This is a genomic window from Nocardia sp. NPDC059240 (assembly GCF_042753865.1).
Taxonomy (GTDB): Bacteria; Actinomycetota; Actinomycetes; order Mycobacteriales; family Mycobacteriaceae; genus Nocardia.
In genome coordinates this window covers 510,096-565,799 of the sequence record NZ_JBHZAC010000006.1, presented here as the reverse complement: position 1 = coordinate 565,799, position 55,704 = coordinate 510,096, and the positions used below count along the sequence as shown (strand labels likewise).

Below are 55,704 nucleotides of genomic sequence, written 5' to 3'. Positions count from 1 at the left end.
TCACCTCCGATGTGGACGAGCGCGACCGCCCGTTCCTGGACGGCACCCGCACCGCCGAGGGCTTCTTCGGCACCAAGAACGGCATCGACCCGTGCATCGCGCGTGCCAAGGCCTACGCCCCCTACGCCGACCTCATCTGGATGGAGACCGGCGTGCCGGACCTCGAGGTCGCGCGCAAGTTCGCCGAGTCGGTTCGCAGCGAGTTCCCGGACCAGCTGCTGGCCTACAACTGCTCGCCTTCGTTCAACTGGAAGGCGCACCTGGACGACGCGACCATCGCGAAGTTCCAGCGTGAGCTGGGCGCCATGGGCTTCAAGTTCCAGTTCATCACCCTGGCCGGCTTCCACTCGCTGAACTACGGCATGTTCGACCTGGCGTACGGCTACGCCCGTGAGGGCATGACCGCCTTCGTCGACCTGCAGGAGCGCGAGTTCAAGGCCGCCGCCGAGCGTGGCTTCACCGCCGTCAAGCACCAGCGTGAGGTCGGCGCCGGCTACTTCGACACCATCGCCACCACCGTTGACCCCAACACCAGCACCGCTGCGCTGAAGGGCTCGACCGAAGAGGGCCAGTTCCACTGAGCCACCGGAAGCGGCTCGGATTGATCTGAGCCACTTCAGGTTCCGAGGACAAAAACCCAAGGCGGCAGTCGCATCACACCTTCCGCCGCCGCGGGACCTCAGGATTCGCCGAGAGGGATGGCAAGCCCCTCTCGGCGAGTCCACCCCGCCCTTCCCGTCGACAGCCCCGGCGGGGAGGGCATTTCCTTATAACGTTTTCTGTAACACCGTTTTTCGTAAGACGCAGTTCGAGACCTTAAGAAGGCGCAGGGTCGTTCAGTTATACGACGCCTTCACCCACAGCCACGACGGCCAAACAGCAGGAGCGGGACGTGAGCAACGAGAAGATTCAGCGCGTGGGCATTATCGGCGCCGGACAGATGGGCGCGGGTATCGCAGAGGTTTGCGCCCGGGCACACGTCGACGTGCTCGTGTTCGAGCAGACCCGTGAGCTCGCCGCCGCCGGTCGCAGCCGCATTCTGCGGTCGCTGGACCGCGGCGTCTCCAGTGGCAAGATCACCGAGCGGGAGCGGGAGCAGGCCGCCTGGCGGTTGCGCTTCACCAGCGACCTCGGCGATTTCGCCGACCGCCAGCTGGTGGTCGAGGCCGTCGTGGAGAACGAGGACGTGAAGACCGCGATCTTCGCCGAACTCGACAAGGTCGTCACCGATCCGAACGCGGTGCTGGCCTCCAACACCTCCTCCATCCCGATCATGAAGATCGCCGTGGCCACGAATCTCCCCGAGCGGGTCGTGGGCATGCACTTCTTCAACCCGGTGCCGGTGCTGCCGCTGGTCGAGCTGGTCACCACACTCAAGACCACCGAGTCCGTCACCAAGCGCGCCGAGCAGTTCGCCGCCGACGTGTTGGGCAAGCAGGTCGTGCGTTCCGCCGACCGCTCCGGCTTCGTGGTGAACGCCCTGCTGGTGCCGTACCTGCTCTCGGCCATCCGGATGGTCGAATCCGGTTTCGCCACCAAGGAAGACGTCGACAAGGCCATGGTGCTGGGCTGTGCCCACCCGATGGGCCCGCTCGCGCTGACCGACCTGGTCGGCCTCGACACCGTGAAGTCCATCGCCGACTCCATGTACGACGAGTTCAAGGAGCCGCTGTACAGCGCGCCTCCGCTGCTGTCGCGCATGGTCGAGGCCGGGCTGCTGGGCAAGAAGGCCGGAGCGGGCTTCTACCAGTACAACCGCGCGTGATCTGAGCCTTTCCATGGCGTTTCGATGCGCTCACGCGGGTGGTCGCGTGGGCGCATCGTGTCTTTTCACCGAGTTTTCACTCGAGAGCTAGAGCGTCTTTTTCTCCAAGGTGCGCGCCGCAGGGCATGTGGCGGCGTCCACCGCAACCGGGCATAAGCTGCAATCAGGTCGTTCGGGACCGGCAGCTCGGAAGGAGTGTCCGTTCAGATGGTCAACGTCACCGACGGGTTCGGATCCAGCATCCTGGGTTACCCGAGAATCGGCGAGCACCGGCAACTCAAGCGCGCGTTGGAGTCGTACTGGCACGGCACCCTGTCGCGCGACGAACTCCTCACGGTCGGCCGCGATATTCAGGAGAATCAGTACCGCGAGCTGGCAGCCACCGGGTTGACGCAGGTCCCCGGCAATACCTTCTCCTTCTACGACCATGTCCTGGACAACGCGCTGCTGTTCGGCGCGGTCCCCAAGCGGTTCGAGGCCTATCGAGAAGGCTTGGACCCGTTGGACTTCTACTTCCTGATGGCTCGCGGCCGGCCGGATCTGCCGCCGCTCGAGCTGGTCAAGCTGCTCAACACGCCCTATCACTACCGGCAGCCCGAACTCGCGACCGATACCGAGTTCTCGCTGCACCCCGAAGCCCTGCTGGACGAATTCGACCGCGCCAAGGCCGCCGGCATCGAACTGCGGCCGGTGATCCTCGGCCCGCTGTCGCTGCTGCTGCTGTCCAAGACCGGACACGTTCCCGGCGAAACCGAATTCGACAAGCTGGTGCTACTGGACAAGCTGCTACCGGTGTACGAGGAACTGCTCGAGATCCTCGCCAAGCGCGGTGCGACCTGTGTGCAGTTCGACGAGCCGTGTTTCACCAGCGACCGCTCGCCGTCCACCATGGAGCTGTTCGAGAAGACCTACCAGCAGCTGTCCAAGGCTCCGCTGCGCCCGCGCATGCTGGTCACCGGGCAGTACGGCGACTTCGGTCCGGCCATCGAAATCCTGTGCCGCACCGCGGTGGAGGCGATCGGCCTGGACCTGTCCAGCCACCGCGTGGTGCCCGAGGAACTGGCCAAGATCCCCGGCATCCGGCGCAAGCGCCTCTACGCGGGCGTCATCAGCGGCACCAATGTGTGGCGGGCCGACCGGTACGTGACGCTGGAATACCTGCACAAGCTCGCCCAGGTCTGCCCCGACATGGTGGTGTCGACCGGGTCCACCCTGCTGCACGTGCCCTACGACGTGCTCGTCGAGTACGAGCTCGAGGGTCCCGTCGCCGACCGCCTCGCCTTCGCCAAACAGAAGGTCCTGGAAGTGGTTTCGCTGGCCAAGGCGCTCACCGAGGGCCCCTCGGAGAAGTGGCGCAAGCGGCCCACCTCGGTGCACTTCAAGCAGAAGCACGCGGTGCGGCAGCGCGTCTACGCCGTCACCCCGCAGATGCGAGTGCGCGAGCCCTACGAGAAGCGAAAGCTGGCGCAGCAGGCCAAGTTGCGGCTGCCGCTGGTGCCCGCCACCACGCTGGGCTCCTTCCCGCAGACCGCGGGCGCCCGGCAGGCGCGCCACGACCTCGGCCAGGGCCGGGTGTCGTTCGACGACTACCGCAAGCGCATCGAAGCCGAGATCGAGGCCAGCATCCGGTTGCAGGAGGACATCGGCCTGGACGTGCTGGTGCACGGCGAGCACGAACGCAACGACATGATCCAGTTCTTCGCCGAACAGCTGGACGGCTTCGCCACCACCCACTTCGGCTGGGTGCAGGTGTACGGATCCCGTTGCGTGCGACCGCCGATCGTGTACGGCGATGTGGCGCGGCCCGAGGCCATGTCGGTGTCGTGGACCGCCTACGCGCAGTCGCTCACCGACAAGCCGGTCAAGGGCATGGTCACCGGCCCGGTCACCATGCTGGCCCGCTCCTTCGTGCGCCAGGACCAGCCGCTCTACGAGACCGCCGACCAGGTGGCGCTGGCCATTCGCGACGAGGTGGTGGACCTGGAGAAGGCGGGCATCGCCATCATCCAGGTGGACGAGCCCTCCATCCGCGAACTGCTGCCGCTGCGCAAGAAGGGCCAGGCCGAATACCTGCGCTGGGCCGTCGGCGCGTTCAAACTGGCCACCTCCGGCGTCAAGCCGGAAACCCAGATCCACACGCACATCGGCTATTCCAGCCGCGGTGACGTGGTCGCGGCCATCGAGGAACTCGACGCCGACGTCACCGCCATCGTCGCCACCCGCTCCATCGAATGGGTGCTGGAAGCGCTGAAGGAAGACTGCGCCGAAGGCCGCGGCCTCACCCACGGCGTCGGCCCGGGTGTCTACGAATCCCGTTCGGCGCGTATCCCGGACATCGACGAGCTGGACGAACTCCTCACCGCCGCAGCCGAAGCCGTCACCCCGGAACGCCTGTGGGCCAACCCGGACGGCGGCCTCAAGACCCGCCACCACTGGCAGCTCGACCCGTCCCTGCGCAACCTGGTCGCGGCCGCCCGCCGCGTCCGCCGCCGCGCCGAGGCCGCAGCAGGCGAAACCGCCTGAGGCAGTAGCGCTTACACCCGGAACCCCGGTTCGATCCAACGATCGGACCGGGGTTTTCGCTGTCTCGGCGGATCTCAGCCCAGGGCGGCCGCGAGGGTGGCGTCGGTTGCCTCTCGCAATTGCCGCCGGGCCTGCGCGTCCTCGGCCTGGGAGAGCGGCCGGGACAGGTTGCGGCCGTTGAAGAACGCGCCGGTGGTGCCCGCCAGCGCTGGGTCGGCGATCAGGCGCAGGGTGGCCTCGCCGCCCTCGGCGACCGTGCTCACCGGGGCAACACCGGATTCGGTGACCATGGTGGTGGCCATGAAGGTCGCGGGGTGCAGGGCGTTCACCGTGACGCCGGTGCCCGACAGCTCGGCCGCCAGGTCGATGGTGGACATGATCATGGCGAGCTTGCTGCGGCGGTACGCGGTGACACCGTCGTAGCCGCGGTCCAGCGCGAGATTGTCGAAATCGAGCTCCAGCTGTCCCAGCGAGGCCACGTTCACGATCCGGGCCGGGGCGGCCGCGGTGAGCAGTGGCAGCAGGCGGCGGGCGAGCCGGTCGGCGGCGAGATAGTTGACGGCCCAGCGCAATTCGATACCGTCGGCGGTCAGCTCGCGGGGCGCGCCCGGGTTGCCGAAGCCGATGCCGGCATTGTTGACCAGGACGTCCAAGCGCGGGGTGCGGGCGGCGACCTCGTCGGCCAGGCGATCCACCTCGGCGAGCCGGGACAGGTCCGCGATGATCACCCACGGCTCCGGACCGCCCGCGGCGGTGATCTCGGCGGCCACCGCCGCGGCCCGGTCGCGGTCGCGGCCGTGCACGATCACCCGGGCCCCGGCCGCGCCGAGACGGGTCGCCAGGTACCGGCCCAGGCCGTCGGTGGAGCCGGTGATCAGTACGGTGCGGTCCTTCAGCCCGGAGATCTCGTAGTCGCTCATGACCAGTGCCATCGATCGGGATGGCCCGGATATTCCCCGCGGATTCGGGCCCGCTCGTCATGATCCGGTCACGAAGTGCGGATTATCGTGTGGTCCACAGGTTTTCGAGAAGGGACTGACCATGGACCCGACGGGTAAGAGCGATCAGCCGGTGGATGATCCGGAGACCGAGAAGCAGTGGTACGACAGCTATAACCAGAAGGGGGATCAGGCTCATCAGGACCCGCCTTGGAAGTCGGGGAACTGAGGTTGTCGGTGGGGGGCGTTACCGTGTTGGCGTGAACCGCACGGATCGGCTCTATGCGATCGTCGAGGAGTTGCGGGCGGTGGCGCCGCGACTCAAGACCGCACGGGAATTGGCCGCACGGCACGGGGTGAGTGTGCGGACGGTGGAGCGGGATATCAGCGCGCTTCAGCAGTCGGGGGTGCCCATCTACGCCGATGTGGGTCGCCGCGGTGGGTATGCGCTGGAGAAGAGCATGTCGTTGCCGCCGTTGAATTTCACGGCGTCCGAGGTGGTGGCGCTCGGGGTCGCGGTGGCGCGGGCGGGCGACGGCCCGTTCGCGGCGGCCGGGCGCAGCGCGCTGCGCAAGATTCTGGCCGCCATGTCACGCCAGAACGCCGACGCCGCAGAGCGATTGGCGCAGCGGGTGCACATCATGGAGGGACCCGAAGCCATCGCGCCGATGCCGATCCCGCCGGAGGTCGAGCAGGCGGTCGTGGCCCGGCGGGTGCTGCGCATCGAATATTTGGACGCGGCAGGGGTGCTCAGCGAGCGTGCGGTGGAGCCGGTGGCGCTGCTGCACGGCATCAACGGCTGGTACCTGGTGGCCTGGTGCCGGCTGCGGGACGAGCCGCGCAATTTCCGGCTGGATCGGATGAAGGCCATCGAGTTGACGGAGTGGACCGGGCCGGAGCGGACCATCGACATGTGCCGTCCGGCCGAGCCGGTGCACGAGATCCGGATGATCTCACTCGGATAGCCGGAAAACGGTCCGGAAACACCGACAGGGGGTTGTCGCGAAGCGGCGAGATCGTGGTGGGGCAAGGGAATCCACCACCACTCTTCGGGAGATACAGATGAGCACTCCGCCCTTCAACACCGTCGCCTGGTTCCAGGTCAACAGCGATGAGCCGGAGCAGGTGAAGGCGTTCTACAAGGAACTCTTCGGCTGGAACTTCGCCCCGGACCCGGATGAGGACGGCAAGTACGACATCGTCACCTACCCGGGCAGCGAAATGCCCGCGGGCGGCATCGCCCACAAGGACGACGACTCGGACAACACCGCCATCTTCTATGTACTTGTGCAGGACGTTCCGGAGATCCTGGCCGCGGCCGAGAAGGCCGGCGGCAAGGTGTTCGTGCAGCCGGTGACCGCCAAGAACGGCCTGGTCTTCTCCGAGATCCTCGACACCTCCGGCAACCGCTTCGGCATCTTCAGCCCGCCGCCCGCGAACTGAGCGGCAGCGGTTCCGCTGGTCCGCGCGGTTAGCCTGTCAGCGAAGCATTTTCGATGACAGGAGTGTGGATCGTGGGCATGTTCGACCAGTTGAAGGATGCGGCGGGCAAGGCGGCGGAGCTTGCGGGACAGCACGCCGACAAGTTGGAGCCGTTGATCGACAAGGCCGGCGATCTGATCGACCAGCAGACCGACGGGAAGTTCGAGGCCGCGGTGGACAAGGTCCAGGAAGCCGCGAAGAAGGCATTGCACGAGCAGGCGGGGCAGTAGCGAGCACGGGGCAGTAGCGGAGGGCTCGTCATCGAGCGTCCGGCGGCGGCGTTGCCGCCGGATCCGCTACTGCGACAAGAACTCTCGTCGCAGACCGGTCACCAGTGGTCGCGGTTGTGGTCGCGATTGTGCTCCCGGTCGTAGCGATCGTGGTAGTGGCTCCAGCAGTAGTCCCAGTTGAAGCCGAAGTTATCGCGGTCGCAGTAGTAGTGGTACCAGTAGTCGTCGTCGTGGTCGGTGTGGGCGATGCCCGTCCCGGCCGGCGCGGCGGCGGCGATGCCCGCGCCCACCGGGAGGACGAACAGCGCGGCGGCGGTGATGGTCACCAGACGCTTGGCAATGGTCGACATGTGATCTGCTCCTTGGTCTTTCACGGGTTCGGGTGGTTGTTTCCCGTGTAAGACAATGGTGCGGATCGGCGGCCGGAATCTCTGTTCGCCCGCAGACGCTGGAAGTGTGTCCGCGCCGACACAACGGCGCGAACACACTCCGGCGGCGCATCACATGGTGGCGGTGTCGATCACGAAGCGGTAGCGCACATCCGAGGCGACCACGCGGTCGTACGCATCGTCGATGCGGTCGGCGGAGATCACCTCGATCTCCGCGCCGATGCCGTGCGCGGCACAGAAGTCCAGCATTTCCTGGGTCTGCGGAATGCCGCCGATCATCGATCCGGACAGCGAGCGCCGGAAGCCCGCCAGCGTGGAAGCCTTGACGGCATAAGGCTTATCGGGCAGGCCCAAGACCACGAGGCTGCCGTCGAGCTTGAGCAGTTTGAGGTAGTCGTCGATCGGCAGATCCGCCGACACGGTGTTGATGATCAGGTCGAAGGAGCTGCGTAGCTGTTTGAAGGTGGCCCGGTCCCCGGTGGCGTAGTAGTGGTGCGCGCCGAAACGCAGCCCGTCCTCCTGCTTGGACAGCGAGTGGCTCAGCACCGTGACCTCCGCGCCCATGGCCGCGGCGATCTTCACGCCGACGTGCCCGAGCCCGCCCATGCCGACGATGGCGACCTTCTTGCCGGGCCCGGCATTCCAGTGCCGCAGCGGCGAGAACAGCGTGATGCCCGCGCACAGCAGCGGCGCGGCCTCGTCGAGCGCGATGCCTTCGGGAATGGACAGCACGAAGCCCTCGGTCACCACGACCTGCGTGGAGTAGCCGCCGAGGGTGTATCCGCCGGTCTGCTGTTCGACCGGGACCCGGCTGTTGTAGGTCCAGACCAGGTTCTTGGTGCAGTACTGCTGTTCCCCGGCCTGACAGGGTTCGCAGGTGCCGCAGGAATCGACCATGCAGCCCACGCCGACTCGATCGCCGACCTGGTGCTTGGTCACCTCGGAGCCGACGGCGGCGACGATGCCCGCGATCTCGTGGCCGGGCACGCACGGGTAGGCGGTCCCGTGCCATTCATTGCGGGCGGTGTGGATGTCGGAGTGGCAGATGCCCGCGTATTTGACGTCGATCAGCACATCGTGGGGTCCGACCTCGCGGCGTTCGATGGCGATCTTCTCGAAGGCCCCGTCTGGGGCGGAAACGGCATATGCGGCAGCAGTGCTCATGCAGTCATGCCTACTCCCGCATGCCCACGATCACCAACCGTGGTCGGATATCTCATGCTCGGCGCGGCGTGCCGATCCGGTGGCAAACGCTCGGCATGCTGGCACGGTGGCGATTCTGATCTCGCTGTTCTCGATGTGCGCGACCCTGATCGGCGGGCTGCTGGCGGCTCGCATCGGCGATCGCAAGCGCCTGGTGCTGGGGTTGGCCGCGGGCGTCATGCTCGGCGTGGTGGCCTTCGATCTGATGCCGGAATCGCTGGAGGCCGATCATCGGATCGTGCTCGCCGTGCCGGTGCCGCTGCTGGCCGCGGTGGTCGGCTTCTTCACCGTCCACATCATCGAGCGGTCGCTGGCCATCCACACCGGCTATGAGGACGAATACGCCGCTCACCAGCATGGACATGATTTCAGCTCGCTGGGTCTGCTGGCCGCGAGCGGGCTGATCTTCCACAGCGTGTTGGACGGTCTCAGTATCGGTTTCGGTTTTCAGGCCGGGGCGGCGGTGGGCGCGGCGGTCGCCATCGCGGTCGTCTGTCATGACTTCGCCGACGGCTTCAACACTTTCACCCTGACCACGCTCTACGGCAATGCCCGCAAGCGGGCCATGGTGATGCTGCTGCTGGACGCCATCGCCCCGGTGGTCGGCGCGGTGATCGGTACCCTGGTCAAGGTCCCGATCGAACTGGTCGGCCTGTATCTCGGTTATTTCGCGGGATTCCTGCTCTACCTCGCCACGGCCGATATCCTGCCCGAGGCACATGCGGGCAAACCCTCGAAGGGACCCCTGCTGTGCACACTGGCCGGTGTGGTCTTCATGTTGTTCGTTGCCGCCCTGAGCCACTGAAATACTGGTACACCGAATAGGTACAGCTCGAGCCGACGGGCGATCGGCAAGTCGGGAGGGTCCGTGGACGACGGTAGACGCCGAGGCCATGCTCGCCTTCAGCACAGAGGCGGTCGACTGTTCGCTCTGTTCCTCGCCGCGATTGTCGGCTGCACCGGATTCCTCTGCTACCGAGGCGAATTGCCACGCCGGCTCTTCGCCGACGACGCCACCACCGCCAGCCTGATCGGCCCGTCGCTACCGCCGCTGGACGTCGATCTGGTCTCCCGGGTCGCCGAACCGGCACTGGTGAACATCACCGCGGGCATCCGCCCCTACGGCCTGGGCGCGGCCGGATCCGGCATCGTGCTGACCGCCGGGGGCGAGATCCTCACCAGCCATCACGTCATCAAAGGCGCTGACACCGTGACGGTTTCGGATGTCGGCACCGGCGTGAGCTACACGGCCACCGTCGCGGGCTACGACTCCAACGCCGATATCGCGCTGCTGGATCTCAATGGTGCCGACGGCCTGCCCGTCGCCCGGATCGGCAGCTCCGCCCTGTTGCACCTGGGTGATGCCGTGCTGGCCATCGGCAATGCGGGCGGCACCGGTTCGCCGACCGCGGTGGGCGGTCCGATCACCAATCTGGATTCGGCCATCGTGGCCCGCAATGCGGCCGACCTGTCGCGAAAGTCGCTGCACGGCATGATCGAGGTCTCGGCCGCGGTCGCCGCCGGGCAGTCCGGTGGCGCGCTGGTGGACCGCTTCGGCGCGGTGATCGGCGTCATCACCGCCGCCTCGGGCGATATGTCCAAGGCGCTGGGCAAGGGCCCCAACGGTTATGCGGTGCCCATCGACACCGCCATGAACGTGGTCCGCCAGATCCGTTCCGGCACCCCCACCGACACCGTGCATGTCGGGCCTACCGCCACTCTCGGCATCCTCACCTCGGACGCGCAGCCGACCGGCGCGCACGTCGACGTGTCGATCTACGGTCTGCCCGCCTACACCGCCGGAATCGTGGACGGCGAGACCATCACCGCCCTCGACGACCGGCCCATCACCAGCTCACAAATGCTGAAAGCCGCACTCAACGCCCATAAACCGGACGATGTGGTGCGGCTCGAGGTCAGCGACGCCGAGGGCGGGCACCGCACGGTGAGCGTGACGCTCACCGTGGGCCCGCCGAATTAGAGCTTGCTGTTCCAGTAGGACTGGAACTGGATGTACACGGTCAGGATGATGATCGCGTAGTAGATGGCGATCAGCGTCCAGCGCCATTCCACCAGGATCTGCAGCAGTCCACGCGAGCGGCCGAACAGCAGTCCCGTCACGATGGCGAACATGGCCGGGGTCACCGCCCACACCACCATGCACCACGGGCACAGCGCGTGGATCTCGAAGGTCGCGTCCCAGACCAGCCAGCCGATGGCCGCGATGCCGACCAGCAGTCCCAGCCACATGCCGCCGAAGAACCAGCGCGGCAACGAGATTCCGACCACCAGCAGCACACCGATGGTGACGAACACCGAGAAGCCGATCACGCCGATGATCGGATTGGGGAATCCGAACATCGACGCCGATTTCGCTTCCATGACCGTGGTGCACGAGATGGTCGCGTCGATGGTGCACATCGGCTTGTAGTTGGTCTCGGTGAGCGACTTGAACTTCTCGACCAGCAGCGTCACCGACGCACCCCAGCCGAGCAGTGCGCCGAGCAGCAGCGGCCACGCCGACCGCGGTCCCGCCGAGATCATCACTTGGCCGCGTTATCGATCACCGCGGTCATGCCGCCGGGGGTCATGAGCGCCTGCGGATCCTGGACCTGAGTGCCGTTCACGTAGACCGTGGGGGTGGACTTCACGCCGGTGGCGAAGACCGCGTTGGTCTGCGTCTTGATCCACTGCACGTAGCGGCCGTCCTTGATGGCCTGGGCGACAGCGGGATCGGTGTATCCGGCGTCCTTGGCGATCTGGATGAGCTGGTCGTCGCTCATGCCGTTGCCGTTCTCCTTGGGCTGCTTCTGGTACATGGCGGCCAGCCAGCCCTGGAACTTGGTCGGGTCGGCCTCGTACATCACGTAGGCGGCCGCACCGGCGCGGGTGGAGAACTGGTTGCCGTTGGAGGCCCGGTCCAGGAAGGAGATGATGTTGTAGTCGACGACCGCCTGGCCGCTGGTGACGGCCTTCTTCAGGGCGTCGGCATTGGAGTTCTCGAACATGTCGCAGGCCGGGCACTGCATGTCGGCGACGACGCGGACCGCCACCTTCTGCTTGCCCGCGGGCGCGGGGACGCCGGTGTTGTCGATGCGGATGGCGCCGTCCGGGGTGAGGTTCGGCGGGACCAGGGCGCCTTGCGCGGCATCCCAGTGGAAGGTGTTGGCGGGCTCGGCCTTGTCGTTGTTGTGCTTGCGCACGGCCAGTGTGATGCCGATACCGGCGATCAGACCGAGCAGCACGACGGCCACGCCCACCTGGATGAGGATCTTCCGATTGCGGTCGGCCTGAGCCGCCTTCGCCAGCGGATTCTGACCCGTCGGTTTCTTGCTCACCCTGAGCTCACCACGCCTTCCGTTGTCACGACACGTGCGCGCCCATCTTCACCCGAGAACCTGAGAGAAACCTGCATCGGGGTACGCCGAGTCGCGCCCGGTGCCGCCACGACGAGCGATTTTCCGTGCACGACGGCGAAAATTCACCCCTAGGGGTGTGAATCACGCCTGGGCGAGCCGCTTTTTCTGCTCGGCGATATCGAAGTCGGCGGCCGGCCAGTCCAGCTTCAGACTCTGCAGCGCGTCGATGAGCAGTTCGGTGACGGCCAGGCGCGCGTACCACTTGGCATCGCAGGGCAGCACGTACCAGGGCGCGTAGTCGGTGTTCGTGCGATCCAGGACCGCCTGGTACGCCTCCTGGTACTGCGGCCAGAAAGCGCGCTCGTCGATATCGGCCGGATTGAACTTCCAGTACTTGTCGGGCCGTTCCAGGCGCTGCTGCAGCCGCTTCTTCTGCTCGTCGAGCGAGACGAACATGGCCACCTTCACCACGACCGTGCCGTCGTCGACCAGCTTGCGCTCGAACTTGTTGATCTCGTCGTAGCGCTTGCCCCACACCTCCGGCGGCACCATGTCGTGCACGCGCACCACCAGCACGTCCTCGTAATGCGAGCGGTCGAAAACGCCGAGCTGGCCGCCGCGCGGCAACTGCTTGCGAATCCGCCACAGGTAGTGGTGTTTCCGCTCCTCGGCGGTCGGCACCCCGAAGGCCGCGTGATCCACGCCCTGCGGGTCCACCGAGCCGATCACATGCCGCACGATGCCGCCCTTGCCCGCGGTGTCCATGCCCTGCAACACCAGCAGCACGCTGCGGGTATCGCCGGAACGGCCGTTGGCGTAGAGCCTTTCCTGCAGCTCCGACAGCACCGCGCCCCGTTCGGCGAGCAGCAGTTCACCGGCCTTCTTGTCGCCCTTGAAGCCCGGAGTCGCGGATGTATTCAGATCGTTCACCTGTACGCCATCGGCCCGTAGGGCCTTGGTGACCGGTTTGGACCAGGATGTCGCCTTCGCCATCCGTCATGGTTAGCACGGGTCGCGGTTTCCCGCAGGCAACCGGGCCGAATCGGACCGCACGGCAGCGGGATCAGACCCGTGCCAGCTGCACCAGTTGCGCGGCCAGTTCCTCGTCGGTGACCGGTGTCAGGGTCAGGTCCGCGGCCGTGGTGAGCAGGTAGCGGCCGTCACCGGAGAAATCCAGCCAGGTCCGATGCCGGGTCGGCGGGGACAGCGGATTCGCGGGTTCGACCGTGACGGTGATGAATCCGCGCCCATCCACGGGTTCACGCAGTTTGCGGCGGAAGCGGTCGGCCTCCTCCCCGGTGCCGGTGGCGTCCGGATACAGCACCGCCTGCTGCGGTTCCCGCAACGGTTCCAGCTGTCCCGGCGGCGCCGAGCCGATGACCTCCACCAGTTCGCGACCCAATTGATCGGCGGGACACAGGGATACGGTCACCGTGTCCGGCAGCGAGACCAGGATTCCCGCGCGCTGCTGCGCCACCGCCGCGAAGGCGAGAATGCGCCGCGCCCGCGGGCCGGTGGTGTGCTCGCCGTAGAGGGTGACCGTGGTGGTGTCGGTGCGGGCGCACAGCGCGAGTGCCGCGGCCAGCTCCGGATCGGTGCGGCGCAGGAAGCGCGGTGGCGGAGCGCCCCACGGGGGAGTGGTGAATCGTGTTGTGCCGTCGGTGTTCCCGAGTGCCGCGGGCGACGTGTCCAGCGGGTAGGGACGGCGGGCCAGAGCGGTTTCGCGGGTCCAGATCATCGCGAACTCGTCCGGGGTCAGGATCCATTTCATGGGGCCGACCCCCCTTTCTGCGGTACCACCTCCGTCCCGCTCGCGACCCTACCGGAGAGTTTCTGCGGGTGCTGGCTGTCACCAGTCGGCTGCATCTGTGACCTGGAGCACTCGCATAGTCATCGGCTATCGAACCGGTCCGACGAAGGGCAGTACCACTGTGCAGGAGGCGGGTTCGGCGTGCGCGGGGTCGAGGGCGTTGAGCACCAGGCGCACGGCGATCGGATCCGCGGTCAGCTCATTGTGTTCGGTGTAATCGGTCGGGCAGAGGTCCTGGAGCACCACATTGTCGACATTCGGCCCGTCGAGCAGGCCGGTGGTCCACGGAGTGGCGATCTCGTCGTAGTGGGTCACGATCGTGGTGAACCGAATGTCCGGCGCGATGGCCGCATTCGCGTTCAGATCGATGGCGACCTTCGAACCGGGTGAGAGCTCGCAAGGGCCGCACTGGTTGATGAGCTGGGTACCGATCCCGGTTGCTTCGAGCAGCAACTGCAGGCTCGCGGCGCCGCTGACCGTCGACCCGTGGAACGGGGCGGCCAGGGCCACATAGTGATCGATCTTCGGAATGCCGCCCAGGTGGTTCAGCAGGTAGAACGGCACCGCCCCGCCCATCGAATGGCCGACCAGATCGACCTTTTCGGAGCCGGTCGCGGCGCGCACCCGATCGATGAAGTCGGAGATCTGCTGCGCGCTGTCGGCGATGGGCGCGATCGCGCTCATGACATCGCCGAGTGCCCCGGTGCCGTAGGTGGTGCTGAATACGCAGTACCCGGCATTGGCGAGGACTGGCGACAGCGTGTTCCAACCCACCGTCTGGTTGCCGAGTCCGTGGAGCAACACCACCGGATTCGGATGCGCCGCACTGGGTTTGCACGACCAGTCGTTCGCGCCGGGCGGCGCCTGCCCCGGCGCGGTGAGTTCGGCGGCCAGCCCGCCGAGATAGCTGTAGGACGGATCGGGCTGGTCGGCCGTGGCCGGTCCCGCGATCGCGGCGGTGGACAGGATGGCGAGGGCGAGGCAGCGGGCGGCCAATCGCATGGGGTACTCCCGGATCTCGTGCCGGTCGGCCTCCTGGCGCCCCCTTCGCGCCAGGCATGACCGACCGGTCGGTCATAGGCTAGCCGCTGTGTACCCTGCGAGGGAAGACACGGTGCACGAGAGGATTTCGGTCATGGCCCGACCCGCGGAACCCGGTCGCAACGCGCTGCTCGAGGCCGGCTTCGACGTCGCCGTACGGGCAGGTCTGCGCGGCCTGTCGGTGAACGCCGTGGTGGCCGCCGCGGGCATGGCGAAAGGCAGCTTCTACCACCACTTTCCGGATCGGCGCGGCTACATCGTCGCGCTGCACCGGCGCTACCACGAGGAACTGGCCGTCGCCATCCTCGCCGCCATCGGCGACCGCCCGCCCGGTCGCGATCGGCTCCGCGTCGGCATCACCGCCTACCTCGACGCCTGCCTGCGCACCCGGGGCACGAAAGCCTTTCTCGCCCAGGCCCGTACGGACGCCGACCTGCTCGACGAGGTGAATGCCCGCAGCCTGTCCTTCGTAACGCTGATCGCCCCGGACCTGGCCGAGCTGGGCTGGACCGATGCGGCGGCGGTGGCGCACCTGACCATCGCCATGGCGGCCGACACCGCGCTGGCCGAAATGTATGCCGCCGCACCGCGTCCCGACCTGCGCGCCGCGCTCACCGCCTTGCTCGAACGCACTCCGGGCTGATCCACCGCTGCCCGCTTGTCGCGGGCGGAGTCCCGTTCAGTCCCGAGGCCGGGTGGCATAGTCGGCGAGTCCGGCCAGGGCGGTGTCGAATCCGTGGGTGGCGACCTCGATCACCTTGGCGCGCACCGTTTCCGGATCCTCACCCGCGAGAATCCCCCGGCGGATCTCGGCGTGTAGCGCGCGGTTCAGCCCGGCCAGGGCGGCGGCGACCAGTCGCGGGGTGGCGTCCTCGGCTGCCGCGCCCGTCGTCTCGGAGAGTGCCTGTGCCAGTGCGGCTTCGGAGCGTTCGTCGAGCCGGTGCACGCGGGCTTGCAGTGCGGAGCTGTCGTCGATGAGCCGCCAGAAGGTGATGGCGGCGGGGGAGAGGCCGAGGGTGGGATCGGCGTGGCCGAGCTTGTCGAGGAAGGCCCGGCGCACGGCGGCAGCCGCCGATTCGCCGGGTTCGCGGGTCCGAACCGCCGTGGCGAGCCGTCCGACCACCTCGTCCTGCCGGTCGAAGAACAGGTCTTCCTTGGTCGGGAAGTAGTTGAACGCCGTATTGACCGACACGTTCGCGGCCCGCGCCACCTCGGCCACGGTCACCTTGTCGAAACCCTTCGCCACGAACAGCGTCATGGCCGCATCGGCCAGCGCGGTCCGGGTCGCGAGCTTCTTCTCCTCGCGCAATGCCACCTGCCGCTCCTTTCGTCGAGAGCAGTATAGGTGTGACACTAAAATTGGTGTGACACCAAAATTCGAGGTACGGTCGAGCCATGACGCTCAGATTCGGGATCTATGCGGGCGGCCTCGGCGAAGACGCACACCGCGAGATCACCCCCGGCCCGTCCGAAAACTCTGAACACATCACCGAAGCCCTCGACAAGCTCCACGGCGACCATCCGTTCGTGGTGCGCGGCTACACCCTCTATAGCGACGCGCGACCTGGCTACCAGGAAGCCCCACCGCGGCCGTGGCAGTACGCGACCGGGCGCCGCGAACTCGATCTGGTGGTCTGCTTCCGTGAGCCGGGCGAGGATCTCACCGGCTGGCTCGAGTTCCTCCGCACGCAGATTCGCGAACACGGGCCGGTGCTCACCTCACTGCAGATCGCCGAGGAGGCCAACCACGGCGGACCCGGCGGCGACGGCAATCAGCCGGCCGTGCGGCACGCCATCATCGAGGGCGTGCGGGCTGCCCGCGCGGAAGCCGACCGGCTCGGACTGGACATCCGCATCGGCTGCAACTCCTCGGTGATTCTCGATCCGGCACAGGAGTTCTGGACCGATCTGGGCCGCCGCGGCGGCAGCGAGTTCACCGAGGCGCTCGGCTATGTCGGCCTCGACCTGTTCCCGGACGTCTTCCGCCCGATCCCGCCCGAGCGGCTGGAGTCGGCCATCGCCGGGGTGATCACCGCCTTCCGTCGCGAAAGCCTGTCCGCTGCGGGCGTTCCCGCAACCACGCCCATCCACATCACCGAAAACGGCTGGGCCACCGGCCCGAATCGCTCCGCGCAACGGCAGGCCGAGGTGCTCGAAACCGTCGTGCGAATCGTCGACAGCCTGTCCGTCGAGCTCAATATCACTACCTACGAGCACTTCTCGCTGCGCGACTCCTACAGCGACCAGGGCGATATGAACCTGGAATTCGGGCTGCTGCGCTCGGATTACACGCCGAAGCCCGCCTTCGACCGCTATCGCGAGCTGATCGCCGAATTCGGTCCGCCCGCCTAGGCGATCCCTCGTGGGAGGGATGCGGGTGATTGCCGGGTGTGACAGCATCCGACGCGACTACTGCAACTTGCATCCCCACTGCATAAACGACGGAGGTTCCCATGCGCTCGGCGACCACATCCGGCCGACGCCGCGGACTGTCCCGGCTGGCCGGGGCGGGCCTGCTGGCCGGTGCGATCGCCGCGGCCACCGGCCCCGCCGCCGCCGCGCCGATTCCCGCCGTGCCCGGCCTCGCGCCGGACTTCATCGGCACGCCCGCTACGGCACAGCCCGTCACGGGCGTGCCGCCGGTTCCGCAGCATCCGGGCCTGGCCCCCAACGGTGACTCCGGCATCCACGGCGACGGCTGGATGTCGGACACCTATACCCGGCCCGGCCCGCTGGGGGTGGGAACGAAGGTCGATTCGCTGCTGGTGGGCGACGAATGCGGTTCGATCGCCTTCGACCATGCCGGTCGGATCGTCACTACCTGCCCCGGCCTGAATCCCGCCCTGCTGCTCATCGATCCGGCCTCCCTGCGTGTGCTGGCATCGACCCCGCTGCCCGGTCGCGGTGCGGGCGAGTTCCTGAAGCCGGGAGCCTTCACCAGTTTCGGTGGCGGCGCGTACTTCTACCTCGACAATCGTGACCGCGCGGTGGTCGGCACGAACGACGGGCACGTCCGCGTGTACTCGGAAACCGCCGGGGCGGACGGGTTCACCCTCGATCACGACTACGACCTGAGCGCTTCGCTGCGTCCCGGCGAGACGCTCAACTCGGTACTGCCCGACTCCACCGGACGGCTGTGGTTCGTCACCAAGACCGACGGCGTGGTCGGCACCCTCGACCCGGAAACCGGTGCGGTGCAGGTGATCCGGCTCGGCAACGGCTCCGACGGCGAGATCGAGAACTCCTTCGCGGTCGGCGTCGACGGCGACGTGTACATCGCCACCAACCGGGAGATGCTGCGCTTCGACGCCGGTCCGGACGGAGCCCCCGACATCACCTGGCGCGTCACGTATGCCAACAGCGGCGAACACAAGCCCGGCCAGGTCGACGACGGCACCGGCACCACCCCGACCGTGCTGCCCGGCGGCTACGTCGCCATCACCGACAATGCCGACCCGATGAACGTGGTCGTCTACCGCACCGCCCGCGATGTCGCACAGCGCGAGGTGTGCTCGGTGCCGGTCTTCCCGAAAGGCGCCGGCAATACCGAGAATTCGCTCATCGGCGCGGGCAACTCGATGATCGTCGAGAACAACTACGGCTACTCCGGCCCCGACGCCACGCTGGGCGGCAAGACCACCACTCCCGGCTTCGCCCGCATCGATATCGACCCGGATGGCAATGGCTGCCACCAGGTTTGGGCCAACAATGTCGTCGCCGCGCCCACCGTCGTGGCCAAGCTCTCGCTGGCCACCGGCCTGGTCTACACCTACACCAAGGGCGCCGACGTCACCGATCCCTGGTACTGGACCGCGCTGGACTTCCGCACCGGAAACCTGGTGTGGCAGCGCAAGTCCGGATCCGGGCCGCTGTACAACAACAACTACGCGGGTATCGCGCTCGGCCCGGACGGTACGGCCTACCTCGGAGTCCTGGGCGGACTCATATCGCTTCGCGACAGCTAGGCGGTCTTCACCTCGATGGTGATGTCGGCGGCGCGCAACCGCTCGGTCAGCGCGTCGCCCATCGCCGAGGCCGGGGTGAGAATGCCCGCCAACTCCGGCAGGCTGTCGAACGCCAGGCACAGCCCGGACTGCCCGAGCATCACCGAGGTGGCCTGATAGCCCGGGTCACCCTTGCCCGCGAACGTGCACACGTACTTCGCGCCCGAAGTGGTGTGCGCGAAGGTGCGCATGGTGAACCAGCCGCTCTTACGCGACTGCTCGCTGGGCCCGGTGCCCGGCTTGGGCACGATCCGGTCGATCAGCTTGCGGCCCACCGCCACGCGTGACAGCACCGCGCCCGCCGCCATGGTCGCCACGATGCCGCCCGCGATACCCGCCGCGACCAGCGGCGCGGTCGCCGAGGAACCCGCGCTCATCACCTCGCGGTAGCGGAAGTTCTTGCCGTACGGCCAGCCCAGCAGGCCGTTGGAGCGCCGCACGATCTTGGTGTTGTGCGCGCCCATGATGAACGTCGCCACCCAGCCGTCCAGGCTCGGATCGATGGCCGAGGCCCGCGACAGCGCCTGATCGCTCTGGCGGCCGACATTCGGCTCCATCGCCTTGTCCGGGCTCAGCGAGTACGGGTGCGCCATGATCGACCCCTTGGCCGGATCCTCGGCGATCGCCTCCATCATGGCCCGGCCGGAGTCGATGGTGCCGCCGCTGGCCCCGCCCTTGAGGCTGGCCACCAGCGTGACATCGGTGAGCTCGCCGGTATTGTCCGCGACGCTGCGCTTGTAGAGCTGGTACACGCTCAGATCCGACGGAATCGAGTCGTAGCCACAGGAATTCACGATCTTCGCGCCGGTCTCCGCGGCCTTCTCACCGAATCGGTCGATGCAGTCACGGATGAACAGCGGCTCACCGGTGAGATCGGCGTAGTGCGTGCCGTTCTCGGCGCACGCCTGCACCAGCGGGAACCCGTAGCGCAGGTACGGCCCCACCGTGGTGACGACCACCTTGGTGCGCGCCGCCAGCGCGTCAAGGCTGGCCTGATCGGTGGAATCCGCCTGCACCAGCGGCCATTCCGCGGCTGCGGCACCCAGCTCGTTACGCACGGCCGCCAGCTTCTCCAGCGACCGGCCGGCCAGCGCGATACGCGCATCCGCGGGCGCGGCCTCGAGCAGATACTCCGCCGTCAACTTGCCCACGAAGCCGGTCGCCCCGAATAGGACGATGTCGAATTCCCTGTTGGTCATTGCTTTTCCCATCGGGTGAGGTTTACGCCTTTGCGGCGCGCTTGCGAGTCTTCTTGGCAGGTCCCCCGGTGGTGGGCGTCGGGGTCGGGCGGCCCGCCAGCCATTCATGATGCGCGCGACCGAGTTCCGTCACCGGCTCGTCTCCGTACAGCCACTCCCGCGCCACGCGATGCCAGTTCCCGGTTGCTTCCAGCTGCCCCAGCATGCCGAAGGTCAGGAAGTCCGCGCGCCGCGAGAACAAATGCTCCGGCGGCAGATTCTGCTGCTTCATCCCCGCGAAATCGCTGGCCCGCGGATCCACCGCCAACACGAAAGCGCCCGAAGCCAACTCGGGGGTGATGGTGAGTTCCTCGTCCACCAGCGCCCATTCACACGCCGCCAGCACGTACTCCAGGCACTCCTCGGGCGTGATCTCGTCGGGCGAGTCGATGACGCCGCGCTCGACCATCAGGTCCCGCAGCTCCTCGGCCTGCTCCTCGGCCGCCGCGCGAATGCAGATGGCCTCGAACCGCACGTGCTCGGGATCCATCCGGTTGTAGAGCCCGAAGTCCAGGAACGCCACCCGGCCGTCGGCCCCCAGCAGCAGATTGCCCGGATGCGGGTCACCGCAGAACTCGTTGAAGGTGAACAGCGAGCCCACATAGAAGCGGTAGATGATCTCGCCGATCCGATCCCGTTCGACCGCGGGCAGTTCCCGGATCTCCTCGAAACCGCGACCCGGGAAGTACTCGCTCACCAGCACCCGAGTAGTCGACAACTCCGGGTAGGTGGTCGGCACCACGATGAACGGGTGCCCGGTGAACAACTCCGAGATCTGCTTCTGGGTATTGGCTTCCGCGACGTAGTCGAGTTCGCTCTCCAGATTCAGCCGCAACTCGTCGAGCACGGCCGGGGTCACCCACGGCATCGCCGACTGCAGGATGCGCCGGAACATGGCCAGGTTCTTCAGATCCGCGCGCACCGCCGCGTCGATCCCCGGATACTGCACCTTCACCGCGACCTCGCGGCCGTCGTGCAGGGTCCCCTTGTAGACCTGCCCGATCGAGGCCGCGGCCACCGGCTCCGGATTGAACTCGGCGAAAACGTCTTCCAAGGATTTCCCGAAATCCTCTTCGATGACGGCCTTCATCACCTCGAACGAGACCGAGGGCGCGCTGTCGCGCAGCACCGCCAGCCGGCGTTGGAAGCGTTCCCGATGTTCCGGCGGCACCAGATCCAGATCCAGCACGGACAGCATCTGCCCGAGCTTCATGGCCACGCCCTTCATGGTGCCCAGCACCATGACCATCTGCTCGGTGGCCCGGATCATGGATTCCTCGGCCATCCGCGCCCGGACGGCCTCGGAACGGCCGCGCATCGAGCGTCGAGTCTTCTGAGCGCGCAAGGCATTACCCGCGACGGCAATGCCCAGCTTCGTCCCCCGCGCGAGTCGGGATGTAGGCAGCTCTTTCGCCATCAGTGACCCTCCATGGGAGCCAACACCCCCGTTGGTGTCGACACGGCGGAAATCCCACTGAGTGGCCCGCCGCTGTCAGCCTAACCACACTGCGAACATTGGTGCTAGCCGTCAGCTAGCAGTGTTTTCCGGGTCGGGTAGCACATGCGGCTTGGAGTTGAAGTAATGCCGGTCACCACCTGCGCGGACCATGCCCTCGATGGCGCTCCACGCCATCATCGTCAGGTAGTCCAGCATCTCCTCGCTGGACATGGTGCGGTTGGAGATCCACCAGTCGGTGGCCAGCTGAACGCCGCCGACCAGCACGTACGACCACAGCATCGACCCTTCGGTCTGCACGTTGCGGTCGAAGGACTTGTCGATGATGACGGCCGAAACCACCTGCGCGAACAGCTTCTCGAAGTCGGCGAGGGTGGAGGTATCGGTGGCCGCGCCGTTGCCCATGATGAACCGATAGACGTCGGTATCGGAGTCCACCGTGTGCACGTAGGCCGCCAGTGTGTTGCGAACCAGTTGGTATTCGTCGAGGTCGTCGCTGATCGCCTCGTAGATCCGCGGCATCAGCGTGGTCTCGATGAAGCGCTCCATGGTGGCGCGGGTCAGATCCTGCTTATCCGAGAAGTACCGGTACAACACGGTTTTCGAGACGCCGATCTCGGCGGCGATCTCATCCATCCCGGCATCCCCGCCGCGCTTGCGGATGGCCGCCAGGGTGCCGTCGACCAGCTCCTCGCGACGATCGATCTTGTGCTGTTGCCAGCGACGTTTGCGGCCGTCGACACGACCACCGCGTGGTCCGGCGCCCGCCTCGATGGCGGCACTCACGGTGCCTTTGGTGGTCACGCTGCGTTGGCTCCTTGTTCGCGTTCTGGGCCTGGGCATATTCAGCTTAAGCCTCCCATGCTGTGGAACGTCGCCGATCGGGACGGGCCCGGTGGCGGGGAGTTCGTCACACCACGCGCCAGAATGGAACATATGGAGCAGCCATCCGGCAGTGCCGGGGTACTCGAAAAGAACGAGCCGAAGCCGATGAAGAGCACACCGACCGGCGGCGGCGCGTTCGCCGATCTCCTCGACGAAGAGGGCAAGAAGCGCGAGCTCTGGCGAATGAAGGCCATTGCCACCGGCTTCCTCGCCGCGGCCACCGTCATCTACATCGTCTGCGCCTGGCTCGACTCACGCGGCGGTGTCGGGGCGTGGGTCGGCTATGTGAAGGCCGCCTCCGAGGCGGGCATGGTCGGCGCCCTGGCCGACTGGTTCGCGGTGACCGCGCTGTTCCGGCATCCGCTCGGCCTGCCGATTCCGCACACCGCCATCATCCGCAAGAAGAAGGATCAGGTCGGCGCGGGCCTCGGCGAATTCGTCCGGGAGAACTTCCTGTCCCCGGACGCGGTCGCCGAGAAGGTGAATTCGGCACAGATCAGCCTGCGCCTGGGCCGCTGGCTGGCCGAACCCGGCCACGCCGAACGCATTTCCGACGAGAGCGCGACAATTCTGCGCGCGGTGATCGGCGTGCTGCGCGATGAGGACGTCGAGCAGATCATCGACAGCACCATCGTCAAGCGCATCGCCGAACCGCTGTGGGGTCCGCCGCTGGGCAAGGTGCTCAAGGAGTTGATCGCCGACAACCGGCAGGCCCCGCTGGTGGATCTGCTGGCCGAGCGCGCCCATCAGTGGGCGCTGGACTCGCAGGACACCCTCGACCGCATCGTGAATCGCGACTCGCCGTCGTGGGCCCCGAAATTCGTGAATTCGCTGCTGGCCGAGCGCATTTATCGGGAGCTGGTGGAATTCACCTGGAAGGTGCGCACCCAGCCCGATCACGAGGTGCGCCTGGCGGCCAACCGTTTCCTCGAGGATTTCGCGAACGATCTGCAATTCGACGAGGCCATGATCGAAAAGGCCGAGAAGATCAAGACCGAGCTCATGGGCCGGCGCGAGGTCACCGGAATGGCCCAGGCCACCTGGCGGGCGGCCAAGCGGATGATCCTGGAATCGGCCGACGATCCGGATTCCACGCTGCGCCGCAAGGTGTCCGACAACGTCCGGCAGTTGGGTGAGCGGATGTCGGCCGATCCGGCGATGCGTGACAAGGTGGACGGGTGGCTCGAACGTGGCGTCCGGTACCTGGTCGCCAACTACGGTGCCGAGTTCGCGACCCTGGTGAGCGACACCGTCGCACGCTGGGACGCGGAGGAGGCCAGTCGCAAGATCGAATTGGCGGCGGGCAAGGATCTGCAATTCATCCGGATCAACGGCACGGTGGTCGGTTCCCTGGCGGGCCTGTTCATCTACGCCGTTTCACATTTGCTGTTCAATGGCTGAACAATTGACCAGAAGTGGCTCGGAAGTAATGCCGGTTGTTTGCCGCATCACCATCCGCTAACTGGCGCTAGCAGAGCGCTTGCAAGAGTTAGCACCCCGTCCTAGAATTGCCCTTACAACCGCCGGAAGGTGAGTGATGAAGCACGATCCCGAGGTTCCCGAACCGATCGACGGCGACGAAGCGGAGACGTCCGCAGCCGCTGCCGAACGGGCGGGCCGCGTAGCCAACGCGGCGCACGACATCGGGGGCTTCATCCGATCGCAGCGCGAGGCCGCCCAGGTCTCGCTGCGACAACTCGCACAGCTGGCGGGGGTGAGCAATCCGTACTTGAGTCAGATCGAGCGTGGGCTGCGTAACCCATCCGCCGAGGTGCTCGCACAGATCGCAAAAGGTCTGCGGGTCTCCTCGGAGGTTTTGTACATGCGGGCCGGGTACCTCGAACAGAGGCCGCACGGCCCTGTCCGGGATGCCCTGCTGGCAGACGACGGCCTGACCGAACGTCAAAAGCAGGTCCTTCTGGACATCTATGAATCGTTCCGCCGGGAGAACCAGGTGGACGAGGACAGAGGGGACGCAACGAACCTGATGGGGGGCGTTCCCGGGGGAAACAGGGACAACGAGGTTCCGAACCGCACAACCGAAGTTCCGCCACGCCAGGAGAACGAACCATGACCGAGCCCAAGCTCACCGCCACCGTGACCAAGCCGATCTACGCGACCGTCGGCGCCGGCGACGCCCTCTACGCCGCCGCGCTGGACGTCGTCTCGCAGATCCGCGAGCGCGCCACCTCCGCCGACGTGCAGGGCCGCATCGAGGAAGCCCGCGAGCGCTTCGCCAACCTCCCGGCCGACCTGCAGGAGCAGGCCGAGACGCTGCGTCAGCGCGTGCAGGCGCTGCCGTCCGAGCTGCCCGAGGACCTGGCCGAGCTGCGCGAGAAGGCCACCCCCGAGGAGCTGCGCAAGCTCGTCGACACCTACTACCACCAGCTGCTGGAGCTCTACGCCGACCTGGCCGCCCGCGGCGAGGAGACCGTCGAGAAGGTGCGCCACAGCGAGTACGTCGAGTCGCTGATCAGCCGTGGCGACTCCTTCCTGAACCAGGATGCGGTCACCAGCGCCCAGGATGCCTTCGACAAGGCGCGGGCGCAGGCCGAGGCGGCCTTCGAGAAGGCGTACGAGCAGGTCGGCCCGTACCTCGGCCTGGGCAAGGACGGCGAAGAGGCTCCGGCCGAGGAAGCCGTCGACGCCGAGGTCGTGGACGTGACCACCGAGACCGCTCCGGTCGAGGACGAGGCTCCGGTCGCCAAGGCGCCCGCCAAGAAGGCCCCGGCCAAGAAGGCTCCCGCCAAGAAGGCCGCGCCCGCGAAGAAGTAATTCGCGACTGCCGCGAAAAAGCTTGTAGCCCTCGCACACTCACGTGTGCGAGGGCTACTGCCATTTCGGGGCACCGGGCGCTCGTGGGCCGCGTCCGTGCTAGCGAGGTGCGGCTGTAAACGTTGCGTTCGAAACCCGTGTCGCGGCGCGAAGCTCCGGTGGCCGGGGCTCCGCTCCGTATGATGGGTGGGGTGATGGGAATTCCCGCTCTGATTCTGTGGGCATTGAAGCTGGGTGCGATCGGCATGACGGTGTTCGCGCTCGTGCACGCGATTCGCCAGCGTCCGGATGCCTTCACGGCCGTGGACAAGCTGACCAAGCCGGTGTGGATAGCGATTCTGCTGGCCGCGCTCGGCGTGCTGCTGCTGCCCATCTCGCTGCTCGGGATTCTCGGCATCGCCGCGGTCATCGCGACCGGTGTCTACCTCGCCGATGTCCGCCCCAAGGTCGACGAGATCCAGCGCGGGCCGCGCTGGTAACCGGCCCCCGACACTCGCGGCCGCCCTCCGGATCATCCGGGTGGCGGCCGTTTTTTCGTTTTTCGGGGTGCTTGCACTAGCTAGCACCGGGTGATGCGGGTTACTGTATCGATCAGTAACACAAAGGAGTGTCCTTATGCGGGCAACGCTGCCTCACCCTGCGGACCTCGGCCGGAAGGTCCGAAACCTGGTGCGTGAGCACCGGGCGGACCTGCGCACCCGGACCTACGCCAACGCGGATCTGAATCCGCCGGCCGGTCCCTACGAGGTCGTACCGGTCACCGCCACCGACGGAGCTCGGCTGCGGGTGCACGCCTACGGTCCCGCCGACGGCAATGTGATCGTGCTGGTGCACGGCTGGACCTGCTGCCTCGAATACTGGAACCCCCAGATCAACGCCTTCGCCGGCGAATACCGCGTCATCGCCTACGACGTGCGCGGCCACGGCGAGAGTGAGCTCGGCACCGCCCCGCTCACCACCGATCAGCTCGCCGACGATCTCGCCGACGTCCTGGACACCGTGCTGAAGCCGGGTCAGCGGGCCGTGCTGGTGGGACACAGCCTGGGCGGCATGACCGTTCAGGCCTGGGCGGGCCGCTACCCGCAGCGGGTGCGGCGGCAGCTGGCCGCGGTGCTGCTCACCAATACCGCCGCCGGCGATCTCATCGCCGAGACCACGGTGGTCCCGTTCTTCAATCGCGGCCTCGTCAAGCTGCCGTTCGCGGTCGGCCTGCTGGGCTTGAGCGCGCCCATCGTGTTCCCGCCGTTCGCGCCGATCAAGTGGGTTTTCCGGCGGCAGATCATGAGCCTGGCCACGGTCGGCGAGGTCGCGGACTACGCCCAGAACATCGTGCGTTCGTGCCCGGCGCGGGTGCGCGGCCGGTTCGGCACGCTGCTGTCCTACCTGGATGTCGGCCGTGGCGCGGCGAATCTGACCGTGCCGACCACCATCCTCGCGGGCTCGGCCGATGACATGACGCCGCCCGTGCATGCGGAGCGGATCGTCGAAATGCTCACCGAGGCGGGCAGTCTCGATGTTTACCGGGTACTGCCGACCGGGCATCTCGGAAATGTGGAGGCGTACCGGGAGTTCAATGGCGAACTCGCCCGGGTTGCCAAGTCCGCGTTCGGGATTCCGGCGCGGGTGGTGGGTGCCTGAGGGGTGGGTCCGCCCACCCCTTGGGGACCTACTGCGGGATGCCTATCACCGCCAACATCGTTGTATAGCAAGAAGATATATGAGTGCTTGCACTAGCAAGCACCCGGGTTAGCGCGCTACTGTGGTCTGGAACACAAAGGAGTGCTCATGCTGGTGAAACTGCCGGAAGCCGGTGTCGGTGCAGACGCGCTGACCGCTCCCTTCCGTTCCGGACTGCGGACCCGTTCCTACCGGACCCCCTCCCTGAATACCCCCGCCCCCGCGGATGTCATTCCCGTGACCACGCGCGACGGTGTCCGGCTGCGCGTGCACGCCTACGGCCCCGCCGACGGCGACGTGATCGTGCTGGCGCACGGCTGGTCCTGCGCCCTCGAATACTGGGCCCCGCAGATCAACGCCTTCGCCGGCGAGTACCGCGTGATCGCCTTCGATCAGCGCGGCCACGGCGAAAGCGAGACCGGGACTCGCGCTTTCAGCGCCGATCAGCTCGCCGACGACTTCTCCGACCTGCTCGACGCGGTGCTGCGTCCGGGGCAGCGTGCGGTGCTGGTCGGGCACAGCATGGGCGGCATGACCATTCAGGCCTGGGCCGACCGCTACCCGCATCAGGTCCGGCATCGGGCCGCCGCGGCGCTGCTGGCCACCACGGCAGCGCGTCAGATTCCCAACCGCGCCACCGTGATTCCGTTGCTCAACGATGTCATCCCCGGCCCGGACTGGCTGGCGCTGGCACTGTTCGGCACCCCGGTCCCGCTGCCCGGCGGCCCGGCGGTGCACCTGATCGCCAAGCATCGGCTGATGACCCGTTCCGCCACCCGCGACCAGATCCTCTTCGGCACCTCGATCGTGCGGTCCTGCCGCCCGTCGGTGCGCGCGGCCGTGGCCCGCGGGCTGCTCGAGCTCGATTTGCACGGTGCCGCAGCGCATCTCACGGTGCCGACCACGGTGATCGCGGGTTCGAAGGACCGGCTGCTGCCGGAGGTGCATTCGCGCGAGATCGCCGACACCCTCGCCGCCGCAGGCCATCTCGACCGCTACGCCGTGCTGCCCACCGGTCACCTGGTGAACATCGAGGCCGAGAAGGCCTTCAATGTCGAACTGCACCGGCTGATCCGGCGCTCGCGTCGCAGCACGGTCGCCGCCGCCGTCTGACTCCTACTCGAAGACGACGGTCCGTCGTCCGTGCACCAGCACCCGGCCCTCGAGGTGCCAGCGCAGGCCGCGGGCCAGCACCACGCGCTCGATATCGCGGCCCTGCCGGACCATGTCGTGCACGGTGTCGGAGTGGTCGATGCGGGTGACGTCCTGCTCGAGGATCGGGCCCGCGTCCAGCTCTGCGGTGACGTAGTGGCAGGTCGCGCCGATCAGCTTCACGCCGCGCGCGAAGGCCTGGTGGTACGGCCGCGCGCCGACGAAGGACGGCAGGAAGCTGTGGTGGATATTGATGGCCTTGCCCGCCCAGTGCTCGCACAGCTCGGCGGGCAGCACCTGCATGAAGCGGGCCAGCACCACGGCGTGCGGATCGTGCACATCGACGAGTTCCCGGACCTGTTCGAAGGCCGGGCCGCGTTCGGCCGGATCCTTCGGGAAGGGCACGTAGTGGAATTTGACCCCGTGCGCCTCGGTCATCTCGGCGAGGTCCGGGTGGTTGCCGATGACGGCCTCGATGGTCGCGGGCAGCTCCCCGCTGTTGGCGCGGCCGAGCAGGTCGTGCAGGCAGTGCCCGTCCTTGGAGACCAGTAGCACCGCGCGGCGGCGCTCACCCGTGTCGTGCACCTGCCAGTCGGTTTCCGGTCCGAGGTCGGCGGCGACGGCCGTGAAGCGGTCCCGCAGTTCGGTCAGATCGAACGGCACGGTCGCGGCCTTGATGGCCTGCCGGGTGAAGAACCACCCGGTCTCCAGATCGGAGTGGTATCCCGCCTCCACGATCGACCCGCCGAAATCGGCGATGAACGAGGTGATGCGGGCGATGATGCCGGGACGGTCGGGACAGCCGAGGGTGAGCACGAAGCGACGGTCATCCGGGGTAGAACTCATCCGGACATTCTCCCAGCAACCCCCGGGCAGGCATCAAACGGGTGAATCCGTGCGCTATTACAGGCCGTAGAAGGCGTCCGCGTAGCGGAAATCGCCCTTGATCTCGAGCTCGTAGGTGGTCAGCGTGCGGACCTGGAAGTGTGAGCTCCAGTCCGCGACATCGGGCACGATGCCCAGCCGCGCACCCGGCACGAAGCCGAAGCGGGGGTAGTACTCGAGGCTGCCGAGCAGACCGACGAGGGGTTCGTCGAGGGCGTCGGCCGCGCCCAGGGCGGCATGCATGAGGGCCGAACCGATGCCCTTGCCCTGATGGTCGCCGCGGACCCCGATCGGGCCCAGTGCCAGCACCGGGAACGGGCCGATGCCCGCGCGGGTGAGGCAGGCGTGGCCGATCACCTGATCCTGGAATTCCGCCACCAGTGACAGGGTCGGGATCCAGGCGGAGCCGTCGTCACGCAGCTGGTGCACGAGAGCGACTTCGGCGGGGTCGCCGACCGGTGGTGAAGAGGGGATATCGCCTTCGGCAGCCGCGGAGCCTTCGAAGGCGCTGCGGTGCACCGCGTCGATCGCGGCGGCATCGCCGGTACGTTCACGACGGATCAGCACGCCTACAAGCATGCGTGACAGCGGCGGCGGCCCGCAACGAAATTCGCTCCGCATGTGCCAAACTCGGTGCTCATGGCACTGATTTCCCGTCGTGACGTGGCGGCGATGATCGATCACACCCTGCTGGCCCCCGAGGCCACCCCCACCGACGTGACCGCATTGATCGACGAAGCGCGCGCCCTCGGCGTGTTCGCGATCTGCGTGTCGCCGTCCATGCTGCCGGTGCGCGCACCCGGCCTGGTGGTGGCCACGGTCGCGGGTTTCCCCTCCGGGAAACACCATTCACTGGTGAAGGGGGCGGAGGCGCGGCTGGCGGTGGATCAGGGCGCGGCCGAAGTGGACATGGTGATCGATGTGGGCGCGGCACGGTCGGGTGACTACAACGCGGTGCTGGCCGACATCGTCACCGTGCGCGAGGCGATCGGTGACCGGGCCCTGCTCAAGGTCATCATCGAGTCCGCCGCGCTGGAGGACACGATGATCGTCCAGGTGTGCCAGGCCGCGGAGAAGGCGGGCGCGGATTTCGTGAAGACTTCCACCGGTTTCCATCCGGCGGGCGGGGCGAGCGCGCACGCGGTGGCGTTGATGGCCGAGACCGTGGGCGGGCGGCTCGGGGTGAAGGCCAGCGGCGGCATCCGCACCTCGGCGCAGGCGGCGGAAATGATCGCCGCCGGCGCTACCAGGCTGGGACTCTCACGGTCTCGTGAAGTGCTGGAAGGGTTTCCGGCGGACTAGCAGCTGACGGTCGGCTGTTGTCCCTGGCTCTGGTCGGCGGTCACCTGGGTGTGGCCGCCCTGCAACGTGATGTGCAGGCCGGAACCGGTGACCTCCACCTTGGTGGGCTGCAGGCCCATCGGATAGGTCTGCAGGCTCTCGGTCAGGGCCTGCACGATGCCGGAGACCAGATCGGTGGGCAGCCCGAAGCCGAGCAGTGACGCCTGCACGGTGTCGACCTCGATCTTGTCGCCCACGATCTTCGGCTTGACCTGCAGCTGCGCCAGGCCGCCCAGCACCGAGAAGCTCAGCGTGCCGGTGTTGGCGTCGGCCGCGGTCGCCGACACCAGGCCGCCGAGCGTCTTGGTGATGCCGTCCGTGCTCCAGGTGACGTCGGCATTCGAGCTGCCGATCGTCAGTTGCTTGCCGTCGCTGCTGTATTCGACGTCATCGAAGACCGAGTGCACCACCATGCCCTGTGCCGGGCCGAATTTCACGTCGTCGCTGTCGACGTTCACCCGGGAGACCTTGTGGTCGAAGGCGGTGAGCAGCAAGGGCTTCCAGCCGAACGAGACATCGATCTTGGATCCCATGCTGGCCTGGAACTGCGAGCTGATGCACTTCTCGGCGCGGTTGCGGGCGTATGCCTCGCCACCGGCCAGACCGCCCGCCACCAGCAGCGCCACCACCAGGCCCACGATGATGAGGGTCTTCTTGCGGTTGCGCGGCTTGCGCGGTGAGCCGCCTTGTCCGCCACCGATATTCATCGGGGGCGGGGGAGTGCCGGGCGGCGGCTGGAAGCCCTGCGGTGCCGGGATGCCGCCCGAGGCATCGGTGGCGTAACCGGCGGGCAGCACCGTGGTCGCGGTCGATCCGGTGCCTACCTGGCCCGAACCCGTGTTCACCTGTCCCGGGCCGGTGTTCGTCGCGCCGACCGCATAGGCCGCCTCACCCGGGTGCAGGACTTCGGTGGGCGCTTCGACCTGCTGGTTGGAGGGGTCGGTCCACCACTCGGTGGCGGTGCCGTCCTGCGGTGCGGCATTGCCCTGCCCGTTCAGCACTTCTGTGGCCGAATCGTGTTGCACGCCTAGGACTTCGGTGGGCGTGCTGTCCGGCTTGCCGAGATCGACCGGCTGCGCGGTGGGATCGGCCTGTACGGTCGAATCGGCGGGCTGCGCGACCGCGTCCCGCTTGGTCGCGTCGTCCGAGGTGGGTTCCGAACTCATGGGGGCGATTCTTCCCGAGCTTTCTGTGTGAGCTCTGAGCTTCCCGTGAGGTGTCGGCTCACACGCGCGGATTGTGACGTAACACACATGGGTGCGGCTTATCCTGAATGTCATGGCTGGCAGCGCGGCACCGGAGCCCGATCCGGAAGACGGATGGCGGGCGTTGCGAGAACTGGCCGGACGGCACGCGGGGTATTTCACCACCCATCAGGTGCTGCGTACCGGGTGTGAAGTCCAGATCAGAGACGGGCTGCGTGACGGCAGCATTCTGCGTTCCGGGGTCGGATTGTTGCGGCTGGCCGCGTGGCCGGACGGGCCGCTCGACGAGTACGCCATGTGGTCGGCCTGGTTCGACGGGGCGGCCGCGGTCTCGCATCACAGCGCCGCCGAACTGCACGGGCTGGGCCGGTTGCGGCCCCGGTTCGTGCACCTCTCGGCGCGGGTCGGGCGGTTCCCGCTGTCGCCGCGGCTGGTGGTGCTGCGGCGTAGTTTCGCCCGCAAGGATGTGGAATCGGCGGGGGCGTTCCTGGTGACGACGCCGTTGCGGACCGTGCTGGATCTGGCCGAGGCGGGGATCGGGCAGGCCGCCCTGGACGAGGTGGTGGCCGACGCGGTCGCCATCCACCGCTGCGCCCGCGCCGAAATCCGTTCCGCCAGCGCCACTCTGGACCCGCCCACCGCGGCCCGCCTGCACCGCGCGCTGACCCGCACCCGATAGGGCTCGCGTTAGAGCTTGCGGGGCGCGAGCTTCGAGTTTTGCGGGAACCGGATTCGTGGCATGGTGACTGTCCATGGGCAAGGTCGGTGCGGGTGTGTGGGATCTGGTTTTTCCGCCGGGGCCGCCCGATCTGATCGCGGACATGTTCTCGTCGGCGGTGGTGGCCGACGCGATCCGGCCCTATGACGCCGATCTGGCGCAATCGGTGGAGACCTGCCGGGACTGGCGGCACGGCTATCACCGGGTCTTCCGGGGGATGACGGCACTGGCGATCAGCGCGCCCGAGGTTTCGCTCGGCATGGCCACCGCCGGCCTGGACTCGGTGCGGCACATGCTGCGTTTCGCGGTCGGGCGCACGGTCGCGACGCTGGACACCGTCGATGTCGACGCCGAAGCCGATGCGGCGGTGCTGGACACCGCCGAGGTGGCGGGCGAGGCCCCGGCGGTGACGCGGCTCGAGGTGCCCTGGCGCGGGCGGCTGTTGTCGGAGGAGTCGCTGCGGCTGCAACTGGCCGAATGGCAGACGCACGGCATCCTGGAGGCGGATTTCGTGGCCGCCGTCGAACGGGTCATCCAGCATCCGGAGTGGTTGCGGCTGCCCGGTTTCCAGATGACGGTGACCGGCGCGGGTGCGGAGTTGGGACCGCTGCGGCCGCTGCTGTCCTGGGGTGCGGACGTGCTCGCCGTGGATCGGCCCGGATCGGCGCGTTGGGACCGGTTGCGGGCGGCCGCGAAGGCCGGGGCCGGGGTGCTGCGCTTCCCCGTCACCGATGCCGAGCCGGGTGTGGATATCGCCAGAAGCTTTCCGGCCCTGACCCGTTGGATCGGTGCGCACAGTGCCGATCGCCCGGTGCTGGGACGGTACGCGGAGCTGCCCGGGGCCGCCGGGGTCCGGCTGGCCGCCGCCTCCGACGTCCTCGCCGAGACGCTGCTGCGGCAGCGCCCGGATGCGGCTCTGGCACTGCTGGGTTCGCCGACCGACACCTACGCCGTGCCCGCCGCGGTGGTGGCCGCGGCCCGGGATCGACTGGTGCGCCGCGGTTTCCGCGGCAGTGCCCAGGACCTGCTGCACCGGGTGGCCCCGAACTCCCTGTACCGCCTCAACTACGCCCGCCCGATCTTCGACACCGAGGGTGGCGCGTGGGGGCTGTTCGACAATCTGCCCGCCCTGGCCGGACCGGATTACGCACTGGCCCAACGCCTCCCGCGCTGGCGCGCGGTACTGGCGCAGGCCGCCGGTCACACCGTCTCGTTCACGGTCGCCCCGCCTGCCTGGACCCGCAGCGTGACCCGCGAGAACGCCTGGCGCACCACGGCCTACCGGGCCGCCTCCCACTTCGGTATCGAGGTCTTCGATCCGGCCACGGCCCGCACCCTACTTGCGGCCAAACTCGTCGCCGATCTGTATGCGCCGGAAGAACTTTCGACAGCCAATCCGGAGGCGCTCTTCGCCACCGGCGCGGCCCACGGCGGCCTGTGGCGGCAACCCTTCGCCCCGCGTTCCCTACTGGCCCCCGCCGCCGTCTCCGGCACCGTCCGCGAGGTACTCCACAAGCTCCAATGATCCGCGCGCGATACGCGGATCATTGCAGCCTGCGGTCGGCCGGATGTGCCCCACGAAGGGGCCGGGGGTTCGGGGACCGTAGGCGGACAGCGTAACTCGCCGAATCCATGCGGCACGGCGGATTCGCCGGGTAGCGGGGCCGTCGCTAGGGCAGGGGTGCGACGGCGGACCAGGGGACGGTCAGGACGTTGTCGCGCAGCCGGCGGCGGTTGGGGCGCAGCGGGAATCCTTGTTCGCGAAGCAGGTTCGCGGCGTGTCGCCAGCGGACGCGCGGGCCGTAGGGGGCCAGGGGTGCGGCGACGGCCCAGGCGCGGTCGGCGGCGGTGAGCAACGTGTGGATGGGTTCGCCGGGGATGTTGCGGTGGATGAGGGCCTTGGGGAGGCGTTCGGCGATGTCGGAGGGGGTGTCGACGGTGAAGGGGTCCCAGGCCAGGGTGAGGGAGATGGGGGCGGTGCGGTCGAGGAGGATCCAGGCGCAGCGGCGGCCGAGTTCGTCGCAGGTGCCGTCGAGCAGGAGGCCGTCGGGAGCCAGGCCGGACTGGATGGTCGACCAGGCTTCGGGGACAGCGCTTTCCGGGTATTGGCGCAGCACGTTGAAGGCGCGCACCAGGGTGGGGCGCAGCCCGGCGAGTTCGAAGCCGCCGCGCGCGAAGACCACGTTGTCGCGACCGGGCACGACCCGTTCCGGATCGATTTCCAGGCCGACCACGCGCAGGTCGGCCCGAACCGTCCGCAGCCGGGCCGCCATTTCCAGGGTGGTGACCGGCAGCGCACCGTATCCGAGGTCGACGACGAGCGGATCGGTGGCGTCCAGCAAACGCTTGGTAACCAAGGGGTCGTGGACGAGCCACCGGTCGCTGCGGCGCAGTCGGTTGATGCCGGTGGTGCCTCGGGTGATCGTCCCGATCGGTTTGTTTACCCGACGGGGTGTTGCTGATCCAGCCAGTTCTTCGTCACCTCGGCCTCGGCGCGGAACAGGTCCACCAGGTTCACCAGCATGAGCTGTTCGAGCTTGCGCCCGAAGAACGGCACCTGCACCTGCGCATGCGAGGAGGTGCGCAGCGTGCAGCCGGTGTCGGTGGGGAACAAACGCATGGTGCCGCCGAGAGTGCCTGGGCTACCAGGGATTTCGGCGGTGTACTCACCGGTCGTCTCGGGCCCGTACGGCCCGTAGGTCTCGCGGCGGGTGATCACCATGTCCTTGTGCACGACGAGTTGCGCTATATCGGGCAGGGTGTCGCGCGGGAGCACGTGCCGCAGTTCGACCGTGATGCCGTCGCCGTCTGCGTCGAGGCTGACGATGTCGTTCGGGGAGTGCTTGCGCAGTTCCTCGATGCGGGCATCCCAGTGCGCACGGTTCATCATCGCCGCGTACACCTCTTGCGTGGTGTGCAGCGGATAACGCGCGGAGTAGTCGAGTCGGCGGGCCACGATCGCTCAGGTTACTGCCGGGCGACCCTCGTCAGTGCGAACTCAGCCAATTGTCGGTGAACTCGGCCTCGCGCTCGAGCAGTGCGGTGAGGTGCTCCTGGATCGCGGCCTCGATCTTCTTGCCGAAGAGCGGGATCTTCACGTCGATGGACCCGTCCACGACGAAGGTGGAGCCGGAGCCGTCGTCGGTCACGGTCAGCGTGCCGTTCACGGTCGCGGGCGCACCCTCGACCTGGGCCTCGACGGTGCCGCCGCTGCCGTGCCAGGACTCGGTGCGCGGAATGACCAGACCGTTCGGCTTGATCGCGGTGATCTGCGGGGGCAGTTCCTCCGCCGGAATGGTCTGCACCATCTCGACGCGCACCTGGTCACCGTTGATGACCAGGTTCTCGATGCGGGCGTTCGGCCCGCCGACCGACTCGATGCGGTCCTTCCAGTACTGCTCGTCGGCGAACGCCGCGCGCACGGCGGCCATGGGATGCGTCGAGTGCGCGGTGAAGGCCAGAGGTGTCGCCATGGTCGGACACGCTACCGTCTGTGCCTGTGCGTACTTCCCGGGTGGTGTCCTTCGACGACCTGCGCGACCGGCTGACCGCGACCGGCGCGACGCTGCGCGCCGACGTGCCGCTGGCGGAGCTGACGACCCTGCGGGTCGGCGGCCCGGCCACCGTGGCCGAGTGCGCGAGCACCGACGCGCTGGTGGCGACCGTGCGCGAACTGGACGCGGCGGCAATCCCGGTGCTGCTCATCGCGGGCGGCTCGAATCTGCTCATCGGCGATGAAGGCTTCGACGGTGTCGTGGTGCGGATCGCGAACGACGGGGTCGAGATCTCCGGCGATGCGGTGACCGCGGAGGCGGGCGCGAACTGGGACGCGGTGGTCGCCGCCACGGTCGAGGCCGGTTTCGGCGGCCTCGAATGCCTCTCCGGCATCCCGGGTTCGGCGGGCGCGACCCCGGTGCAGAATGTCGGCGCGTACGGCGTCGAGGTGGCGGGTTTGCTGCGCCGGGTGCGGTTGCTGGACCGCGCGACCGGCGAGATCCGCTGGGCCGAGCCCGACGAGCTCGGATTCGGTTATCGCACTTCGGTTCTCAAGCACAGCGCGGCCGCGGTGGTGCTGGCGGTCGAATTCGCGCTGCGCGCCGATGGTTCCAGCGCCCCGCTGCGCTATCGCGAACTGGCGAACGCGCTGGGGGTGGCGGAGGGCGAGTCGTGCCCGGCGGCCGCGGCGCGCGCCACGGTGCTGCGTTTGCGGGCGAGTAAGGGCATGGTGCTGGATCCGGACGATCACGACACCTGGAGTGCCGGTTCGTTCTTCACCAATCCGGTCGTTCCGGACGACCGGGTGGCGGCGGTGCACGCGGCGATCGCGTCACATGTGGGCGCGGACGTGGCCGTGCCCACGTTCCCGGCTGAACACGGGGTAAAGTTCTCGGCGGGCTGGCTCATCGAGCGCGCCGGCTTCGCCAAGGGCTTTCCGGGCGACGGGTCTCCAGCACGTTTGTCGACCAAACACACGCTGGCGCTGACCAATCGGGGCGCGGCCACCGCGACCGATCTGGTCACCCTCGCCCGTACGGTTCGCGACGGGGTTGCTGAGCGCTTCGGCATCGTCCTGGAACCCGAACCCGTTAACGTGGGTGTGAGCCTGTAGCGAGTGGCATTTGCCACCAATTCAGCGTCCGGGATACACGGTTTGCGGGGGTAGGGTCGAGCAAGTGAGCAATCGAGGACTGTCCCGTCGCGCTGCCCTCTGGGCGGCGTTGGCGGCGTCGACTGCAGGTGTCGTGGCGGCGTGTTCGTCGTCCGGTAAGGGTGGCAGCGGTGGCCCCGAGCAGCCCGCCGCCCCGTCCGCCAAGGTGACGCTGGAACCGGCCAACGGCGCGGCGAACATCAACCCGACCGCGGCCGTGACCGCGTCGGTGACCGGCGGCCGCATCGATCAGCTGGCGCTGACGAACGCCAACGGCAAGCAGGTAACCGGCACCTTCGATGCCGCACGCAGCAAGTTCACGGTTAATGAGGTGCTCGGCTACGGCGTCACCTACACCTGGTCGGGCACCGCGATCGGCACCGACAACAAGCCGGTCGCCATCGACGGCAAGTTCACCACCGTCACCCCCAAGTCGACCGCGCCCGCCACCATCAATATCGGTGACGGCCAGGAGGTCGGCATCGCGGCGTCGGTCATGTTGCAGTTCAAGGGACATGTCGAGAACAAGGCGGCGGTCGAGAAGGCGCTCACCGTGACCGCGACCCCGGCCACCGAGGGCTCCTGGGCCTGGCTGCAGGACGACAACGGCGGTTCGCGGGTGCACTGGCGGCCGCGCGAGTACTGGCAGCCCGCGACCGCCGTGCACGTCGCGGCCAAGCTGTACGGCCTGGATCTGGGCGGCGGCCTGTTCGGCGACTCCGATCTCACCTCCGATTTCAAGATCGGCCGTTCGCAGATCGTGCGTGGCTACGCGCCGTCGCACCGCGTGCAGGTGATCCGCGACGGCGCAACCCTGTTCGACTTCGCGTGCAGCTACGGCGAGGGCAACGAGGACCGCAATGTGACCCGCTCGGGCATCCACGTGGTGACCGAGAAGTACGAGGACTTCGTCATGTCCAACCCGCCGTTCTACACGAACGCGCGCGAGCGCTGGGCCGTCCGCATCTCCAACAACGGCGAATTCATCCACGCCAACCCGCAATCCGCGGGCGCGCAGGGCAATTCGAACGTCACCAACGGCTGCATCAACCTCAGCACCGCGGATGCCCAGTCCTACTTCCCGACCGCCCTCTACGGCGATCCGGTCGAGGTCACCGGCACCCGCATCCAGCTGTCCGCCGCCGACGGCGATATCTACGACTGGACCATCGACTGGGACACCTGGAAGAGCCTCTCCGCGCTGGAAGGCGAACCCAAGAACCAGATCTCGGCCACCCCGCTCGCCCCTCAGCCGGTCGGCGGCCGCTGACAGTTTCTCGACGAGCCCGGCCGCTGAATAAATCAGTGGCCGGGCTCGCCGCTGCCTCAGTACAGTCCTTCGAGTACAGCGAACAATGAAGTGAGCGGGCCGGATTCGGTCGATTATCGGAGCAGAGCGTTGCGGGTTCGATTCCCGTCGGAGGCATTGTCTCCGTAGCTCAATCGGAAGAGCATCTGCCTAAACCCCGGTCGAAACACCACGACCGCTCACCCATTGTCCGCCGTGACGAGAAGGACGGCGGTCGGCATCCCACGACCGTCCGCCCTCGTCGACACCAACTTTGGTGGCGGGCCGGAGCCTGTCGGTTATCACTTACCAATGATCATCTCCGGCAGGCAAACACACGCCCGCCACCTCAGCACGACAGTAGACGGGCCGGCGACGACCGGTTATCTCAATCGGGCATACGCGGGTTCGAATCCCGCCGGAAGACACTGTCTTTCGTAGTCAAGCGGCCGAAGACGCCCGACTCCATCCCGGTTGTCATTCACACGCCCGTCTGCGCCATGCCCCGAAACAGGTTCGGGGCCGAACGAGGAAGAGGTGGTGAGCATGGATGTGTTCGCGAAAATCAACCTCCGCGCCACCCGACAGACCGACCGGGCCGACGCGCGGCAGGTCCGGAACAGCGCCGGGGGCTTCACCTTCGAGGTGACGCCGGAGACGCGGCTGCGCCGGTTCCTGACCCTCGGCACCGAGGGCGGAACGTACTACACGAACGCGCGCGACCTGACCGAGGAAAACGCCGCTGTCGTAATGGATTTCGCGCGGAACCGCACCGCGGACCTGGTTGCCGAGATCGTGGCCGTGTCCACGGCGGGCCGCGCGCCCAAGCAGAATCCGGCGCTGTTCGCGCTCGCGGCGGCGGCGTCGCTCGGTGATGACGACGGCCGTCGGACCGCGCTCGACGCGCTGCCGCTGGTGGCGCGCACCGGGACTCACCTGTTCCTGTTCGCGCGCTACATCGAGCAGTTCCGTGGTTGGGGCCGTGGCCTGCGTCGCGGGGTGGCGAACTGGTACCTGGACAAGTCTGTCGAGGACCTCGCCTTTCAGAGCGTGAAGTACCGCCAGCGTGAGGGTTGGACCCATCGTGATCTGCTGCGTCTGTCGCACCCGCAGACCGATCAGGACGCGCGTCGTCGCCTGTTCGACTGGATCTGCGGGCGTGAGACGGCACTGGACGGCCTGCGGTTGGTCGAGGGGTTCACTCGTGCGCAGACCGCACCGGTCGCGCAGCTCCCGGAGCTGGTGCGTGAGTACCGGCTGTCCTGGGAGATGCTGCCGGACGAGGGGATCAACGATCCGCTCGTCTGGGAAGCCCTGCTGGACAACGGGATGCCGCAGACCGCGCTGATGCGTCAACTGCCGCGGCTGACCCGGCTGGGACTGCTGTCCCCGCTGGGCGCGCGGACGAAGGTTGTCGCCGCGCAACTGGCCGACCGAGATCGGCTGTGCAAGGCGCGGGTGCATCCGATGAATGTGCTTGTCGCACAGCGCACCTACGCGGCCGGCCGGTCGGCGCGTGGCGAGAGCACCTGGGAGCCTTCGCGTCCGATCGTCGATGCGCTCGACGCGGCGTTCTACGCGGCGTTCGAGGCGGTCGAGCCGACCGGGAAGCGGTATCTGCTCGCCCTGGATGTGTCCGGGTCGATGACGGCGGCCATCTCCGGTCTGCCGCTGTCCGCCCGGGAAGCGTCCGCGGCGCTGGCGCTGGTGACGGCGTCGACCGAATCCGCCTGCGACATCGTCGGATTCACGTCGGCCGGCGACGGATGGCGCGATGCCGCCCTCACGCCGCTGTCGATCAGCCCGCGTCAGCGCCTGGACGACGCGATTCGCGCGGTCAGCAGGCTGCCGTTCGGCGGTACGGATTGCGCGCTGCCGATGCTGTACGCACTGGAGCGCGAGCTGCAGGTCGACGTGTTCGTCGTACTGACGGACAACGACACCTGGGCGGGCCGGATCCACCCGCACCAGGCTCTGGCCGAGTACCGCCGGAAGGTCAATCCGGCGGCGAAGCTGGTGGTGATCGGGATGACCGCGACGAACTTCACCATCGCGGACCCGGACGATTCGGGCTCGCTCGATATCGCCGGATTCGATTCGGCGGTACCGACCCTGCTGGCGGACTTCGCACGCGGCCTCTGAAAGCGACTACGGTCGGGGAGTGTCCGCAAACCTGACTTTGGCCAATGTGCTCGACGACGCGGCTCTCTTGTCGTTCGAGCACCAGATGCATCTCTCGGAGGTGCTCGGCGAGCATTCGTGGAATGTGAATCTCGCCGAGCGCCGCTTCGAATTCCAGTGTGCCGAGCGCACTCTCGTGTGTACCGGGATGCACCTGCTGGGTAGTGCGGCACCGGGTCCGCAGTCCTGGTTGTGGTCGTGGGCGAACCCCAGCGGCTACCCGGACGACGTGGTCGCGGTCGCGACATCGATGCGGGAGTTCGGAGCTCAGCAGGGCATTCCCGAATTGGCCACCGCTGAGGTCCCGTTCATCGCCTTCGGCCCGGAAATCGAGCCGCACCAGGTGTCCTGGACCATGATGGAGCTGGCCAAGCCGATCTCGGGCCACTGGACCTCGTATCAGGGCAATGTCGGCAGCGGTACTTTCGCGGCCTTCCTGGTCGAGCATCCCGAACTCCAGTTGCCGCCGCCGTCGGGTCCCCGGCTGATCCGGGTGATCAGCCAGGGCCTCGCCGAACTCGCGCTGACCGATCACCGTCGCGCGGTTCACAGTTATCTGACCCGCCGCGGTCTGGCCGTCGAGTTCGCGCCGGACGGCGGCTCGCTCCGTTTCGAGGCTCCCACGGTGAACGGCACCATCGATTTCGATCAGTACGGCCGGGTTTCCGGCATCAACGGCGGCATGTCCGCCTGACCGGGGGCGCTCAGTCCGCCCACAGCCGGGTGTCGTGGGTTTCGACCAGCGCGCGCACCCGATCGACGGCCTCCGGGGCGGGCTGTGCGGGCAGCCGCCGCCCGTCCCGCAGTCGCACGGCCACCGCGCCGTTCGCGGTCTCGGCGGGACCGAGCACGAATTGGTAGGGGACCGAGCGGTTCTCGCGGATCCGCGCACCCAGACTGCCCGCTTCGGCGCCGATCACCGCGACCCGGAGCCCGGCGTCCGAGCAGTTCTCGGCCAGCCGGGCGGCCGCGGCCTCCTCGGTCTCCGAGATCGGTAGCACCACCACTTGTACCGGTGCCAGCCAGGCCGGGAACGCGCCGCCGTGTACCTCGATCAGCTGGGCGACCGCGCGCTCGACGCTGCCGATAATGCTGCGGTGCACCATGACCGGGCGATGTTTCGCGCCGTCGGCCCCGATGTAGTGCAGGTCGAACTGCTCGGGCTGGTGGAAGTCGATCTGGACGGTGGACAGGGTTGCTTCCCGGCCCGCGTGGTCGACGACCTGGATGTCGATCTTCGGTCCGTAGAAGGCCGCTTCACCGTCGGCCGATTCGTAGGGCAGTCCGGAGCGGTCCAGCACCTCGGTCAGCAACTTGATCGACCGTTGCCATTTCTCCGGCGCGGCAATGTATTTGCCGCCCGGCCCGGGCAGCGACAGTCGGTAGCGGGACGCGGTGATGCCCATGGCGCGGTAGGCGGCGGCGATCAGGTCCAGCGCGGCGGCGGCCTCGTCGGCGACCTGCTCCAGGGTGCAGAAGATGTGCGCGTCATTGAGCTGGATGCAGCGCACCCGGGTCAAACCGCCCAGCACGCCCGACAATTCGGAGCGGTACATGCCGCCCAGTTCGGCCAGGCGCAGTGGCAGTTCCCGATAGCTGTGCGAACGGGACCGGTAGATCACCGCGTGATGCGGGCACAGGCTGGGCCGCAATACCACCTGCTCGCCGCCGAGATCCATGGCCGGGTACATGTCGTCGCTGTAATGCGACCAGTGCCCGGATATCTCGTACAGTTCCCGCTTGCCGAGCACGGGTGAATACACGTGCCGGTAGCCCGCCCGGCGTTCCACGGCGCGAATGTATTCCTCGAGGCTGTGCCGCACGATCGCGCCGTCGGGCAGCCAATAGGGCAGCCCCGAGCCGATCAGCGGGTCGGTGTCGAACAGGCCGAGTTCCCGCCCGAGTTTGCGATGGTCGTACATGTGGGTCTCCTCCGAGGACGAGGGCGAATGACCACACGGAAAAGCCCCGGGCATTCGCCCGGGGCTTTTGCGATCGAAACAGGGATCAGCGCGCCGGGATGTGGTCCGGCGTCGTGGTCGACTGTGCGCGCTGCATGGCCGGGACCGTACACCCGGGAATTCGCGCTCGGCAAGGAAATATTCGCGCCGACCGGCTATCTTCGTCGGATGGTCAGGGCGGCAACCGAATTCGGGCGAGCATTGAGCCCGTCGGAGCGCTGGTTCTGGATTGTCGACCGGCTGTCACCGGCCAACTGCGTCGCGCGGGTGCGGATTCACGGCCGGGTACCGGTGGATCGACTGGAGGCGGCCGCCGCCGCGCTGGTCGCGGAATACCCGCTGCTGCGGATGGGGGTCGTCGACGATGCGGGGCGCGACCCCGGATTCGTGCCCCTCGACGTGCCCTGGATTCCCTTGCGCCCGGTCGTATCCGGTGACGAGCGGGCGTGGGTGCGGGAGCTGGATGTCGAAATGCGGACGCCGTTCGATATCGGGAAGGGGCTGGTGCGGATTGTCGACATCGCGGTGGCCCCGGGGAGCGCGGGCGAATTCCATGACATCGTCCTCACGGTTTCGCATATCGTCGCCGACGGCCGGTCCTTGACGGCGTTGTTGCGGAAGCTGGTCACCCACCTGGGTGGCGATCGCGGTACGCCGGTCTTCGACCGGGAACCGGTGCCGCCCGCCGACGAGCTGATTCCGGCTGCCGCGCGCGGTTTCTGGCGATACGTGTACACGAATACGTTCGATCAGGTGGCCGCGCTGCTGCTGCGGCCGAGGCGGCTGCACACGGCAGCGGTGGCCTTGCCGGATCGGCGGACGCGCATCGTGCATCGGACGCTGGACCGGGAAACCGTGGCGGACTTGGTCTCCGATTGCCGCCGGGCCGGCGCCACGGTGCACGGCGTCCTCGCCGCCGCGGTGGCGAGTGCGGTCGGCAGCGCGAATTCCGCACCGGGCGGGATGGTGGGAATCGCGTCGCCGGTTGATTTCCGGGCGCGGCTGCACCCGGCACCGGACGCCGACGAACTGGGCGTCTACGCCCCGGTGCTGGTCGGTTTCGTACCGTTCGGGCCCGGCGTGCCGCTGTGGGCGGCGGCGCGGCGGGTGAAACGGCAACTGGCAGCGGGTGTGCGGCAGGGCAGGCATCTGTCCACGGTGGCGGGCATGCGGTTCGGCACGCCGCGCGCGGTGGAGCCCGGGGCGCGGCTGGCGCGCCTGGTGGATCGGCGTGCGCCCTGGAATGTTTCGGTCACCAATGTCGGCCGGGTCGAATTTCCGGACCGGGTCGGCGATCGGCGGATCTCGGGCCTGACGCTGGCGGCGTCGAATTCGTGCGTGAGCGCGCTGACCGTCGCGGTCACGACCGCCCACGACGAAATGCGGCTCGCCTTCTGCTATGTCGAGGACATGCTGTCCGAACAGCAGGCGGGTGAATTCGCCGATACCGTCCTGACCGTGCTGCGGGAGCGGCCGTCACCCTCAGTCGCGGTCCCGAAGCAGGACGCGTAGCGCGGCCCGATCCGGTTTGCTGGTGCGGCCGCTGACGGGGATCTCCCCGACCAGGACGATCTCGTCCGGCAGCGCGGAAACATCGATGAGTGAAGGCAATTCGCGATGCAGGCGCGCCTCGACATCAATGCTGGCCGGATCCGCGACCACCGCCAGCACGATCCGTTCGTCGCCGATCTCGTCGGGAATGCCGACCATGATGGCCTGCCGCACCCCGTCGACCGCGGTGATGGACGGTTCGTACAGTCCCGGATAGATATTGGTCTTGCCGCGGATCATCATGTCCTTCTTGCGGCCCATGAGCACCAGATCCCCGCCCTCGAAGCGGGCCAGGTCGCCGGTCGCGATCTCCTTCAACGGTGCTTCGCCGAGGTAGCCGCGGCACAGGTTGGGGCCCGACAGGATGAGTTCCCCGTCATCGGCGATCCGCGCGTCGACGCCCTCGGCCGGAAACCCGAGCAGATCGCCGGGCCCGTCGAACTCCAGCTTCTCCAGGCCGGAAACGACTGCCACCGGCAGGATTTCGGTCATGCCGTAGATGGCGAGGAATTCGGTGTCCGGCAGCGCCGCCCGGGCCCGGCGCAGCAGCGCCGTGGTGACCGGTGCACCGCCCAGCGAGATCTCCTCGACCCCTTGTGGCGCGGTCAGCCGCCCGGTCTCGATGGCGTCGAGCACCACCGCCAGATCGGCCGGCGTGAAGAACGCGTGCGTCGCGGTGTCCAAGGTGCGGGCGAAACCGAGCGGATCGATATGGGTGCCGAAACGCGGAAAACGCGGCATGGACCAGCGCGCACCCTCGAGCACGGCGGGCAGCCCCATCATCAGTTGCTCGGTGTGCAGGTGCGAGCCCGGCATCAGGGTGGTGTGCCCGGCCAGGGCGGCCAGGCCCGCGCCCAGCGAACCCCGGGTGTGCACCACGGCTTTCGGGTCGGCGGTGGTGCCGGAGGTGAAGACGATGAGCGCCTCGGCGTCGGGATCCTCCACCGGGGCGTCGACGGTCGAGGAGTTCGCCTGCCCGGACCAGCCGGGTTCGGAACCGATCAGCTGGCGCAGCGGGATGGATCCGCGGGGCGTGCCGGGTAGCCGCGGCCCACTGTGGATGTGGCGCACCGGCAGTTTCCCGAACTCCGGTAGCGAGAGCCCGAGCCGCCGCCCGTATCGGCGTAGCGGTCCGCTCAGCAGGTAGAGCAGTGATTCGGTCGCGGCCCAGCGCGGCTGCACCAATTCCAGTCGCCGCGCGAACAATTCGGGTCCGATACCGGGATCCACGAACACGATGGTGCCGCCCGCCGCCACGGTTCCCAAGACCAGCACCACCGCGTCGACGCAGGGTCGGATGGAGAACAGCATCCGATCGCCGGGCTGGAATCCCCTGCTGTGCAGTCGTTTCACGACCAGTCGGATGCGGGCGTCCAGTTCCGCGAAGCTCAGCGGTGGCTCGCCGATCATGCCCAGCGCGGGCCCATCGGGGGTGCGCAGCACCTGTTCCCGCAGTAGCGCGGTGAAATCCTCACCGGTCGAGCCGTTCTCGGATCTACCGTCGGCGGTCAACGGATGTCCACCAGCTCCGGTTTGTAACGGTGGTCGGCGTACCAGGCCAGGGTCTTGCGCACACCCCAGGCTCGCACGCGCCGGTTGGAGCCGTACACCCGCACGTCCCGGCGTAGCCCGTAATCGGTGGTGAGCATGCGTACCGCGTTCACCAGTGCCCGATCCTCGTGCAGGTCCTCGATGGCGGTGCGCGGGAATCCGCCCGCGGCTTCGTACAGTTCGGCGGTGATGGCCATATTGCAGCCGGGCGTCATCACATACGGGCCGAGGTAGCGCGGATCCCGGTTGCCGGGCCGGAATTTCCCGAAGAAGGACGCCACCTCCAGCGCGACGCGGATGACGGTGCGGTCGCGCAGTCGCACGCCCTCGTCGGTGCGCGGGATGAGCTGTCCGCTGATCAAGCGCAGGCCGGAGTCGAACCCGGCGCGCACCCGCGCGGTCCAGTCGGGGGCGGGCAGGCAGTCGGCGTCGGTGCGGGCCAACCGGATCGCACCCGCGGCGATGGCGTGCCGCATGCCGGTGTCGGCGGCCGCGCCGGTGCCCTTGCACGGTTCGCCGATCAGCTCGATCCGCAGATCCGGGCGGGTGTCGGCGAATTCGCGCACCACCTTGGCGGTGGCGTCGGTGGAGTTGTTGTCCACCACCAGCAGCGTGAAATCGCGGTCCTGTTGCCCGGCGAGGGCGGTCAGGGTGGCGGTGATGCCGTGTTCCTCGTTGTAGGCGGGCACGATCACCCAGAGTTCGTTCATCGCCCCTCCTCGTGGATTTGCCACCCCGGCCTACGGTTTCGGCAAGCGGTACGCGATGGCGGCGGCCGAGGGACCCGCCCCGGCGGCCACGAACAAGGCTACGTCGGCTGCCGCGAGCTTGCCGCTGTCGCGGGCTGCCAGGTAGGCGACGGGCAGTGCCGAGGTGTGGGCATCCAGGGGCGCGGACCCGCTGTCGTCCACCGGCGCGGTGTCGTCGGTGCTGATCGCCTCGGGTGCGATGCCCAACCGCGCGGCCAGCAGCGCGGGGAAGTCGGCGGTGGGCCGTCCGCACACCAGTACGATGCGATCCAGGGCGACGTCGGCCACTTCGAGGGCTTCGCTGGCGGCCGAAACCGCGTGGTGCAGTAGCTCTTCGACGGTGCCGGAGCGCTGCACCCGGATCGAAGACCGACCGGTCGTACCCATTTCGGAGAGCCGCAGATACCCCTCCGTCATCGGCCGGGCATCCGTGGCGCTGATGTGCAACGCCCCGAAACCCGCTGTGCCCGGCACCTTCTCCAGCAGCAGGGCCGCACCCACCGGCTTGATCGGGAAACCCGGCTGCGGCACCGGCGATTTCGAAGGATGCGCGTCACCCGCGACCAGCAGCACCCGGTGCACGGTCGGCGCTTCGAGCAGCGCCTGACCGACCTGAATGGCGTTGAGGACGCCGCATGCCCCGTTCATCAGATCGAACGACAGGCACGGCACATCGCCGCTGTGATACTCCAGCCCGATGCCCGCCTGCTGCTGGATCAGCGCGGACATGGCCGGTTCCACCATGTTCGAGTCGCGATAGACGCCGGTATTGATCAGTGCGTCGATCTGCTCGGGGGTGCTGCCGGCCTCCGCGATGGCGCGGCGCGCGGCCGCCGCGGCCTGTTCGATGGAGCTGCCGCCGCCGATTTCGGCGGCTACGGAAGAAATTACGATTCCCATGCTGATCACACCCGAAGATCGCCGAGCGTCACCGACAGAAACCCGGCCACCACACCGGACGCCGCGGGCACCATCAGTACTTTCTCCCCGGACGCTATCCGCTGTTGTTTGAGCGCGTCGTGCAAAACCACGAAATGCGAGGTGGACGCGGTGTTGCCGAAGCGGTCCAGCACCATGAGCGGCGGCGGGATCGGGGCATCGAATTCACGTTCGGCGATCTTGGCCACGAATTCCACTGCGGGGGCGCTGAATTGATGATGGATCACGTGGTCGTAGCCCTCCGCGGCGAAATTCGTCCCATGCTCGGCCAGGAATTCCCGCTGCCGGGTGGTCCACAGCAGATAGCGGGACTCGTTGTGCATGGCCCGATTATCGGTGTAAAGCGCGATGCCGGAACTGCGGTCGCTGGGCATACCCAGGCACAGGTGCGCGAATGCGGCGCTGGTATTGAGCTCGATGTAGTCGATGCAGTCGTCCGCGGTGCCCCGACCATCGAGAATGACGGCGGCCGCGCCGTCGCCGACGGTCAGCGAGGCGAACTGCGGATCATATTTCTCCGACATCTCCCGCACCGCGGTATCGGAGATGGGCGTGATGTACTCCCCGGACACCACCAGCCCGCGTTTCACGAGGCCCGCACGAATCATGCGATCCAGCACCAGAACTCCGCTCATCATGCCCGCGCAGGCATTGGAGACGTCGAAGTGGATCGCCCCGGTCGCGCCGAGTTCATTGCGCAGCATGAGCGCGAAGGAGGGTTCCAGGCAGAATTCCCCGTCGCGAATGCGCGTGATGGAACACGAGATGACGACATCCAGTTCGGCGGCGTCGTAGCCTGAATTGTCCAGTGCGCTACGGGCGGCCGCCATCGCGACGCTGAACGAATCCTCGTCCTCGGCGCAGCGGCGGCGATGCCGCACGCCGCTGATCCGTTCCAGATCCAGCGGCGCGTCGACGGCCAGTTCGGCCAGCAACTCCGCGGTCGATATCTCGGTGGTGGGCAGGTACGAACCCACCGCCTCGATGCGTGTTCTCACCATGCGCACTCCCTGCGGCCCTCGGTTTCCCGGGACGCTAGCAGTGCGCGTATTTCGGTTTTGAAAAATCTATAATTCAGATCATGTGAGCTGAACTACAGTGCGGCACAACGCATCAGCTGCGACGCGCGAAACGACCCGACTCGGCCTGATCACGCGGCTTCACCACGATGGTGTCCAGATTGACGTGCGGCGGACGCGACGCCACGAACCCGATGATCTCCGCGATGTCCTGTGCCACCAGCGGATCGATGCCCTTGTACACATTCGCCGCGCGCTCCTCATCGCCGCCGAAACGCACCAGCGAGAACTCCGTCTCCACCGCGCCCGGCGCGATCTCGGTCAACCGCACCGGCTGCCCGAGCAGCTCACCACGCAGCGTCCGGTGCAGCACCGCCTGCGCGTGCTTGGCCGTGGTGTAGCCGGAACCGTTGTCGTACACCGTCATTGCCGCGACCGAGGTGATGGTGACGATCAGGCCGTCACCGGAGGCGATCAGCTTGGGCAGCAACGCCTTCGTGAGGCGCAGCGTGCCCAGCACATTGGTCTCCCACATCCAGCGCCAGTCGTCCAGATCCGCATCCAGCACCGGGGCCAGGCCCTTCGCGCCGCCGGCATTGTTCACCAGCACATCGCAGGTCTCGACCGCCTCGGTGAAGACGCGCACCGACTCCTCGTCGGTCACATCCAGCGCCAGCGCGGTCCCGCCGATCTCCGCGGCCAGCTGCTCGAGCCGATCGAGCCGCCGGGCACCGACGTACACGTGGTACCCCTGCTTGGCGAGTTCGCGGGCGGTTGCCTCGCCGATACCCGAACTGGCTCCGGTCACCACAGCGGTACGAGTGCTCATGCCTCTGAGCTTAAGCAGGGCGTGTCGGCGGTGCGTCGCGGGTGGTTAGCCTCACTCGTATGGCTATTCGGGATGTAGTGAGCGCGGACGGCACGACCATCGTCTACCGGATGACCGGTCCGGAAGGGGCGCGGCCGCTGGTGCTGTTGCACGGCTGGGCCGGAAACCTGCGCAACTGGGGACGCGCGGCCGACCTGCTCGCCGAACACTTCCGCGTGATCGCCGTCGACCTGCGTGGCCACGGCTACTCCGACGCCCCCGAGACCGGATACGACGATCCGAAGAACTGGGCCGGTGACATCGCCGCCGTGCTCGCGGCCGAGCACGTCACCTCCGGCGCGATCCTGCTCGGCTGGTCCTACGGCGGCATTGTGTTGTCGGACTACCTCACCGCTTATGGAACCGCCGCTCTAGCGGGTGTCGTCTACACCGGTTCACAGGCCAATATCGGCCGTGGCGTGGAAGGAGCGGGGACGGGACCGGGCATGGGCAAGGCTATTCCGGACGTCTTCGAGGAGAGCGCGGGTAAGGCCATTCGCGGTTTCGGGGCCTTCGGCAATGCCAATACCGGCCCGGGCCATGACAAGGGCGTGGACGCCCAGCGCCTGTTCGGCGGCAGCATCGCCACCCTGCCGCGCGTGCGCAAGGCCTTGTTCTATCGCACAGTCGACAACACCGAGACCCTGCGCAGCCTGAACGTGCCGGTCCTGGTCCTGCACGGCACCGAAGACCCGGTCGTTCCGATCGAGAACGGCCGCTATATCGCCGAAAACGTCCCGACCGCCCGGACCTCGTACTGGGAGGGTTCGCTGCACGGTCTTTTCATCGAAGATCCCGAGCGGTTCGTGTCCGAAATCACTACTTTCGCGAGCGACCTGCGGTGATAGCCGAATTGCATTCACGCTGACGAAAATCCTTGTGAAGCAGGTCACTTGGGAAGGTAACCCGTGCATGGGGTGTTACTACCCCTGTGCACACTGGAGTGGTGAGTCAACGACCGGACGTACGGCCCAATCGGATTGCCGTGCTATCGGTGCATACCTCACCACTGGCCCAGCCGGGGACCGGCGATGCGGGCGGCATGAACGTCTACGTGCTGCAGACCGCCATCGAACTGGCCCGGCGCGGCACCCAGGTCGAGATCTTCACCCGGGCCACCTCCTCCGCCGATGAACCGGTCGTCGAGGCCGCGCCCGGCGTCCTGGTTCGCAATGTCGTCGCGGGCCCCTTCGAGGGGCTCGACAAGCACGACCTGCCCACCCAGCTGTGCCCCTTCGCCGCCGAGGTGCTGCGCACCGAGGCCCACAATCTGCCCGGCCACTACGACCTCATCCACTCGCACTACTGGCTCTCGGGTCAGGTCGGGTGGCTGGCACGGGACCGGTGGCGGGTGCCCATGATCCACACCGCGCACACGCTGGCCGCGGTCAAGAACGCCTACCTCGCCGAGGGCGACTGCCCCGAGCCCGCGGTGCGTGAGATCGGTGAGAAGCAGATCGTCGCCGAGGCCGACCGGTTGGTCGCCAATACCGCCGAGGAAGCCCGGCAGCTGGTCGAGCTGTACGGCGCGGACCCGGCCCACATCGATGTCGCCCTGCCCGGCGCGGACCTCAACCGCTACCAGCCCGGCGACAAGCTCGCCGCCCGCATCGAACTCGGCCTGCCCGCGCACGAGCGCATCGTCGCCTTCATCGGGCGCATCCAACCCCTCAAGGCCCCCGACGTGCTGGTCCGCGCGGCCGCCCAGGTGCTGGCCGAGGAGGCCGCCCGGCCCACCGCGCCCGAGCGCCCGCTGCGCGTCGTGATCGTCGGCGGACCCTCCGGCAGCGGCCTCAAGAAGCCCGAGGCACTGATCGAACTGGCTGCGGCCCTGGGCATTTCGGACCGCGTCACCTTCCTGCCGCCGCAGCCCGCACACCGCCTGGTGCAGGTCTACCGGGCCGCCGACCTGGTCGCCGTGCCCAGCTACAACGAATCCTTCGGCCTGGTCGCTATCGAGGCGCAGGCCAGCGGCACCCCCGTGATCGCCGCCGACGTCGGCGGGCTGAGCACCGCGGTGCACGACGGTGTCACCGGTTTGCTCGTCCCCGGACACGAGACCGGCACCTGGGCTGCCGCCCTGCACTCGCTGTTGGACGATCCGGGCCGGCTCGAGGCGATGGGCCTGGCCGCCGTCGGCCACGCCGCCAACTTCTCCTGGGCGCACACCGCCGACGCACTGCTCGACAGCTACTCCGCCGCCCTCGCCCAGGCTCGGGTCGTGCGGCCGCTCCCGAGTAACCTGCACACCGACAGCAATCACGCCAGATCGCTGGCGTTGTGGCGGCGTCGGACGGGAGCACTACGTAGATGAGCGAGGTCGAGCGCGCGGAGGATTGGACGCCCCGCCCGCATGCGAGCAGCGGCGGCCTGAACGATGAAACCGCCCGTGCCACCGCCCAACTCATCGACGAAACCCTGCGCGACCGCGAGATCGAATACACCCGCGACGCCCCCGACCTGTTCGTAGTCGTACTTCCGGGTGAGCGCAAGCTCAAGACCGTCATCGGCGTCACCGTCGGCAAGCACGGCGTACGCATGGAGTCCTTTGTCTGCCGCAAGCCCGACGAGAACTTCGAGGGCGTCTACCGCTTCCTGCTGCGACGCAACCGCCGCCTCTACGGCGTGGCCTACACCATCGACCGCGTCGGCGACATCTACGTGGTCGGCCGCATGGCCAACGAACGCGTCACCGCCGACGAACTCGACCGCTGGTTCGGCCAGATCCTCGAGGCCGTCGACGCCGACTTCAACACCCTGCTCGAACTCGGCTTCGCCGAATCCATTCGCAAGGAATGGAAATGGCGGGTCTCGCGCGGTGAATCACTGAAGAACCTGCGCGCTTTCGAACATCTGGTAGACGCGGCCGACAAAGAGTAAACGGCTGGCACAATGCCAACCATGACGGCGCTCGCACTGGATATCGGGGCTACCAAATTCGCGGCGGCAATGGTCGACCCGGCCGGGACCGTGGGGGAGTCGAAACGTATCGCGGTGCCGGAGTCCGGAGTCTGGGAGGCGTGCCGGGCCCTGCTGGCGGAGGTGGCCGGGGATATTCGGGTGACCTCGGTCGGCATCGGGTCGGCCGGGCCGGTGGACGTGGCCGCCGGAGTCTGCGGGCCGCTCAATATCCCGGAATGGGTCGACGGCTTCCCGATCGTGGAATCGGTGCGGAAACTGTTCCCCGAGGCCGAGATTCGTTTCGCCATCGACGGCGTCTGCCTGGTGCTGGCCGAACAGCGGCTCGGAGCCGCGCGCGGGGTCGACAATGTGCTCGCGCTGACGGTGTCCTCCGGGATCGGGGGCGGCATCATCTCCGACGGCCGGGTTGTCATGGGCCGCACCGGGAATGGCGGGCACGTCGGCCATATCGTGGTGCCGGGTCAGGAAGAGCCTTGCGCCTGCGGCGGTTTCGGCTGTGTGGAGGCTGTGGCCAGCGGTAAATCCTCGGTGCGCTGGGCTCGCCGGCAGGGGTGGACCGGGACCACGGGTATCGAACTCTCCGCCGCCGCGCATGCGGGGGAGCCGATCGCGGTGGCCGCGCTCGAGCGGGCCGGTACCGCGATCGGGACGGCCGTGGCCTCGGCCGCCGCGCTGCTCGATACGGATCTGGTGGCCATCGGCGGCGGCTTCGCACAATCCGGTGAGTTGCTGTGGCAGCCGCTGCGGGCGGCCGCCGCAGCTCACGCCCGCTTGAAGTTCCTGCGCGAACTGCGCGTGGTGCCTTCCGAACTGACCGATCAAGCCACCCTGCAGGGCGCCGCGATCCTCGCGCTGGAGCGCGCATAACCGCAGCGTGAGGGCCGGGGATGCAGGCAGATCGCCGCGTGGGAGGATGCATTCATGACGTACACCCTCGTGCTTCTGCGCCACGGCGAGAGCGAATGGAATGCCCTTAACCTGTTCACCGGTTGGGTGGACGTCCGGCTGACGGACAAGGGTGTCGCCGAAGGCAAGCGTGCCGGCGAATTGCTGGCCGAGGCCGGGATTCTCCCGGATATCGTCTACACCTCCCTGCTGCGCCGTGCCATCAGCACCGCCAACAATGCCCTCGACGCCTGTGACCGGCACTGGATTCCGGTGGTCCGCGACTGGCGTCTGAACGAGCGGCACTATGGCGCGCTGCAGGGCAAGAACAAGGCCGAGACCAAAGAGCAGTACGGCAACGACCAGTTCATGCTGTGGCGTCGCAGCTACGACACCCCGCCGCCGCCGATCGAGTCGGACAGCGAGTACTCGCAGGAAGGCGACCCGCGCTACGCGGGCATCGAGGTCCCGGCGACCGAGTGTCTCAAGGACGTCGTCGCCCGCATGGTCCCGTACTGGGAAGACACCATTGCCACCGATGTGCGCGCGGGTAAGACCGTTCTCGTTGCCGCGCACGGTAATTCGCTGCGCGCGCTGGTGAAGCACCTGGAGAACATCTCCGACGAGGAGATCGCCGAGCTGAACATCCCCACCGGCATTCCGCTCAAGTACGAGCTCGACGAGAACCTGCGCCCGCTGGGCCCGGGCGTCTACCTCGACCCGGAAGCCGCCGCGGCCGGTGCCGCCGCCGTCGCGAATCAGGGCGGGAAATAACAACTCTCGTGGCACTCAGGGCCTCGCCCTGAAACCCTCGAATTGATGCCCTGCCCAATCAGATTGGGCGGGGCATCATTTTGTTCGCATTCGACTGTGATATGCATCTCACTACGTGACCGTAGGGTATTTCGAACTGCCGCAATCGAATTTGCCGAGACGTTGCCCGTTTAAATGGGTAACTGTTACCTAGGGTTTGCAACTTACTTCCGAGTAGATATGCTGCTGAACGTTCGACCATTTGCGAGAGGTAGATCACGTTCGATGAGGCACGCGCTACAGGCCACGGTGTTAGCCACCGCGGCCGCTCTGCTCCTTCCGATGACCGGCATCACCGCCGATGCCGACACCCCCACCGGGCCCGACGGCGGTTCCGCCGGTGCCGCGTGGACCGCCAGCGAGGATGGGGCGCAGCAGTATCCGAACGTCTCCATCGACTGGGACGTCCCGATCACCATGAGTGACGGCACCGTCCTGAAGGCGAACGTCTACCACCCGGCCGACGCCGCGGGGCATCGCATCGACACCCCGACGCCGACCATCGTCAACCTGACGCCCTACACCAAGCTGGTGTCGAACATCGCCGACAGCGCCTTCTCCATTCCCGGCCTGTCCGACGCGCTGCTGAATGTCTTCCGCAATATTCGCCTGGACGGCACCCCGCTCACCGGCTTCGGTGAACTGCTCAATGCGGCGGGCAACGGCGAACTCCGCAACTTCTCCGTCGACCGCCAGCTCATCAAGTCCGGCTACACGCAGGTCGTCGTGGACGTGCGCGGCACCGGCTTCTCGCAGGGCGAATGGGACATGCTGCGCGGCCGCGAGCAGCAGGACACCGTCGAGGTCATCGACTGGGCGTCCAAGCAGGGCTTCAGCAACGGCCGCATCGGCATGAACGGCCTGTCCTACTCGGCCATCAACCAGGTGCAGGCCGCCGAGAAGCAGCCGCCCTCCCTGAAGGCCATCTTCCCGATCGTGCCCGGCAGCGACCTCATCGACGACGTGCTCGCGCCCGGCGGCGGCTTCGGCTTCAACTTCATCCCGCTGTGGCTGGGTGCGATCAACGGCCTCAAGTGGGTGCCGGATCTCGCGTCGATCGCCGCGGGCACCTTCGACTTCAAGTGGCTGCAGGATCGTGCCAACGATCCGTTCGGCTACCTCGACGTGCTCATGTCGGCCTACACCAGCACCAACATGGACACCCTCGACCCGCGCGTCAAGGACATGCTCAACGGCATGACCCAGGAACGCTCCGAATGGCTGGGCGACCCGAGTCAGATCAAGGTCCCGACCTTCGTCACCGGTGGTTGGCACGACCTGTTCACCTACTCGGAATCCAAGATCTACAACCAGATTCCGCTGCCGCCCGGCCAGAAGCAGCTGCTCATGGGCAACACGTATCACGTCACCTCCGGAGCCGACGTGAACCGGGTCGGCGCACCGCCGCGCCTGGACGTGCTGCAGCGCGCCTGGTTCGACAAGTGGCTCAAGGGCATCGACAACGGCATCGACCAGTACGGCCCGGTGACCCTCAAGACGCAGGGCGGCGGCTGGAACACCCAGGGCGGATTCGGGCCCACCGCACCGGCTTCCGAGGCCGCGGACTACCGGCGCATGTACCTGTCCTCGCAGCGCTCCGGCACCGCGGGCAGTGTCTACGACGGCTCGCTCACCGGGGACGCGAACGGCGACACCGACCGGCTTTCGGTCGCGCCGGGACTTTCCACCATCTGCTCGAACGACGCCGCACAGGCCACCGCGGGCATCCTGAACCTGGTCGACATGTGCGCCAAGGACTCTCGCGTCGCCGAGACCAACGCGCTCACCTTCACCAGTGCGCCGGTGGCCGAGGCCACCACCATCTCGGGTCCGATCGCGGTGCACCTCAACACCGTTCAGGACGCTATCGACGGCTACTGGACCGTCACCGTCAATGACGTCGCCCCCGACGGCACCTCCACGGTGCTGAGCTCCGGCGCGCTGATGGCCTCGCTGCGCCAGATCGACGAGGACCGCAGCACCCGCTCGGCCAACGGCGACTACACCGACCCGCGCGCCCTCACCTCCCTGGACCAGCGCCAGGAGACCGTGCCCGGCGAGGCCACCACCCTCGATATCGCGCTCGGTGCCACCCAGGCCGTGCTGCAGCCGGGACACCGTCTGCGCGTGGACGTTTTCGCGGGCAACTTCCCCAAGGGCCTGCCCATCCTGCCGATGCTCATCGACACCGGCCTCAAGCCCGAACACCTGCAGCTCGATCCGGATCGACCGAGCTTCGTGAACATCCCGGTC

General features: G+C 67.6%; 56 protein-coding genes (2 of these 56 running past the window's edge). 32 read left to right on the top strand and 24 right to left on the bottom strand.

Going from position 1 to position 55,704, the window contains the following annotated elements; translation table 11 throughout:
* The 3 genes from aceA to metE form a co-directional block, all read left to right on the top strand.
* Positions 1-581, top strand: partial view of an isocitrate lyase gene (gene aceA, locus ACFXHA_RS24710; protein WP_379360545.1) — the 3' portion only. 709 nt of this gene lie to the left of the window's left edge; 581 of the gene's 1,290 nt are visible here — the last part of the coding sequence; its start codon lies beyond the left edge, outside the window; the stop codon is at positions 579-581.
* Positions 582-892: 311 nt separating this feature from the next.
* Positions 893-1,765 (top strand): 3-hydroxybutyryl-CoA dehydrogenase, encoded by an 873-nt coding sequence (locus ACFXHA_RS24705; protein WP_379360543.1) that lies wholly within the window; start codon positions 893-895, stop codon positions 1,763-1,765.
* A 207-nt stretch (positions 1,766-1,972) separates the two neighbouring features.
* Complete coding sequence (gene metE, locus ACFXHA_RS24700; protein WP_379360541.1) at positions 1,973-4,288, top strand: 5-methyltetrahydropteroyltriglutamate--homocysteine S-methyltransferase; 2,316 nt, start codon at positions 1,973-1,975, stop codon at positions 4,286-4,288.
* Between the two features lie 74 nt (positions 4,289-4,362).
* On the opposite strand, the gene ACFXHA_RS24695 is transcribed toward metE, so the two are convergent.
* Positions 4,363-5,208, bottom strand: a complete 846-nt coding sequence (locus ACFXHA_RS24695; RefSeq protein WP_379360539.1) for an SDR family NAD(P)-dependent oxidoreductase — start codon at positions 5,206-5,208, stop codon at positions 4,363-4,365.
* Here ACFXHA_RS24695 and ACFXHA_RS24690 point away from each other — a divergent pair.
* The 4 genes from ACFXHA_RS24690 (at position 5,207) to ACFXHA_RS24675 (ending at position 6,938) form a co-directional block, all read left to right on the top strand.
* A complete protein-coding gene (locus ACFXHA_RS24690) occupies positions 5,207-5,455 on the top strand; it encodes a hypothetical protein (protein ID WP_379360537.1) in 249 nt (82 codons plus the stop codon). The two genes, ACFXHA_RS24695 and ACFXHA_RS24690, sit on opposite strands and share 2 nt — an antisense overlap.
* Positions 5,456-5,486: 31 nt before the next feature.
* Positions 5,487-6,191 (top strand): helix-turn-helix transcriptional regulator, encoded by a 705-nt coding sequence (locus ACFXHA_RS24685; protein WP_379360535.1) that lies wholly within the window; start codon positions 5,487-5,489, stop codon positions 6,189-6,191.
* A 97-nt stretch (positions 6,192-6,288) separates the two neighbouring features.
* The gene (locus ACFXHA_RS24680; RefSeq protein ID WP_379360533.1) at positions 6,289-6,669 is read left to right on the top strand and encodes a VOC family protein; all 381 of its coding nucleotides are present in this window, start codon (positions 6,289-6,291) and stop codon (positions 6,667-6,669) included.
* A gap of 53 nt (positions 6,670-6,722) precedes the next feature.
* Positions 6,723-6,938, top strand: coding sequence for an antitoxin (locus ACFXHA_RS24675; protein WP_379360531.1), 216 nt, complete (start codon positions 6,723-6,725; stop codon positions 6,936-6,938).
* A gap of 98 nt (positions 6,939-7,036) precedes the next feature.
* On the opposite strand, the gene ACFXHA_RS24670 is transcribed toward ACFXHA_RS24675, so the two are convergent.
* Together ACFXHA_RS24670 and ACFXHA_RS24665 are read right to left on the bottom strand one after the other, a co-directional pair.
* Positions 7,037-7,288: a hypothetical protein gene (locus ACFXHA_RS24670; protein WP_379360530.1), complete on the bottom strand. Its 252-nt coding sequence runs from the start codon at positions 7,286-7,288 to the stop codon at positions 7,037-7,039.
* A 150-nt stretch (positions 7,289-7,438) separates the two neighbouring features.
* On the bottom strand, positions 7,439-8,491 hold the full coding sequence (locus ACFXHA_RS24665; RefSeq protein WP_379360529.1) for an NAD(P)-dependent alcohol dehydrogenase: 1,053 nt from the start codon (positions 8,489-8,491) through the stop codon (positions 7,439-7,441).
* Between the two features lie 106 nt (positions 8,492-8,597).
* Between ACFXHA_RS24665 and ACFXHA_RS24660 the strand changes: the two genes are divergently transcribed.
* The gene (locus tag ACFXHA_RS24660; protein ID WP_379360527.1) at positions 8,598-9,335 is read left to right on the top strand and encodes a ZIP family metal transporter; all 738 of its coding nucleotides are present in this window, start codon (positions 8,598-8,600) and stop codon (positions 9,333-9,335) included.
* A gap of 180 nt (positions 9,336-9,515) precedes the next feature.
* A complete protein-coding gene (locus ACFXHA_RS24655; RefSeq protein WP_379360525.1) occupies positions 9,516-10,511 on the top strand; it encodes a S1C family serine protease in 996 nt (331 codons plus the stop codon).
* Here the strand turns inward: ACFXHA_RS24655 and ACFXHA_RS24650 are convergent.
* From ACFXHA_RS24650 to ACFXHA_RS24630, 5 genes are all read right to left on the bottom strand, one after another.
* The gene (locus tag ACFXHA_RS24650) at positions 10,508-11,074 is read right to left on the bottom strand and encodes a vitamin K epoxide reductase family protein (RefSeq protein WP_379360523.1); all 567 of its coding nucleotides are present in this window, start codon (positions 11,072-11,074) and stop codon (positions 10,508-10,510) included. The two genes, ACFXHA_RS24655 and ACFXHA_RS24650, sit on opposite strands and share 4 nt — an antisense overlap.
* Entirely contained in the window at positions 11,074-11,868 is a 795-nt protein-coding gene (locus ACFXHA_RS24645) for a DsbA family protein (protein ID WP_379360521.1), read from the bottom strand. The genes ACFXHA_RS24650 and ACFXHA_RS24645 overlap by 1 nt, the downstream gene beginning before the upstream one ends.
* Before the next feature lie 162 nt (positions 11,869-12,030).
* Positions 12,031-12,882 carry a polyphosphate kinase 2 family protein gene (locus ACFXHA_RS24640; RefSeq protein WP_379360519.1) on the bottom strand — a complete coding sequence of 284 codons (852 nt, stop codon included), beginning with the start codon at positions 12,880-12,882 and terminating at the stop codon, positions 12,031-12,033.
* A 70-nt stretch (positions 12,883-12,952) separates the two neighbouring features.
* Positions 12,953-13,660 carry an ESX secretion-associated protein EspG gene (locus ACFXHA_RS24635; RefSeq protein WP_379360517.1) on the bottom strand — a complete coding sequence of 236 codons (708 nt, stop codon included), beginning with the start codon at positions 13,658-13,660 and terminating at the stop codon, positions 12,953-12,955.
* Positions 13,661-13,786: 126 nt separating this feature from the next.
* On the bottom strand, positions 13,787-14,701 hold the full coding sequence (locus ACFXHA_RS24630) for an esterase/lipase family protein (protein WP_379360515.1): 915 nt from the start codon (positions 14,699-14,701) through the stop codon (positions 13,787-13,789).
* Between the two features lie 133 nt (positions 14,702-14,834).
* Between ACFXHA_RS24630 and ACFXHA_RS24625 the strand changes: the two genes are divergently transcribed.
* Positions 14,835-15,383, top strand: coding sequence for a TetR/AcrR family transcriptional regulator (locus ACFXHA_RS24625; RefSeq protein ID WP_379360513.1), 549 nt, complete (start codon positions 14,835-14,837; stop codon positions 15,381-15,383).
* Positions 15,384-15,419: 36 nt separating this feature from the next.
* On the opposite strand, the gene ACFXHA_RS24620 is transcribed toward ACFXHA_RS24625, so the two are convergent.
* Positions 15,420-16,055 (bottom strand): TetR/AcrR family transcriptional regulator, encoded by a 636-nt coding sequence (locus ACFXHA_RS24620; RefSeq protein WP_379360511.1) that lies wholly within the window; start codon positions 16,053-16,055, stop codon positions 15,420-15,422.
* Positions 16,056-16,135: 80 nt separating this feature from the next.
* Between ACFXHA_RS24620 and ACFXHA_RS24615 the strand changes: the two genes are divergently transcribed.
* Positions 16,136-17,092, top strand: a complete 957-nt coding sequence (locus ACFXHA_RS24615) for a hypothetical protein (RefSeq protein WP_379360509.1) — start codon at positions 16,136-16,138, stop codon at positions 17,090-17,092.
* A 101-nt stretch (positions 17,093-17,193) separates the two neighbouring features.
* Positions 17,194-18,705 carry a hypothetical protein gene (locus ACFXHA_RS24610; RefSeq protein ID WP_379360507.1) on the top strand — a complete coding sequence of 504 codons (1,512 nt, stop codon included), beginning with the start codon at positions 17,194-17,196 and terminating at the stop codon, positions 18,703-18,705.
* Here the strand turns inward: ACFXHA_RS24610 and ACFXHA_RS24605 are convergent.
* The 3 genes from ACFXHA_RS24605 to ACFXHA_RS24595 all read right to left on the bottom strand — a co-directional run bounded on the left by ACFXHA_RS24605 (position 18,702) and on the right by ACFXHA_RS24595 (position 22,242).
* Complete coding sequence (locus ACFXHA_RS24605) at positions 18,702-19,943, bottom strand: saccharopine dehydrogenase family protein (protein WP_379360505.1); 1,242 nt, start codon at positions 19,941-19,943, stop codon at positions 18,702-18,704. The two genes, ACFXHA_RS24610 and ACFXHA_RS24605, sit on opposite strands and share 4 nt — an antisense overlap.
* A 22-nt stretch (positions 19,944-19,965) precedes the next feature.
* Entirely contained in the window at positions 19,966-21,399 is a 1,434-nt protein-coding gene (locus ACFXHA_RS24600) for an ABC1 kinase family protein (protein ID WP_379360503.1), read from the bottom strand.
* A gap of 111 nt (positions 21,400-21,510) precedes the next feature.
* A complete protein-coding gene (locus ACFXHA_RS24595; RefSeq protein WP_379360501.1) occupies positions 21,511-22,242 on the bottom strand; it encodes a TetR/AcrR family transcriptional regulator in 732 nt (243 codons plus the stop codon).
* 186 nt (positions 22,243-22,428) lie between these two features.
* Here ACFXHA_RS24595 and ACFXHA_RS24590 point away from each other — a divergent pair, with 186 nt between their 5' ends.
* The 6 genes from ACFXHA_RS24590 (at position 22,429) to ACFXHA_RS24565 (ending at position 27,888) form a co-directional block, all read left to right on the top strand.
* Positions 22,429-23,724, top strand: coding sequence for a DUF445 domain-containing protein (locus ACFXHA_RS24590; RefSeq protein WP_379360718.1), 1,296 nt, complete (start codon positions 22,429-22,431; stop codon positions 23,722-23,724).
* Between the two features lie 136 nt (positions 23,725-23,860).
* Positions 23,861-24,397 (top strand): helix-turn-helix domain-containing protein, encoded by a 537-nt coding sequence (locus ACFXHA_RS24585; protein WP_379360499.1) that lies wholly within the window; start codon positions 23,861-23,863, stop codon positions 24,395-24,397.
* Positions 24,394-25,098 carry a heparin-binding hemagglutinin gene (locus tag ACFXHA_RS24580; RefSeq protein ID WP_379360497.1) on the top strand — a complete coding sequence of 235 codons (705 nt, stop codon included), beginning with the start codon at positions 24,394-24,396 and terminating at the stop codon, positions 25,096-25,098. The genes ACFXHA_RS24585 and ACFXHA_RS24580 overlap by 4 nt, the downstream gene beginning before the upstream one ends.
* Positions 25,099-25,280: 182 nt before the next feature.
* Entirely contained in the window at positions 25,281-25,577 is a 297-nt protein-coding gene (locus tag ACFXHA_RS24575; protein WP_379360495.1) for a DUF2516 family protein, read from the top strand.
* A gap of 136 nt (positions 25,578-25,713) precedes the next feature.
* Positions 25,714-26,736 carry an alpha/beta fold hydrolase gene (locus ACFXHA_RS24570; protein ID WP_379360493.1) on the top strand — a complete coding sequence of 341 codons (1,023 nt, stop codon included), beginning with the start codon at positions 25,714-25,716 and terminating at the stop codon, positions 26,734-26,736.
* A gap of 147 nt (positions 26,737-26,883) precedes the next feature.
* Complete coding sequence (locus ACFXHA_RS24565; RefSeq protein ID WP_379360491.1) at positions 26,884-27,888, top strand: alpha/beta fold hydrolase; 1,005 nt, start codon at positions 26,884-26,886, stop codon at positions 27,886-27,888.
* Between the two features lie 3 nt (positions 27,889-27,891).
* Here ACFXHA_RS24565 and purU read toward each other — a convergent pair whose 3' ends face one another.
* Both purU and ACFXHA_RS24555 read right to left on the bottom strand, forming a co-directional pair.
* A complete protein-coding gene (purU, locus tag ACFXHA_RS24560) occupies positions 27,892-28,773 on the bottom strand; it encodes a formyltetrahydrofolate deformylase (protein ID WP_379360489.1) in 882 nt (293 codons plus the stop codon).
* A gap of 57 nt (positions 28,774-28,830) precedes the next feature.
* On the bottom strand, positions 28,831-29,379 hold the full coding sequence (locus tag ACFXHA_RS24555) for a GNAT family N-acetyltransferase (protein WP_379360487.1): 549 nt from the start codon (positions 29,377-29,379) through the stop codon (positions 28,831-28,833).
* 72 nt (positions 29,380-29,451) lie between these two features.
* Here ACFXHA_RS24555 and deoC point away from each other — a divergent pair, with 72 nt between their 5' ends.
* Complete coding sequence (gene deoC / locus ACFXHA_RS24550; protein ID WP_379360485.1) at positions 29,452-30,114, top strand: deoxyribose-phosphate aldolase; 663 nt, start codon at positions 29,452-29,454, stop codon at positions 30,112-30,114.
* On the opposite strand, the gene ACFXHA_RS24545 is transcribed toward deoC, so the two are convergent.
* Positions 30,111-31,319 carry a DUF2993 domain-containing protein gene (locus ACFXHA_RS24545; protein ID WP_379360483.1) on the bottom strand — a complete coding sequence of 403 codons (1,209 nt, stop codon included), beginning with the start codon at positions 31,317-31,319 and terminating at the stop codon, positions 30,111-30,113. The genes deoC and ACFXHA_RS24545 overlap by 4 nt on opposite strands.
* A 112-nt stretch (positions 31,320-31,431) precedes the next feature.
* Here ACFXHA_RS24545 and ACFXHA_RS24540 point away from each other — a divergent pair, with 112 nt between their 5' ends.
* Both ACFXHA_RS24540 and ACFXHA_RS24535 read left to right on the top strand, forming a co-directional pair.
* Positions 31,432-32,037 carry a hypothetical protein gene (locus ACFXHA_RS24540; protein ID WP_379360481.1) on the top strand — a complete coding sequence of 202 codons (606 nt, stop codon included), beginning with the start codon at positions 31,432-31,434 and terminating at the stop codon, positions 32,035-32,037.
* A 73-nt stretch (positions 32,038-32,110) separates the two neighbouring features.
* Positions 32,111-33,601, top strand: a complete 1,491-nt coding sequence (locus tag ACFXHA_RS24535) for a hypothetical protein (RefSeq protein WP_379360479.1) — start codon at positions 32,111-32,113, stop codon at positions 33,599-33,601.
* A 145-nt stretch (positions 33,602-33,746) separates the two neighbouring features.
* On the opposite strand, the gene ACFXHA_RS24530 is transcribed toward ACFXHA_RS24535, so the two are convergent.
* The 3 genes from ACFXHA_RS24530 to ACFXHA_RS24520 are packed head-to-tail and all read right to left on the bottom strand — an operon-like array spanning position 33,747 to position 35,549.
* Positions 33,747-34,547, bottom strand: a complete 801-nt coding sequence (locus ACFXHA_RS24530) for a class I SAM-dependent methyltransferase (RefSeq protein WP_379360716.1) — start codon at positions 34,545-34,547, stop codon at positions 33,747-33,749.
* Positions 34,517-35,032: a DUF2505 domain-containing protein gene (locus ACFXHA_RS24525; RefSeq protein ID WP_379360477.1), complete on the bottom strand. Its 516-nt coding sequence runs from the start codon at positions 35,030-35,032 to the stop codon at positions 34,517-34,519. The genes ACFXHA_RS24530 and ACFXHA_RS24525 overlap by 31 nt, the downstream gene beginning before the upstream one ends.
* A 31-nt stretch (positions 35,033-35,063) precedes the next feature.
* Positions 35,064-35,549, bottom strand: a complete 486-nt coding sequence (locus ACFXHA_RS24520) for a DUF2505 domain-containing protein (RefSeq protein ID WP_379360475.1) — start codon at positions 35,547-35,549, stop codon at positions 35,064-35,066.
* A gap of 44 nt (positions 35,550-35,593) precedes the next feature.
* On the opposite strand from ACFXHA_RS24520, the gene ACFXHA_RS24515 reads away from it, so the two are divergent.
* The 4 genes from ACFXHA_RS24515 to ACFXHA_RS24500 all read left to right on the top strand — a co-directional run bounded on the left by ACFXHA_RS24515 (position 35,594) and on the right by ACFXHA_RS24500 (position 40,887).
* A complete protein-coding gene (locus tag ACFXHA_RS24515; RefSeq protein ID WP_379360714.1) occupies positions 35,594-36,685 on the top strand; it encodes a UDP-N-acetylmuramate dehydrogenase in 1,092 nt (363 codons plus the stop codon).
* 64 nt (positions 36,686-36,749) lie between these two features.
* Positions 36,750-37,994: an Ig-like domain-containing protein gene (locus tag ACFXHA_RS24510; protein WP_379360473.1), complete on the top strand. Its 1,245-nt coding sequence runs from the start codon at positions 36,750-36,752 to the stop codon at positions 37,992-37,994.
* A gap of 564 nt (positions 37,995-38,558) precedes the next feature.
* On the top strand, positions 38,559-40,154 hold the full coding sequence (locus ACFXHA_RS24505) for a TROVE domain-containing protein (RefSeq protein ID WP_379360712.1): 1,596 nt from the start codon (positions 38,559-38,561) through the stop codon (positions 40,152-40,154).
* A 19-nt stretch (positions 40,155-40,173) separates the two neighbouring features.
* Positions 40,174-40,887 carry a DUF6882 domain-containing protein gene (locus ACFXHA_RS24500; protein ID WP_379360471.1) on the top strand — a complete coding sequence of 238 codons (714 nt, stop codon included), beginning with the start codon at positions 40,174-40,176 and terminating at the stop codon, positions 40,885-40,887.
* A gap of 10 nt (positions 40,888-40,897) precedes the next feature.
* On the opposite strand, the gene thrS is transcribed toward ACFXHA_RS24500, so the two are convergent.
* Positions 40,898-42,169: a threonine--tRNA ligase gene (thrS, locus tag ACFXHA_RS24495; protein ID WP_379360469.1), complete on the bottom strand. Its 1,272-nt coding sequence runs from the start codon at positions 42,167-42,169 to the stop codon at positions 40,898-40,900.
* 153 nt (positions 42,170-42,322) lie between these two features.
* On the opposite strand from thrS, the gene ACFXHA_RS24490 reads away from it, so the two are divergent.
* Entirely contained in the window at positions 42,323-43,666 is a 1,344-nt protein-coding gene (locus ACFXHA_RS24490; protein ID WP_379360467.1) for a hypothetical protein, read from the top strand.
* Here the strand turns inward: ACFXHA_RS24490 and ACFXHA_RS24485 are convergent.
* The 5 genes from ACFXHA_RS24485 to ACFXHA_RS24465 all read right to left on the bottom strand — a co-directional run bounded on the left by ACFXHA_RS24485 (position 43,637) and on the right by ACFXHA_RS24465 (position 48,792).
* Positions 43,637-45,217: a class I adenylate-forming enzyme family protein gene (locus ACFXHA_RS24485; protein ID WP_379360465.1), complete on the bottom strand. Its 1,581-nt coding sequence runs from the start codon at positions 45,215-45,217 to the stop codon at positions 43,637-43,639. The two genes, ACFXHA_RS24490 and ACFXHA_RS24485, sit on opposite strands and share 30 nt — an antisense overlap.
* Positions 45,214-45,966, bottom strand: coding sequence for a glycosyltransferase (locus ACFXHA_RS24480; protein ID WP_379360463.1), 753 nt, complete (start codon positions 45,964-45,966; stop codon positions 45,214-45,216). The genes ACFXHA_RS24485 and ACFXHA_RS24480 overlap by 4 nt, the downstream gene beginning before the upstream one ends.
* A gap of 30 nt (positions 45,967-45,996) precedes the next feature.
* Positions 45,997-46,905 (bottom strand): hypothetical protein, encoded by a 909-nt coding sequence (locus ACFXHA_RS24475; RefSeq protein ID WP_379360461.1) that lies wholly within the window; start codon positions 46,903-46,905, stop codon positions 45,997-45,999.
* A gap of 5 nt (positions 46,906-46,910) precedes the next feature.
* On the bottom strand, positions 46,911-47,945 hold the full coding sequence (locus tag ACFXHA_RS24470; RefSeq protein WP_379360459.1) for a 3-oxoacyl-ACP synthase III family protein: 1,035 nt from the start codon (positions 47,943-47,945) through the stop codon (positions 46,911-46,913).
* A 112-nt stretch (positions 47,946-48,057) separates the two neighbouring features.
* On the bottom strand, positions 48,058-48,792 hold the full coding sequence (locus ACFXHA_RS24465; protein ID WP_379360457.1) for an SDR family NAD(P)-dependent oxidoreductase: 735 nt from the start codon (positions 48,790-48,792) through the stop codon (positions 48,058-48,060).
* Between the two features lie 59 nt (positions 48,793-48,851).
* Between ACFXHA_RS24465 and ACFXHA_RS24460 the strand changes: the two genes are divergently transcribed.
* The 6 genes from ACFXHA_RS24460 to ACFXHA_RS24435 all read left to right on the top strand — a co-directional run.
* On the top strand, positions 48,852-49,676 hold the full coding sequence (locus ACFXHA_RS24460) for an alpha/beta fold hydrolase (RefSeq protein ID WP_379360455.1): 825 nt from the start codon (positions 48,852-48,854) through the stop codon (positions 49,674-49,676).
* 86 nt (positions 49,677-49,762) lie between these two features.
* Entirely contained in the window at positions 49,763-51,145 is a 1,383-nt protein-coding gene (mshA, locus tag ACFXHA_RS24455; RefSeq protein WP_379360453.1) for a D-inositol-3-phosphate glycosyltransferase, read from the top strand.
* Positions 51,142-51,711 (top strand): YbjN domain-containing protein, encoded by a 570-nt coding sequence (locus ACFXHA_RS24450; protein ID WP_379360451.1) that lies wholly within the window; start codon positions 51,142-51,144, stop codon positions 51,709-51,711. The genes mshA and ACFXHA_RS24450 overlap by 4 nt, the downstream gene beginning before the upstream one ends.
* Before the next feature lie 21 nt (positions 51,712-51,732).
* The gene (locus ACFXHA_RS24445) at positions 51,733-52,620 is read left to right on the top strand and encodes an ROK family protein (RefSeq protein ID WP_379360449.1); all 888 of its coding nucleotides are present in this window, start codon (positions 51,733-51,735) and stop codon (positions 52,618-52,620) included.
* A gap of 54 nt (positions 52,621-52,674) precedes the next feature.
* On the top strand, positions 52,675-53,412 hold the full coding sequence (locus ACFXHA_RS24440) for a phosphoglyceromutase (protein ID WP_379360447.1): 738 nt from the start codon (positions 52,675-52,677) through the stop codon (positions 53,410-53,412).
* A 264-nt stretch (positions 53,413-53,676) separates the two neighbouring features.
* A protein-coding gene (locus ACFXHA_RS24435; RefSeq protein WP_379360445.1) for a CocE/NonD family hydrolase crosses the window boundary here: on the top strand, positions 53,677-55,704 show its 5' portion. Its footprint extends 21 nt past the window's final position; only the first 2,028 of its 2,049 coding nucleotides appear in the window; the start codon lies at positions 53,677-53,679; the stop codon falls past the right edge of the window.

What these genes read in the sequence shown, in the direction of transcription:
- metE (WP_379360541.1), top strand. Translation starts at nt 1,973, where the DNA reads ATGGTCAACGTCACCGACGGGTTCGGATCCAGCATCCTGGGTTACCCG.
- ACFXHA_RS24690 (WP_379360537.1), top strand. Translation starts at nt 5,207, where the DNA reads ATGACCAGTGCCATCGATCGGGATGGCCCGGATATTCCCCGCGGATTC.
- ACFXHA_RS24695 (WP_379360539.1), bottom strand. Translation starts at nt 5,208, where the DNA reads ATGAGCGACTACGAGATCTCCGGGCTGAAGGACCGCACCGTACTGATC.
- ACFXHA_RS24680 (WP_379360533.1), top strand. Translation starts at nt 6,289, where the DNA reads ATGAGCACTCCGCCCTTCAACACCGTCGCCTGGTTCCAGGTCAACAGC.
- ACFXHA_RS24675 (WP_379360531.1), top strand. Translation starts at nt 6,723, where the DNA reads ATGACAGGAGTGTGGATCGTGGGCATGTTCGACCAGTTGAAGGATGCG.
- ACFXHA_RS24670 (WP_379360530.1), bottom strand. Translation starts at nt 7,288, where the DNA reads ATGTCGACCATTGCCAAGCGTCTGGTGACCATCACCGCCGCCGCGCTG.
- ACFXHA_RS24665 (WP_379360529.1), bottom strand. Translation starts at nt 8,491, where the DNA reads ATGAGCACTGCTGCCGCATATGCCGTTTCCGCCCCAGACGGGGCCTTC.
- ACFXHA_RS24650 (WP_379360523.1), bottom strand. Translation starts at nt 11,074, where the DNA reads ATGATCTCGGCGGGACCGCGGTCGGCGTGGCCGCTGCTGCTCGGCGCA.
- ACFXHA_RS24640 (WP_379360519.1), bottom strand. Translation starts at nt 12,882, where the DNA reads ATGGCGAAGGCGACATCCTGGTCCAAACCGGTCACCAAGGCCCTACGG.
- ACFXHA_RS24635 (WP_379360517.1), bottom strand. Translation starts at nt 13,660, where the DNA reads ATGAAATGGATCCTGACCCCGGACGAGTTCGCGATGATCTGGACCCGC.
- ACFXHA_RS24630 (WP_379360515.1), bottom strand. Translation starts at nt 14,701, where the DNA reads ATGCGATTGGCCGCCCGCTGCCTCGCCCTCGCCATCCTGTCCACCGCC.
- ACFXHA_RS24625 (WP_379360513.1), top strand. Translation starts at nt 14,835, where the DNA reads ATGGCCCGACCCGCGGAACCCGGTCGCAACGCGCTGCTCGAGGCCGGC.
- ACFXHA_RS24615 (WP_379360509.1), top strand. Translation starts at nt 16,136, where the DNA reads ATGACGCTCAGATTCGGGATCTATGCGGGCGGCCTCGGCGAAGACGCA.
- ACFXHA_RS24610 (WP_379360507.1), top strand. Translation starts at nt 17,194, where the DNA reads ATGCGCTCGGCGACCACATCCGGCCGACGCCGCGGACTGTCCCGGCTG.
- ACFXHA_RS24605 (WP_379360505.1), bottom strand. Translation starts at nt 19,943, where the DNA reads ATGACCAACAGGGAATTCGACATCGTCCTATTCGGGGCGACCGGCTTC.
- ACFXHA_RS24600 (WP_379360503.1), bottom strand. Translation starts at nt 21,399, where the DNA reads ATGGCGAAAGAGCTGCCTACATCCCGACTCGCGCGGGGGACGAAGCTG.
- ACFXHA_RS24590 (WP_379360718.1), top strand. Translation starts at nt 22,429, where the DNA reads ATGAAGAGCACACCGACCGGCGGCGGCGCGTTCGCCGATCTCCTCGAC.
- ACFXHA_RS24585 (WP_379360499.1), top strand. Translation starts at nt 23,861, where the DNA reads ATGAAGCACGATCCCGAGGTTCCCGAACCGATCGACGGCGACGAAGCG.
- ACFXHA_RS24580 (WP_379360497.1), top strand. Translation starts at nt 24,394, where the DNA reads ATGACCGAGCCCAAGCTCACCGCCACCGTGACCAAGCCGATCTACGCG.
- ACFXHA_RS24575 (WP_379360495.1), top strand. Translation starts at nt 25,281, where the DNA reads ATGGGTGGGGTGATGGGAATTCCCGCTCTGATTCTGTGGGCATTGAAG.
- ACFXHA_RS24570 (WP_379360493.1), top strand. Translation starts at nt 25,714, where the DNA reads ATGCGGGCAACGCTGCCTCACCCTGCGGACCTCGGCCGGAAGGTCCGA.
- ACFXHA_RS24565 (WP_379360491.1), top strand. Translation starts at nt 26,884, where the DNA reads ATGCTGGTGAAACTGCCGGAAGCCGGTGTCGGTGCAGACGCGCTGACC.
- purU (WP_379360489.1), bottom strand. Translation starts at nt 28,773, where the DNA reads ATGAGTTCTACCCCGGATGACCGTCGCTTCGTGCTCACCCTCGGCTGT.
- deoC (WP_379360485.1), top strand. Translation starts at nt 29,452, where the DNA reads ATGGCACTGATTTCCCGTCGTGACGTGGCGGCGATGATCGATCACACC.
- ACFXHA_RS24545 (WP_379360483.1), bottom strand. Translation starts at nt 31,319, where the DNA reads ATGAGTTCGGAACCCACCTCGGACGACGCGACCAAGCGGGACGCGGTC.
- ACFXHA_RS24540 (WP_379360481.1), top strand. Translation starts at nt 31,432, where the DNA reads ATGGCTGGCAGCGCGGCACCGGAGCCCGATCCGGAAGACGGATGGCGG.
- ACFXHA_RS24535 (WP_379360479.1), top strand. Translation starts at nt 32,111, where the DNA reads ATGGGCAAGGTCGGTGCGGGTGTGTGGGATCTGGTTTTTCCGCCGGGG.
- ACFXHA_RS24520 (WP_379360475.1), bottom strand. Translation starts at nt 35,549, where the DNA reads ATGGCGACACCTCTGGCCTTCACCGCGCACTCGACGCATCCCATGGCC.
- ACFXHA_RS24505 (WP_379360712.1), top strand. Translation starts at nt 38,559, where the DNA reads ATGGATGTGTTCGCGAAAATCAACCTCCGCGCCACCCGACAGACCGAC.
- thrS (WP_379360469.1), bottom strand. Translation starts at nt 42,169, where the DNA reads ATGCCCGGGGCTTTTCCGTGTGGTCATTCGCCCTCGTCCTCGGAGGAG.
- ACFXHA_RS24490 (WP_379360467.1), top strand. Translation starts at nt 42,323, where the DNA reads ATGGTCAGGGCGGCAACCGAATTCGGGCGAGCATTGAGCCCGTCGGAG.
- ACFXHA_RS24480 (WP_379360463.1), bottom strand. Translation starts at nt 45,966, where the DNA reads ATGAACGAACTCTGGGTGATCGTGCCCGCCTACAACGAGGAACACGGC.
- ACFXHA_RS24475 (WP_379360461.1), bottom strand. Translation starts at nt 46,905, where the DNA reads ATGGGAATCGTAATTTCTTCCGTAGCCGCCGAAATCGGCGGCGGCAGC.
- ACFXHA_RS24470 (WP_379360459.1), bottom strand. Translation starts at nt 47,945, where the DNA reads ATGGTGAGAACACGCATCGAGGCGGTGGGTTCGTACCTGCCCACCACC.
- ACFXHA_RS24465 (WP_379360457.1), bottom strand. Translation starts at nt 48,792, where the DNA reads ATGAGCACTCGTACCGCTGTGGTGACCGGAGCCAGTTCGGGTATCGGC.
- ACFXHA_RS24460 (WP_379360455.1), top strand. Translation starts at nt 48,852, where the DNA reads ATGGCTATTCGGGATGTAGTGAGCGCGGACGGCACGACCATCGTCTAC.
- ACFXHA_RS24450 (WP_379360451.1), top strand. Translation starts at nt 51,142, where the DNA reads ATGAGCGAGGTCGAGCGCGCGGAGGATTGGACGCCCCGCCCGCATGCG.
- ACFXHA_RS24445 (WP_379360449.1), top strand. Translation starts at nt 51,733, where the DNA reads ATGACGGCGCTCGCACTGGATATCGGGGCTACCAAATTCGCGGCGGCA.
- ACFXHA_RS24440 (WP_379360447.1), top strand. Translation starts at nt 52,675, where the DNA reads ATGACGTACACCCTCGTGCTTCTGCGCCACGGCGAGAGCGAATGGAAT.